Below are 57671 nucleotides of genomic sequence, written 5' to 3'. Positions count from 1 at the left end.
TTGCTCCATCTGATACCAAGTTTCCCACATCTCACGCCCATAAATACCCTTTAGGGTTAACGCCTTGAAAATAATCTTGCTCCAATCCACCGTGGTGGTGTTAGGCAAAATGCCCAACAGAGAGATCTTAGAGCCGTTATACATGTTACTAATCATCGAATCAAAGGCCTGAGGCGAGCCTGACATCTCAAGCCCAATATCAAAGCCATGCATTTTTAACTCAGCAATGGCACCTTCGATGGTTTCACCTTTGGCTGGGTTGACGGTCATAGTCGCGCCCATTTTTTTGGCAAGCTCCAAACGATAATCACTGATATCGCTCGCCACAATATTACGTGCCCCTGCGAAACGACAAATCGCCGTTGCCATTGAACCAATCAGCCCCGCACCCGTAATCAGCACATCCTCACCAAGTACAGGAAAGGATAAGGCAGTATGAGTGGCATTGCCAAAGGGGTCCATAATGGCTGCCATCTCATCGCTGATACGCTCATCGAGTGTTATGGCATTATCGGCAGGTATCACCAAATATTCGGCAAACGAGCCATCGCGGTTCACGCCAACGCCTATGGTATTTTCGCACACATGTAGCTTACCACGGCGGCAGTTGCGGCAATGCCCGCAAGCGATATGACCTTCGCCTGTGACTCGGTCACCCACTTCAAAATGCTGCACACCATCGCCTATTTCGCTAATGACACCGACGTATTCATGTCCAATAATCATCGGCGTCTTTATGGTTTTTTGTGACCACTCATCCCACTTATAAATGTGCAAATCTGTACCACAAATGGCGGTTTTTTTAATTTTTATTTTAACGTCATTGATGCCGACCGTAGGTTCTGGCATGTCTTGCATCCAGATGCCTTTTTTGTCATAGGCTTTAACCAGTGCTTTCATATTTTTCTCTTATTTAGCGGCGTTGCACTTTATTGTTGAATCCAGTAAGTAAATACCGAATTATTCTTAATTAATCACTTTCATTTGCTTGGCGACTTTGATAAAGGCGGCGATACACTGGTCTAGCTGCTCGCGAGTATGGGCGGCAGAGAGCTGGACACGAATGCGAGCCTCGTCTTTGGGTACGACAGGGTAGAAGAAACCAATCACATAAATGCCCTCGCAAAGTAGCGCATCTGCCATTTGTTGGGAGACAGTGGCATCATAAAGCATAACCGCACAAATCGCTGATTGGGTGGGCTTGATATCGAAGCCCGCATCTTGCATTTGCTTAACGAAATAGGCGGTATTTTCATGCAATTGGTCTTGTAGGGTATTGTCTTGCGCTAGCATCTCAAACGCTTTTAACCCAGCAGCAGCTATCATGGGAGGAATGGAGTTTGAAAACAGATACGGGCGTGAGCGTTGACGCAATATCTCAATCATTTCTTTTTTACCCGTAGTAAAGCCGCCAATAGCACCGCCAAATGCCTTGCCTAAGGTACCAGTGATAAGCTCAATATCACCACGTAGATTAAACAATTCAGTCACGCCGCCACCAGTGCGACCGACGACGCCTGCTGAATGACACTCGTCAATCATCACCATGGCATCATATTTTTGTGCCAACGCATAAATCTCATCCATTGGCGCCACATTACCATCCATTGAAAACACGGCATCGGTGACAATTAAACGAAAACGCTGTGCTTGCGCCGCTTGTAATTGAGTCTCTAAATCTTGCATATCTGCACTGGCATAGCGGTAACGCGCGGCTTTACACAGGCGCACACCATCAATGATTGAGGCATGATTTAACGAATCAGAAATAATGGCATCCTCAACGGTCAGCAGGGGCTCAAACGCACCGCCATTGGCATCGAAACAGGCCGCATAAAGAATCGTATCTTCGGTATTAAAAAACTTAGAGATCGCCGCCTCTAATTGCTTATGCAAATCTTGCGTACCACAAATAAAACGCACTGATGACATACCGTAACCTGAGTCTTCAATGGCTTGGATAGCCGCCTTTTTAATCTCAGGGTGGTCAGACAATCCAAGGTAATTATTGGCACAGAAGTTAAGCACCTCACGGCCATCGGCGATCTTGATTAGCGCATTTTGCGGGGAGGTGATAATGCGTTCGGTTTTATACAGTCCTGCCGCGCGTATATCGCTGATTTCTTGCTGTAGATGCTTCTGAAAAGCTTGATACATAAAGATTCCTTGTTTAATATTATTGGGGTCTGTTTGATAATATCTATAACCCCGTAAGCAGTAATTTTATCATTAGCCCATCGCAATAAGTAGCTTAAATAGCTGGTAAGTAACATCCATCCAACTTACGAGTTTTCAATACAACTAAAATCACTTAGCTCGACCTATACCGATAAAAGTCGCTAAGACGGTCATGGCAGCCACCATTAAAGACAAAAATTCGCTCAATCCAAACGGTTCGGTCGGCGGTGTCACGGGTCTGTGTAGCACCGATGGTCGCGTCACCATCATGATGCCACATCCTGAGCGTACGCTACGCGCGTACAATCATAGCTGGAAATCAGAAGAATGGGACGAAGATAGCGCATGGATGCGAATGTTCCATAATGCGCGGGCTTGGGTTCGTTAAGATATAGGCTAAGTTGTTTTAGATTATTGTTTTAGACATAAAAAGGGTGGGCTTTGGCTCACCCTTTTTTGTGTTTAGATTTTGGATGTTTTTTAAAGTAGGGGAGCTAATCCTGAGAAGCGTTAAAAAATTGCACTGCAATTTTAGCTCCGCAAGTGAAAACCTTCTTAAAGGGGGCATTATTTCTTGCTCCTAGTAAAGTCCCAAAGCAAAGTCTATCTGCTACGATAAGGCTGGTGGTGACATAAGGTACTTACCAATATAAATATCTATAGTGATAAAGAACTATTTCTTTGAAAGAACATGAGTCTTTAGTTATCCCTTCAAATTTGAAGGGTTCAACCTCCACATAGAACCTAGCTGTCTATAAGGTATTTATGATATACTGTTCAGCTAATTTAAAAACAGTACAGTAGGAATCGTTCTATTAGTTTTATTAGCTTACTTTACACTTCTTAAATGTATTTTCTTGCTAATCTAGCATATCTTAAAATATATACACCTCAAGTTTTTTATCATCTTTTTCTTTTAAACACTCACTAACCAACCTAAGGAGGTTATTATGAAATATTCAGCTATTGCTATTGCAAATGCTTTTATTGAACAATCAAATAATGGGAAAACTAATAACTTAACTCCAATGAAGTTGCAAAAGTTAATGTTTTTTGCTCAATCCTGGTACTTAAAATCAAACGATAGTGCTTTATTCGATGGATATTTTGAGCGATGGCAGTACGGCCCTGTTTTGCCCGAAATTTACCATGAGTTTAAAAGTTTTGGGGCTAAAAGTATTGATAAACTTGGCTCCAGCATGTGGAGTGAATGTCAGACAATAGATTCCAATGATTACCAAGTAACCCAATTTCTAGAGCAAATAATTAATGCTTATGGCGACTATAGTGGTACTCAACTGTCTTGGATGACACATCAGCCAGAAACTGCATGGTCAAAAGGAAAGGTGGGCACGCTCATCAACTTTCAAGAAATGAGTGAAGGCAAAGTGTGATAGTGTGACTATGGCCTTAGGTATAAAAACAACTTTTAAAAATATTGAAGAGATTGACGTTAATCAAGAAACGCCACTCTCTTTTTTTATTTCTAATGGTGCCATCACAAAATCTGGCAATGTCATACGTTCTTATATGAAAGAATTAAAGTTAACTGGTATAAAAACTATAAATGAAGAAGAGTTTAGAGAAGCACTACTTGTACTTAAACAGTACCGAGAAAATCATATTCCAAATCTAAAAGTTTTTTCTTCTTTATTAGAGAGTAAGTTAAACCGTTTGCAAATCTTTGAACAAAGTATTGTTTCTTCTCGTTCAAAAAGATTAGAGTCTATAGCTAATAAGTTAGTAAGACAGCCAACAATGAGACTGGCGCAAATGGATGATGTAGTCGGTATAAGAGTTACTTTACCTAATATAGAGGCTTTAAATCAGTTTTTAGATAACAATAGTAATTGCGAAATAATTAATGCTGACTGCGTTTTCGATGACTTTCACACTACAAATTATATTCTAGAACCGAAGTCTGATGGTTATAGAGGCATACATCAAATATTCAAATGCAAAACTGATGGAAACAATTACGTTAGACTAGAACTACAAATTCGGACTAAAATTCAGCATGAGTGGGCGACTGTCGTAGAAATACTTGGGTCTTTAAAGCATGTTTCATTTAAATCAGGACAAGGGGACGAAAATTATCTACATTTTCTACTGTTATCAAGTGTTCTGTTTTCAATGGAAGAAGGCACTCCTATTGTTGCCATCTATGCAGAGTTAACTCCATCAGAAGTATGTGCTAGGTTAAATAAATTGGACAAAGAGTTACAAATTATTGAAATGTTAAGGGGTATTAACTCTATACCTTCACTTAAGAAAAATATTGAAGCAAAGTATTATCTAATACAATTAGACTTACATACTCGTGAGACAGTAATTCTTCCGTATAACGATGAACGCGATGCTAATGAAGACTATGTGCGATTAGAGCAGACTTATCAAGGAAGCGATATGTTTGATGTTGTCTTGGTGTCTGTAGATGATGTTAACAACATTAAAGAAGCCTATCCGAACTATTTTTTAGATAGTAATGATTTTATCAGTAGATATACTGAACTTTTAACGAAATATTCATAATTAGAGTAGATTGCATTTTACCCCATTTTTCGCAGAAAATTAATAAAACCAACTTATCCGACGCAATTTATTGATAAGCAGTGTGGTATTTGCTCGACTTAAGGCAAATTAATGTGGAACCCTCGTTTAAAGAATACTTCTCTCCAACTAATCATCCTCTGAAAGGTCTTCAGCCTCTTTTTGAGCCTCAGCTATCAACTCGTGAATCTTAGTATTTTCTCTCAGTACACAAGCATCATACGCAGAGAGCGGCTCAGATTCCTGCTCTTTTTCTTGCACTTGTTTGGCTTTTTCTTCTAAATACTTCTCAAGATCGTCTTGTTGCGAGTTACTCATGGTTTATTTTCCTTACTATTTAGTTATCTGCTATGCGATTGAGCATGGCTGCTAACCTTGCGTTATTGTCTTCAATATACTTATTACCAAGCTCTATTATCTTATCAGCTGATTGTACCGTTTTGGGATAGTTAGTAAGTCCACTCTGTATAGCATCATGTCCATTCGCTACCATCTTGACGATACTTTCTTTGGTCACTTCAAAGTGACACTGCCAGCCCATAACCCAAGTGCCAAGCTCTTTATGTAGCGGTGTTTGATAAATGAAACCTTGGTTGGCCCACGCTTCCGAAGTGGCGATAGCGGTTGCGCCTTGTGGACAGTCAAAACCATCACCGTGCCAATGAAAGACGCTAAAAGCTTGCTTTGGCAAATCTCGTAATAAAGGATGTGACTGACCTTCTTGCGTCAACTGAATTGGCAGCCAACCAATCTCTTTTACCCTAGCTGGCTGGATGGTAGCACCCAAACAATGCGCGATAAGCTGGGCACCCAAACAAACGCCGATAACTGTTTTTCCATTATCAATACTTTGCTTAATCAAACGTTTTTCATCGATTAACCAAGGATATTTTTCATCATCATGGACACTCATTGGCCCACCCATCACTATTAGCCAATCAAAACTATCTGGCTTTGGCAATAAATCATTATGGTAAGACCGAGTGTAACTCATCCTATGATGGTTATTATTTGCCCACCGCTTGATGAAACTAAGTTCTTCATAATCCGTATGAAATAAGGCGTGGATGCGTAAAGCCATGGGATACCTTTTAATAGAAGTAATTTTTAATAGAAACAACTTATGATTAGAAATGTCTTATTAATAGCCTAGGGTGGTTTAGGTCTTGTCTGCATTCTCTACTAGAATTTGGTAAAACTAACAAACCCAACGCCACTCAATAAAAATTATCGGTACCAGCATACTTCTTATTCAATGCCTTTAAAACAGCATAAGTTTCTAAATCCATGGTCGCGGTTAAATGCTGCGGGCTGAAATGCAGTTGAAAGGCATAAATAACATCGTGGCTTTTTTTGTCCCACACGTCTGTATCATTGATTCGATAACCATACTCTCTAAATTCTTGCTTTATCTCCTGAACGCTTGCTGCTGCAAACTCGTCTTGATTCATAAACAATTGCTTATCCTGCTCGTCATACCATGCACCAATACCGTACTGCTCATACAGCCTTTGCCAAGGAAACTTAGCACCCGGGTCGATTTTGCGCGAGGGCGCCATATCGGAATGACCAATAATATTCTTTGGTGAGATGTCATATCTCAATGCCAAATCTTGTACCAGTTGGGCGACTTTCTTAATCTGTATCTCTTCAAATTCTACATAGTGCTCGTAAGGATGGTAGTCTTGGACGCCTCGTTTAAGTGCCTTCCTATACTCTGGTTTAATCCCATCATTGACAATCTCTATGCCGATAGACGTATCGTTTAAGATGGTTCTCCCCGCAAACCCGCCATCACCCGCATGCCAAGCGCGTTCACTTTCAGACACTAGATTATAAATTTTATCGTCGTCATTATTCAAAATAAGATAATGTGCGCTCACATTACCAGTGGTCAATTGCTTTAATGACCGCTCATTATCGCCGACGGTATAGTGCAAGATGATAAATTTAATCCGCTCACTTTTGCCAGTCGCTTGATAAGTGTTACTATCAATAATGTAACGTGGCTCTGTGGTTGATACGCAGCCAATCAGTGGCAATGTCATACATAAGGCTAGCGCTAAAGAGGTAATGTTTTTTGCCATGAAATGCTCTGTATAGAAACAAGGAATATGAAAATTTAAATAATTTTTTAGTGCTCTATATTTAATCCTTCTTAATCTTCTTCCTAATCACCACCTTCCAGCTCTCCTCTAAGCACTCAATTTCCAACCAAGGTTTTATAACCTTGATATCGAATGTCTCTTTTGAATTAGAAAGCTGCCAAAGTTTTTCAAGAGTAGCGAATGGATAAGGGCGCTCGATCAAATATATGGGTAAATCGGCAGCAATCATGCCATCACGCACCACTTCAAAATACCATCCTGCGATGCCTTGCGAGGTAATCCATGATGCAATGTTAGGCACTTTAGTAAATTGCCCAATTTGGTCATTAATTTTGTAGCAAGGTCTACGCGGTTGCACGAGTCGTAACTGCACACTGGTATCTTGAGCATTGTCAGTGACTTGTTCATTACTAGATTGCTCATCGCCATATTGCCCACCATATTGCCCACCATATTGCCCACCATATTGAAAAACATCGCCAATACATACCGTGCTTTCATCCATATCAGGTAAACCATTAACGGGTTCGGTAATGAGGTTTTCTCCTAAGGTACCGATACGGACATTGAGGTTAAACTCTGCGTTAATCTGCTCGTAAGTAGCCGTAGGCATCTGATGCACCGCTTTTAGCGGGCCGCCATGATGTCGGCGATCGGCTTGTTCATCAGTAGTCAATCCCATAAAGTTGACGGTAACGGGCGCTTTGATCGGTGCTTTATCAATCGCGCTCATTTGTTCACGAGTAAACGGCATCGCCTTGCCTGCACGAACGTCAATTAAGGTCGCGATATGCACAGGTAAGGCTTGATTGAAGTCAGTTTTAACTTCTTGGGTGAGTGGTTTGATTGTTTCTGCGCTCATGGGATGTCCTATAGAGGGTAGCCTTTAAGAGAAGCTCTAAAAAATAGCTCTAAAAAATAGCCTTCAAGCATAGCTTTGATAGGCAAATACTGTTTGGCGACTGACATTATAGTAGCGTAATCGCTCGCGTGTTTATAGCCTTAAGGTTCTCAAAATTTGAACGAAAAAAAGGCCAAAGAATTAATCTGGCCTTTTTGGTCTGACACCACAGTTTTAATAGAGTGTCACTTTAACAAGCAGTCTTATTTATTTTTATTACGGCGACCGGCTGTTTTCTTTTCACGTGGTACTGCGACCAGCTCAGCCAGCTGTTCAGGAGATGACCACAGACCTTCTAAGTCATAAAACTCGCGTGCTTGTGGGGTCATCATATGAACGACGACGGCACCCAAATCAATCAAAGTCCAGTCAGAATCAGCACCACCTTCGCGGCCAAGTGGCATAAAGTCAGCTTCTTTGGCTTCAGCACCAACACTATCAGCCATTGCACGTACATGACGTTTAGAGGTACCGTCAGCGATAACGATACGCTCCATTACGTCGGTTAGTTTTTCAACATTAAGGACAGTGATGTTCTTGGCTTTCATATCTTCTAGGGCAGTTTTGACCAGTGCTAAGCATTCTTCTAAGCGTTCGTCAGTCATGGTAGTAATCATAAATATTAGTCTCTTGAATCGTCATTAACGATAATTAAAATAAAGGGTTAAATGGTCATTTTTTAACGGCTAGCAAGCCATATATAGCGATGCTATCTGCAAAATGACAACAATAAGGCAATTTTAACGGAATTGAGCAGCAGAATATAGCTGATGGGCGATAATATATTGATAAACCGTAGGATTTAGTAAATGGGCGAGGTTATTGGGCTTATTACTAGCAATAAAGTCATTTGTTGGTAGCTGTTCAAATAGTGGCTCACGTAATTGTTGGCGTATGTCTGTACTCGATATTGCCATGACTGATCGTGAGTCTATATAAATGCGTCCTAGAGCACTATCTTTCAAGCGTGGGCTGTTTTTCAAGAATTTGCTTCTTTCCAAACAGTCACTCAATAGCTGCGTTAAGTCTATCGGGTTTTTGGTAATTTGCGCCTGTAGTTGAGGTGGTAGTTCAACATATAAATTAGCAAGATTTTGGGTAGACAGATTTTGCTTGTTATCATTTTGATCAATTGAGAGGGCTTGTGGAGAGATGTCAGGCTTATTAATATGATCATTAGCAAGGTTCTCATCACGGTCAAATAGCCATAGGTGTACATAATCTGTTAATTGCAGACCATCTTTCCACTTCTCCAAGCTACGTGCGCTGTCCATTCCCATAATAAATATTAGACAGTCGTTAGGGTAGCGTTGCCGTAGCGTGTGCACACTATCAATGGTATATACCGGCGGCTTTTGCCATAGCTCAAGCTCATTTATCTGTAGTGGCGTGTCTTGCGTGGCTAACTCTAACATTGCTAGCCGGTGTGCAGGATCAATACTTTGTTGCTTAAAAGGAGAACGGGCGTTAGGTAGTAATGACACGTATAACGCGCGCTGTTGCTGCTCGGCGATAGGAAGTAAGCACTGATAAACGTGCATTGCCATCTGCATATGACCGTTATGTACTGGATCAAACGAGCCACCCAAATAGGCACGGATAGCAGATCTAGGGGCATTTTTAACAGAGTTAAGGTCTGTATCGGAAGGAGTAACTAACATAGGCAAATTGGCTGAATAGAGTGGTTGGTTAAAGTACTGCTTAAAAAGTACGGACTAAAAAGCTGGGTTTAACTGAGTTTAAAAAGTACGAATCAATAGATCTATTCAGCGCTATTGTAGAGTGCCTGCATGTACTTGTCATCAGTTGATAGCAATACTCTAGTTGATTCACTTTAAAACTAATACAGTGCTACTGAGATGAATTTTTCGCAGCCTCTGTTTAGTAGTACGCAAGGAAAGTTTATACCAGTAGCACGTGGTTATTAACGCATCGGTTTTATTTAGAATTGACTATAATACTAATATCAAAAAGTAAGCGAACACTGTCAGAGTCGCAAAGCCTGTTTATGGTTTCCCTTGAGCTAAATTGTCCAATTGTCTTTGATTTTCACAAACCTAACACCATTTTTGATGTAAAAAAACACATTAAAAAGCCAACTATCATAAGCGTATGATGGTTGGCTAGATAACTTAATAATCAGACATATAGCTTATAAACGTTAAGCCAAAAACTTAGCAGGACATATACTAAATAGCGTCGCTATGAGCTTGGATTGCAGTCAGCGCGATGGTATAAATAATATCATCGACCAGTGCGCCACGTGATAAATCGTTCACCGGTTTATTCAAACCTTGTAGCATGGGGCCGACACTAATGACGTTGGCGCTCCGTTGAACGGCTTTATAAGTGGTGTTACCGGTATTGAGATCAGGGAAGATAAACACGTTGGCTTGACCGGCAACTGGCGAGTCGGGCGCTTTTTGTTTGCCGACGCTCATGACTGAGGCCGCGTCATATTGTAAAGGACCATCAACAGCTAGAGTGGGCTCACGTTCGCGAACGATTTGAGTGGCACGAGTAACTTTTTCGACATCAGCACCAGTTCCTGATGAGCCCGTTGAATAGCTAATCATAGCAACTTTTGGATCGATACCAAAGGCGGCCGCTGATTGGGCCGATTGAATGGCAATCTCAGCTAGCTCTTCAGCGGTAGGGTCAGGGTTAATAGCGCAGTCACCATAGACCACGACTTGCTCAGGCAATAGCATAAAGAAGATAGAGGACACCAAGGAATATTGCGGTGCGGTCTTAATCAACTGAAAGGCTGGGAGTACCGTACTCGCTGTGGTATGGATAGCCCCAGAGACCAAACCATCAACTTCGTCCATCTGTAGCATCATCGTGCCCAAAAAGACCGTATCTTTAAGTTTTTCAGCGGCGACAATATCAGTGGTTTTGCCTTTACGGCGTTCAACTACCGCAGCGATATATTTGCTCATATCGAGGGTGTCAGGATCTAGAATCTCAAGCCCTTCTGGCAAGATTAAATCACGGTTTTTGGCAACTTGCTCGACGTCTGCACGCTTAGCCAGCAATACACAGTTAGCGATACCACGACTTTGGCAGATACAGGCTGCTTCTACCGTACGCGGCTCAGCACCTTCTGGTAATACGATACGTTTGTTAGCGTTTTGAGCTTTTTTGACCACTTGATGACGGAATGCTGATGGTGATAGGCGCGGCTTGTGATCGGCACTGAAATACGATTTGATCCAGCTAAGATCCAAGTGAGCAGCCACATAACGGGTCACTTCTTGCGCACGTTCAATATCATCACTCGGTATTTCGGCGCTCATATGCATGAGACTTTGTACGGTTTCAAAACTATCGGTCTCGACACTCATTACTGGGATGCCGGTTTTGAGTGCTGATTGCCACAATTCTGCTACGGTAGCATTAGGGGCCACACCGCCGGTTAATACCAAGCCGGCGAGAGGAATACCATTAATACAGGCCAGCGCTGCGGCTAGTAATAAATCATCACGGTCACCAGGAACCACGATAAGCGTGCCGCGTTTGAATACTTCATCGATGCGCGCGACTGAACGAGCGGTTAAGCTAATGTGGTTGATACGGCGCGTTTTTGCTTCACCAACGTTGAGCCAAGTGGCGTCAAGCTCAGCGGCAATATCCCAAGTACGCGGGACTGATAGCGACTCGCTAAATGGCACCACCCCAATTAAGCGAAACTGTTCGGTATTAAAATAGGGCGACAGACGTTGGACTTCTTGCATAAAGCCTTGGTCTAAGCTGACCACGGCTTCACCAGGAGCAACGGGTTGGTTTTCAAAAGTATTGGGCACATCATGTACGCGCATCAAGACGCAACCTAAGGTGCGTTCATTGGCCATACCGCCAAATTCACGAGCGTGCACGTCAAGCTTGTCTACTAAGTGCGCTGGATTTTTGGTATCGACCGTGCTGACAAAGATAATCTTGGCATCTAAGGCATGGGCAATAGCGCGGTTGATTTGCGAGGCATAAGACGCCTCAGTGGTGGGCACTAAGCCTTCACAAATCACGATATCGTGGTCATCGCCGATGGTATGGTAGTTGATAACCACTTCTTCCATCAAGTCATCAAGGTTGCCATCGCCAATCATGCGTTCAACACGCTGACGGTTGATAGATTTAGGCGGTATGAGGCCAAATGCTTGCATGATTAGCGCGCTTGAGCTGTCTAAGCTATTCTGTTTATCTAGCGTATCATCTTGCAAAAACGGCTTCATAAAGCCGGCTTTGATGCCGTTATAATCGAATGCTCGAATCAGTCCGAGCGCTGCTGACGTCACACCGATACCACGACTGATAGGAACAAGTAAAATGGTTTGCATAGCGTATCCTACGATTGGTTATATTTTAGTCAAACAGCGCTTAATTCAGACCTAGTGCGTGACGAGTTTCTTGAGCAATGCGGCACTCTTCATCCGTTGGAATAACCCATAGCTCGACGCTACTGTCTTGATTTTGGAAGCTGCCCTCGCTACCGCCGACCAGGGACGCGTTTTTATCTTTATCAAACCTGATACCAAAGTGGCGCATGACGTTTAAGATACGGGCGCGGGTGGTTGCTGAGTTTTCGCCAATACCGCCAGTGAAGACAATACCGGTGAATTCAGGTAACGCACAGCTCAGGCTAGCCAGATACTTACCAACACGGTAAGAGAACATTTCAATAGCAAGTAGTGCGTCTTTATGCCCTTCATTTGCCGCTTGTTCAACCGTACGCAAATCATTTGATAAGCCTGAAATACCGAGCAGGCCACTTTCGCTATTAAGCATCTTGTCAATCTCTTCTAGACTCATACCAAGCTGACGCTTTAGATGGATATGTAGGCTAGGATCGACATCACCACTACGGGTACCCATCATTAGGCCTTCGAGCGGCGTGAGACCCATACTGGTGTCTAAGCTTTTACCATCATAAACAGCCGCTGCTGAACAACCATTACCTAAATGAGCGGTTAACCAACCATGTGGGCCTTTAGCTTCTGTGATCAGACTAGCACGCTCTGAAACATAAGCATGTGAGGTACCATGAAAGCCGTAACGGCGGATTTTTTCTTCTTCATATAACACTTTTGGAATAGCATAACGGTAGGCTACTGGCGGCATAGTTTGGTGAAAGGCCGTATCAAATACCACCACCTGTGGAATATCAGGGTAGATGGCTTGTACGGCTTCAATACCAAGAGCATTGGCAGGATTATGCAGAGGGGCTAGAATTTTTAGACGTTTGACTTCTTCTAACACGTGCTGATCAACGCGGACGGCTTCTGAGTATTCACGGCCGCCATGAACCACGCGGTGACCAACAGCGACGAAATGATACTGCTCAAGTAGGGCAAGGATTTTTTGTAACGCCAACTCATGACGACCACCGGGGATAGCAATCTCGAGTTTCTCGCCGTTTAGGGCCGTGTGTTTAATACGAGCGGTATCGAGGCCTAAGTTTTCAGCAAGTCCAACGATACGGGTTGACTCATCTTCGCTAATCAGCGCGTACTTGATGGAAGAAGAACCGCAATTAAGGACCAAGGTAGGGTTGGTCAATGTTGACTGGTCAATGTTCTGATCGTTATAAGAGGGATTGGTGGCGCCGTCGCTCATGCTCTATCCTTAGATTATGTTGATAAGTAGTGAATCATAGCGGATTGATATCCGTCGAACAAATAAAACCAGTAAACCTGCCATGACAATGGTGTAAGCAATGTTCAACCTAACAGCTTACTGACTAGTGCTCATTTATCGCCTTTGTAGGAGCATGCTAGCTCTCGATTGTAGCGACAAGTTCTGAGTATAATGTAACATAGTTACGCATTTACACCACAACAACTATAAGGTTTAGCATGAGTAGGCGTCAAGAGCTTGCAACAACTGTTCACTGATATAGCTGGGAGCCATTAGACATCATAAAGGCACGACAGCCAGTAATGAAATTGTAAGAAAGTTTGTCGAAACGCTTTTAAACCAACTTTTGTTTAATTGCAATACAGTCTAGTGGTATTTAATGGCTCATAATTAATATAAAAAGCCCGATATAAGCCAACACACATTTTTTATTACACTTAAGTAGCCGTTATAGACAGCAAAATGATCAACCAAACAAACGCAAGGTGTGCACAGCTTTACCGAATAATGCTATGATTAAATCAATTATAATGTGGTCAAAACTTAAGTCACAAACTGTTTATTATTCATCATTCTTTTATCCTGTTCACACGGTTGCAAGGTTACCTACCCTATGTTCAATATATGCCGCGCTGCAAATTCTGCGGATAAGAATAGCTTATCTGTTACCATTAGTCGTCAAGCTATTCATGCCTTAATTATTGGTAGTACCGTTATGTTCGGGGTAACTGGCTGTGGGCAAAAAGGTGCCCTATACTTAGCTGATACTAGCAGTCAAACGGTCGCCATGAGTTCAGACAACACAAACTCAGAGGTATTGGATAGTACTAGCAACCCGCAAGATGCCGCCTTTGCTGGTATCGACGATGACGACTATCAAAAATCACGTTATCTAGAGCAAAAGCAGGTGTTGCCAGACGCTAGTGATGATCCTAACGACTATTAAGTTGCATGACTGCTTATTCTTACAGTTATTGATTTGCATGATGATTGATTTGTATGGCTATTGCTTTGCATGATTATTGATTTGCATGATTATTAATAATTATGACGCTTACCCTTTTGAATGTGTTGAGTGTGTTGAGTGTGTTGAGTGTGTTGAGTGGTGGTGGGGAGATTTTAAGCTGTCCCTTGAACGACTGTATAGCAGGCAAGTTTAATCCGACAACAACGCCTGAATGCTTGTTGTGGGTTTTTATTCTTTAACCTTGATAACCTGATTAAATTAGAGAGAGATATGAGTAATTCTGAGCTGCAAGCTTGCGTGACCGTCAAAACTGAGAACGGGCTGTATATCGACCCCAAAGCCTTAACCGCCCATTTGTCAGCGCTACACTATAGCGATGATGGGTTATGCATGGAACAAGTTAGTATTACCGAATTGGTAAAGCGTTACGATACGCCGTGTTACGTCTATTCAAAGCAGGCGATATTGGATGTTTATCAAGCCTATAGTGACAGCTTTGCCACTGTTGATCATCAGATTTGCTATGCGGTCAAGGCCAATTCCAATCTAGCGGTGTTGGGTGTGCTAGCGCAAGCGGGTGCGGGATTTGATATTGTCTCTCGTGGTGAGCTGATGCGTGTACTCGCGGCCGGTGGCGATGTCTCTCGCGTGGTATTTTCAGGCGTGGGCAAAACCTTTGGCGATATCGAATATGCGCTAACTCAAGGTATTGGCTGCTTTAATGTTGAATCAATCAGTGAGTTGGCGTTGATTAATGAAGTGGCAGCGCAGTTGGATAAAATCGCACCCATATCGTTGCGGGTTAATCCAGACGTCGATGCCAAGACCCATCCCTATATCTCAACAGGTCTTAAAGATAACAAGTTCGGTATCGCTCACGAAGATGCAGTCGCGGTCTATGAGCAGGCGGCGGGTTTATCACATATTAAGATCGTTGGTATTGATTGTCATATTGGCTCACAGTTAACGGAGGTCGAACCGTTTATTGCGGCTTTAGATAAGGTTGTTGAGCTGATTCATAAGTTAGGTGATAAGGGCATTACCCTGCAACATGTTGACTTGGGTGGTGGCTTGGGTGTGCGTTATATTGATGAGACCCCAGTGTCTATTGCTGAATTTGCCACTGCACTATTACCAAAGCTGAGTGAGCTGGGCTTGACCGTATGCTTTGAGCCAGGCCGTAGTATCGTTGCCAATGCTGGCGTGTTACTGACTCGCGTTGATGTGCTAAAACCTACCGAGCATAAGAACTTTGCCATTGTTGATGCAGCGATGAATGACTTGATTCGTCCTGCTCTTTATCAAGCTGAAATGGCAGTAATTCCTAACATATTGCCGAATAAAGGTATTGAAACTGACGGTACACAGCCATGGGACATCGTTGGCGCTGTCTGTGAGACCGGCGACTTTTTGGCAAAAGATCGCTTATTATCTTTGTCGACAGGCGATATCTTGGCGATAACCGGTGCTGGCGCTTACGGTTTTGCTATGAGTAGCAACTATAATTCGCGTCCGCGCGCCAGCGAGGTGATGGTTGCTGATGATCGTCATCAACTGATTGGAAAACGTGAAACCGTTGAAGCGTTATATGCGAATGAAAGTCTGTGGCAAGAGTAAGCTCAACTTTAAAGTATAAGCGAGTCAATCTAATGTGGCCAGACTCGTAACCTTCCATTGATGACCGCTTTAATAACCATACAAAAATGGCCCATTGTTGTGATGACGATGGGTTTTTTATGCCAGGAATTTTAGCAAAAATAAGTCGATAGTTGAGCACGGTGATAAATATCATTGTGCCAGACAGCGTGCTAATATAACGAATACATAAAAATAGGATAGGACACAAGGATATGCTAATAGAATTTACTAAAATGCATGGTCTGGGCAATGATTTTATGGTCATTGATTTGGTGACCCAGCGCTTAGACTTGACCAAGGATTTGGTGCAATTATTAGGCGATCGTCATTTGGGGATTGGTTTTGATCAATTGCTAGTGGTTGAACCCCCCATGCGGCCTGATGTGGATTTTAGTTATCGCATCTTTAATACCGATGGTACAGAAGTTGAGCAATGTGGTAATGGTGCGCGCTGTTTTGCCCGCTTTGTGCAAGCCCGTAAATTGTCATTCAAGCAGCGGCTACGGGTTGAAACCGCCAGCGGTATTATTTCCCTAACCACCGATCGTTACGGTTGGGTAGAAGTCGATATGGGCAAACCTAAGTTTGAACCCAATGAGATTCCATTCACGCCCAAAGCCATTACCAAAATTCAAAATGCCTATCATCTTGATGTGGCAGGCACCCCGGTTCGGCTGTATGTGGCTAATATGGGCAACCCACATGCGGTGATCAAGGTTGATGACGTACTAGACGCGGAGGTCGAAAAATTAGGCAAGGCTATCGAGTCGCATCCGGCATTTCCTAATCGAGTTAACGTTGGTTTTATGCAAATAATGAATCAGCGGCATATCCGTCTACGAGTTTATGAGCGCGGCGTTGGTGAGACCCAAGCGTGTGGCACCGGTGCTTGTGCGGCAGTAGCGATCGGTATACGACAAGGTTGGCTCGATGAGGGCGAGGATGTGCGTGCCCAGCTGTATGGCGGCAGCATGGTTGTTCGCTGGCAGCCTGGTTACTCGGTGATGATGACTGGTCCGACTGCTTTTGTCTATGAAGGGGTCTTTAGTCCAGATGGTCTGATGGCGCAAGTTGGCATGAAGCTCAATCCTGACAGCTAACAAGTGGCAACTTTGAATGTGTTGTTAATTGACTGTGATACTGCTAGGTGAATGGTATGTCTATTTCTAACGAAAAACTGCGAGCGACCCCGCAAAGGTCATGGATATCAGCAGAATTAGCAGCAACAATAGAGTCAGATCAGACTCTACGAGAGCTGTTGTCACCGGTACACCGCTGGCTTAATACTTTGGCCGTACGTAATCATTCGGCACATACCTTAACGGCTTATTTTTCTGGAGTGAATCAGCTCGCGTTATTTTTGCGTGGTAAGCGGCTGACATGGACACGCTGTGATAAACGTCAATTGGCCCAGCATATTAGTCAGCGCCTCGATGAGGACAAGCTCGCGCTTGCCAGCGTGCAGCAAGAGCTGTCAGCTATCCGGCATTTTTATGGTTGGCTGATTGAAGAGCAGCTGGCACGTATCAATCCAACAACTGGCTATCAGCTGAAACGCAGCCCCCGACCGTTACCCTCGATTGCTGACATTGACTTGTTGACCCAGCTTCTGGATCAGGCGATTCCCGATACGCCAGAACAAGCGCGATTGTGGTTGCGTGATAAGGCGATGTTTGAACTGCTTTATAGCAGCGGTCTGCGTGTTGGCGAGTTGGTAGCGCTGGATATGGCAGATGTAGATTTATCCGACTTACGGGTACGTGTCACCGGCAAGGGCAATAAAACGCGTTTAGTACCGTTAGGATCTAAGGCGGCTGCCGCGATCATTCACTATTTACCACATCGTAATCTGTGGGTTGAGCAGCAGGACAGCGCAGTATTCATCAGTGAAAAACTAGGGACTCGGCTATCAACGCGTGCGGTTCAGCAACGCCTAAAAATCGCCGCAACGCGCGCTGGTATTGCTCAAAATATGTATCCACATTTGCTACGCCACTGTTTTGCCTCGCACATGCTGTCAGGTAGCGGGGATCTGCGTGCAGTACAAGAAATGCTGGGACATAGTGATATCAGCACCACGCAAATATATACTCATGTCGATTTTGCGAAGCTGACCCAAGTTTATGACCGCGCCCATCCTCGAGCGACCCATGCGCAAAAAGAACCAGACTCATAGCAAAATCTTAGTCATTACATTCAATATCGCTAAGCTATAAAAGTGCTTTGTCAGCGTTGCATTTTAAACAAATGATATAAATACTGCTAAACATAAAAGCGGCACAAGGACATTGAGCACAGAATATACATCTAATGTGTTAATTGAGAGTGACCGTGGAGCGCAAATACAGTGACTTGCTTGATGTTATCTTATGCTAACCGGTGACATTGGAATATGGGTAGCTTTTGCCGTGCTTGTTCTTGTGCGGGTTTATCTAAAGTGGCCAGTACCAGTGCGTAGTCCTTAGCGCTACCTTGATCTGTATTTTGGCGGTTAAGTTCGCTGTCATCATAACTAGTCATGATTTTGCTGTCATAAGCCGTAATTGCCGAATGCCCCCATGTTTGGCGAATATTGCCATCCTTATAAATATGGTCACCACCTTGAGCTGCCCCAATAACCATACATTGACTGTCTAAGGCGCGCGCCTGTAGCAATAGCGACCAGTGCGCTTGACCAGTCAGGTAAGTGAAGGCAGAAGGAGCGCTGAGAATATCAGCACCCGCTTGGCGCAGACGCTGTGCTAGTGCTGGGAAGCGCAAATCAAAACAAACCATCATACCTAAATTATAAACCGACTCATTAGCTTCTAGCGCTGCAACTACGGTTTGCATGCCGGGCTCAAACGTTGCTGCTTCATTATAGCTGCCTTGCTTATCGGCGACGGTGGCGGTAAATAAATGAATTTTGTCATAGCGCGCTACTTGCTTGCCGTCAGGGGCAAACAACTGGCTGACTTGACGCAATCGACCATCAGGCACTGTGACGCCATCAGGGCGATACAGACAGGGTAGCGTGCCGGCAATTAGGTAGACACCCTGTTGACGGGCATAATCTGCTAGCGTCGCAGATAGCGCTTCAAAACGCTCGGCAGTCGCAAACTGCTGGCCCATGCTACAGCAGTTTTCAGGTAATACCACAAGCGTAGCACCTTGGCTGGCGGCGTCCTTAATGGCAGCTTGGATATTGACGAGATTGGCTTCAATATCTTGCTGACTGTTCAGCTGTACGGCAGCTATGGTCAGCGCATTTTTATTTTTATTCTGACTGCTATTTTGAGTGCTATTTATTTTAGTGCTACTCATTTCAGTGTTATTCATAGTTTTTCTCGGTTATATTTATGAGCGTTGCTTTGGTTATATTTATTGATGTTTTTATGTGCTTTGCTGACTGTAGAGGAGGTTTGTTAGTCGCTAAAAACTGAACTGACTCTTAATGACCACTCAGCTGATTGCTACTAACAAAAGATAAGAAAGCTTAATTATCAGGTAAGAGATAAATTATCATAGCAAAAATATGACAAAAAATGCTATCGTCATGACCTGATGCATCTAAGCTCTCCGTCAAATTTGGGTAAACTGCAGATGCCAAGACTGCCTTAGCCAAATTTATTAATCAAAGCTGTCAGCAGATTTATCATCACAATAATAATAATTCTGGAGTGCAATAACCTACCTATGAGTATGTCATTTGGATTGGCGGCCACGCTAAGTACTTCGCAAAAGCTCACGCCGCAAATGCAGCAGGCCATCAAACTGCTGCAGCTCTCTAGTCTTGAGCTTGCGCAAGAGGTTCAGGCCAAGCTGGATAGTAATCCGCTGCTTGAACGAGTCGAGGATGACGAAGATGCTTATGAAGACAGTAGTGATGCAGTAGGAGACCCGCTAAGCGAATCCTTGACACTTGAGATGTGGAATAATAATACGATAATGGAGTCATCTACTGCCTCAACTAATGATGACGAGCGTCCTAATACTACTGAATATGACGATAACTCTTCTAACGATACGTTTAGTGATTATGATGACAGCTTTAATGATTATGACGATAGCTTGCAGCAAGCAAGTATTGATGGTGATGTTATAGACCACAGCGCTACTGATGATTATGTTCATGACAGCGACTATCAAGGTATTAATGACAGCATTAATGACAGTAACGACTATAGCCGCTTTGATACGAGTAACTTTAGTAATAGCAGCGCTTCTACCGCTGTTGCACCTTCAGACTACGATGAGCTTGATAGTTATCAGGGCGCTACCTGCGCTACTATTCAAGATCATGTGCGCTGGCAGCTCAATTTTAAACGTCTCTCAGAGACGGATATGCTGATAGCAGACTACCTGATGGACTCTATGGATGATATGGGGTTTGTTCGGCTTGATATTGATGAGCTACTACAAAGCTTTGCTACTATGGCAAGCTTTTATCAGTGGCAAGCCTCGGTTGAACACGACGAGATAGAGGCAGTACTGCGAGTCATTCAGTCTTGTGATCCGCTAGGCGTCGGTGCACGCAATCTTAACGAGTGTCTGGCCATTCAGTTATCGAAGCTGGATCCTGATATCGAGCATCTGAGTGCTGCGCGGGCGTTATTATCCGCAAGTGAGCATCTGGTTAGCAACAATATTAAGGCTTTGATTGAGCTAACCGGACTGTTACCTGAGCATATTACCCCAGCACTGAGTCTATTGCGCACCTTAAATCCTGCACCGGGATTGTCTTTTCAGAGCAGTCAGCCTGACTATACGCTACCGCCTGCCAGCTACGATATCCCCGATGTATTGGTAACGCCCATGCGTCGCAACCACCTTAATAACAATACCGCTGATAACAATGCTATGGGTAACAGTGCTATAGATAACAGTGCTGTGGACAATATGGTGCTAGAGGACGGCTGGCACGTTCGCCTTAATCCTGAAACTTTACCGAAATTACGCGTTAATCAAGAGTATGCTAGTTTGGTCAAGCGTGGTGATGACAGTCCAGACAATCAATATTTACGTGAAAACCTCACTGACGCGCGGCTATTCATTCGTAGTATTGAAGAGCGTAATCAGAACTTACTCAAGGTTGCTAGCAGTATCGTGCACCGACAGCAGAAATTTTTGCAGTATGGTGCTACCGCCATGCAACCCCTTATTTTAAAAGACATCGCAGAGGAGGTTGACTTGCACGAGTCTACGATTTCACGTCTTACCACCAGTAAAACTATTTTAACCCCACAAGGTTTGTTTTCGCTGAAACATTTCTTCTCATCACACGTCAGTGGTAATGATGGCGACGTTTCCTCAACTGCTATTAGCGCTATGATTAAACAGCTTATAGCCGATGAAAATCCTAAAAAACCACTATCTGACAGTCGTATACAAGCGCAGTTATTAGCAGATGGTATTGATATCGCAAGGCGCACAGTTGCCAAATATCGCGAAGCTATGAATATTGGCTCATCCACCCAGCGTAAACAAAAATACTAACCCGCAAAAAATATAGTTTGTCGTCAACAATCAGACCCATTTCAAGCGGGTTCGTTAGTAGGTCATGTATCGATATTACTTTTCATTGACTATAGCTGACTGATATAAAAACAGTAATAAAGGCCTATGACGAAAATCAATGAGTAACTTTAAGCGTGTTGGTGTCATCAATACGATCAATGTTTATCAAATTGTTACGAAGGTTAGCGAGCTGTATTACTTAATACTTACTCTATTATTATCGATAGGGTCAAGGTCACTCAAATGTATCGTAAAGGTAAATAAACATAAAAAAGAAAAATTTCCGATTATATAGAAAGATAAAGTAAACAACAGTTTTTATTACATATAATTACAATATACCATCTTGCTACTATTTAGATTTCATGACAAATTAGAGGCATATCAATAACAAAAACCAAGCAGCTTATTTACCCTAGTAAGGAACAGCGATAAAAAAGGACACGCTACCATTACTTGATAAGCTGACGATAGTTATTGATAAGGCAAGGTGGAAGAGGCGGGAATGCTGACTCACCTGTTGGTTATTAGCTATAAATACAAGGACAACAATATGAATGTTTCTATCAGTGGTCACCATATCAGCATTACCGATGCCATGAATACCGCGGTTCGTGAAAAACTAACCAAAGTAGAGCGTCACTTTGATCAGATACAGAGTATTCAAGTCATACTATCGCTAGACAATAGCGGCGCAAGTGATGGCGGTCAAAAGAGCCATAAAGCCGAAGCCATCGTGCGAGTCTCGGGTCAAGAAATGTTCGTACAAGCTCTTGATGATGATATGTATAAAGCTATTAATGAAATGGCGGACAAACTCGATAGACAAGTACGAAAATATAAAACTCGACAAGAGCGCAAAAAAGTTCAAGGTGCTGGTCGTGATGGGCGTTATACCGACAACGACGTTGCTGACGTTGCTGACGTTGCGCCAGTTATCTGAGCTTGGTACTGTCCTAAGCTAGGTAGAGACAACAAGAAGCCATTAAAGAAGCTACCTTAAATTTAAATAGATTTAAATAGAAAGTCATTAGAAAATAGGGAGTCGTTAAAAAGTTAAGTCATTAAAAAATAGAAAACTATTAAAGACAAGTAATATTTAATCATTTGGCCGATTTGTTAACGTGCATTTAGTAGCAATAGTAACTGTCGATAATTATAAAAATAAAGTCACAGTTGTTATGGCGATAAACCATCTTAACAAGTCAGTTAATTGGATTAGGTTTATTTAACGTGAGCTTTTTACCCTTAGAAACGTAACCCTTACACTTAATCCTTACTAAGAAAAAAGACCTCAGACGTGCAATACGTTTGAGGTCTTTTTTTACGAGGTGTTATAAACTAAAAAGCAGTCATACCTTACCAACTAGCCACCACCCACTGCTTGTACTACCTCGATGTTCATACCTTCAATAATTCGTAGTTGACTCAGCTCGCTCTTAGGAATAAGTTCACCGTCAACTTCAACCGCATAGCGACCTTTACTAAGCCCAAGCTCGTTAACCACTAACTGCACGGTTTGATGCGTTGTCTGTAAGGTTCTGCCATTAACGCTAATAGTACTCATAATGCTTGCTTCCTAATTGTTTAAAGTGCTCTTCATTGAGTGCTTTGAACCTATTACCTATCTCAGTATTTAATTTATAGAATATTCAGCCCACAGAATTACCCAAGCGGAATGTCGTTACCGCTAGCCACACCCAGCCTGCAATCATTGTAACACCACCAATAGGCGTAATAGCACCAAACCAGCGCGGCGCACCGAGCGTCATCGCGTATAAGCTACCAGCGAAGATAATGACCCCAATTTGTAGCAGCCAGGCAGTCGTTTGGGTAGCATAGTTTAATCGAATCAGTAAGCCGACAAGCAATAACCCAAGCGCGTGCACGAATAGATAAAGCGTTGCGGTATGCCACCATTCGAGCTGCTGGGTATTAACCATATTCTTTAGACCATGGGCTCCAAATGCGCCTAGAGCCACGGCAATGGCCATATTAATCGCCGCAATACCTATCCAATTTACCATCGTCAAACTCTTAATATTTAATGGATTTATAGTCAATTACCTAGTCGTATTTACTAGCTATTTGCTGACTACTTAGTAGCGATTTAGTAGCGATCTAATGCTAATAGCTATCTACTGTATGTCATCCGGTAAGATGACACTTTCGATGGTCATTGCATCGCGGATTTTATCCATAGCATTTTTTTCGATTTGACGTACCCGTTCTGCGGATATCGAATAGACGGCCGCCAATTCGTGTAAAGTAGATTTTTGCTCGGTAAGCCAGCGCTGCTCAACGATATCACGTGAGCGATCATCTAGCGTATCCATGGCGGCGATCAGGGCTGAAGAATTATTCTCTTCCCAATCAGACTCCTCCACCATTTCGGCAGGATCGATTCCATCTTCTAAGAACAACTGCGGGGCATAACGGCCATCGTCATCATCACTAGATTGGGTCTCAAATGAGGCATCATAAGAGGTCAGACGCGATTCCATCTCTAGGACCTGCTTACGGGTAACATTAAGATCTTGAGCAATAGCATCCGCTTCTTCTAAGGTCAGCTGATTGTTGGTCTTCTTTAAACTGCGTAGATTAAAGAATAATTTACGATGGGCTTTCGTGGTCGCCACTTTGACAATACGCCAGTTACGAATCACAAACTCATGAATTTCAGCTTTAATCCAATGCACTGCAAAGGAGACCAAGCGTACGCCTTTATTGGGATCAAAGCGTTTGACTGCCTTCATCAAACCCAAGTTGCCTTCTTGAATCAAATCGGCTTGTGGTAAGCCATAGCCAGAATAACTACGAGCAATATGAATGACAAAACGCAGATGAGACATCACTAGTAAGCGCGCGGCCTCAACATCGCCTTCGTCATAATAGCGGTGTGCTAGCTCTTGCTCCTGGGTGGGGGTCAAAATTGGGATTTGATGTACGGTGTTGATATAGGCACCTACATTCACTCCAGGCGCAGATAAGTGCGTAGGCATGGCAGGCACTAAGTCACGTGTACTAGTGTCTTCGAGCGCACTGGCATCATAAGGTGGGCGCTGTGCTGCTGCCTTCAGCGCCGCTTCGCGGGCTGGGTTGGTTTCAGTAGCAGGACTATTGCCATTTTGCGGGTCATTACTTTGCGATGTCGTCGTCGAGTCAGTAGCCATATTCTTGACCTTGATTAAAATTGAATAAGTAAGCAAAGTTGTCGATGAAAGATTTCTCTATCTTAAAAGATGTCGTTATCTTAATTGTAAAGGATAGCGTTACTTAGTTGCTATCAGTTTTAGTAATGATGAAGTGAAATATTGTATCGAGCGTTTGAGTAGAGGCGCTACCAGTGACTGAACTGTCAGTCACCTGATTAATTAATAATAATAGAGTGTCAGCCATAGCTGTTTGCTGAGTTTGCTGACAAAATGCGACGATGTCAGCTTGAGAGTTAGGGTCGGTGGCAACCACGTATAGTGATTCGCCGGTTGCCACACCGCGCAATGCCACTTTAGTCTTCAATAATGGCATTGGACAGGCAAGTCCGCGTCCATCTACTAGGTTTTTGATAGTGATAGACGCTATTTTTTGCCCGTCATCACCGTTTAGCTGGATATCTTTAATATACTTATTAGTTAATGAGCCAGCGGTCAATAAGCCAGTCGGTAACAAGGTCAGCAATGAGGTAATATTACATTGCTCAGACTCAGGTAATGTCTGCGCCAAACTTAATTGATAAGGCGCGTGCATGGTGGTTGATGAATCGTTAGCAACAGACATAAATGATACCTTTATCATATTAACTTTTAATACTCAGTGTTGAATATTTGATTTTCATAATAGCGGTGTTATAGATTTACTATCATAACAAATCAGCGCTTAGCAATTGCAGCTGTTTGCAGTTGTCATTACTATGACTGTGTAAGTTAAAGTAAAAAGACAGCCAATACGAAAGTCAGCTGCAATAAAGACAGGATAAAAATAGTAGGCCAACTGTTGCTACAGGCCAAAAGCATCGCATAGCAATGTTGCACAAGAGTGACGCACTGCTTAGACATTGGTAGTCAAGCTCATACTAGAATTGACCTCATAGCGACAAGCTCGTATAGTCGAAACTGACCTTATAACTAATCGCGTTATAACTAACCCGGTTATAAATAATCGCATAGGATACGCAATTGTACTATTTTAATTGTCAGTCTATAGACAAAGGCCCATACGATAAGCATCGAAGCAATGCGCAGTCGCCTGTATATCGACAAGGTAACGGGCGGCTACCGATGTTTTTATCATTAGGATCATCAATACGCTTGTCAGCAGGCTTCTCCACAGTGTTATTGGCGATTGCAGCATTAGCGAGTAATTATAGCCAGGCTGCGCCTTTGCCTTCATCATCAGCACCATCCGTAACTGCCTCGACGTATGGTACTTGGCAAGCATCAGATTTAGATGAATTAGCGTTACCTAGTTTGCGTGGTCAAGGGCTAAGTTTCAATGAACAGTATCAAAATAAGCTCATTGGCGAATGGTCATTACAGAATATCAATGGTCGCGTCAAGATGGAACATGACCCTTGGATTCAAGAAACCGTACAAGGCATTACCTGGCGACTCAACGCGCAAGCGCGGCAGCAGGCACCATTAGCACTAGTGATCATCGATAATCCCAGTATTAACGCGTTTGCCGCACCGGGTGGTGTTATTGGCATTAATACAGGCACGATATTGGCTGCAGGCAGTATGGACGAGCTCTCTAGCGTAGTGGCGCATGAGGTCGCGCATATCAGCCAACGGCATTATGAATTTGCGGCAGATGAGCGTCAAAAAGCTTTACTCATGCAAGTAGGCGGAATATTGGCGGCTATTGCGGCAGCAGCAGTTGATGGAGATGCTGCCGCGGCAGTGATGATGGGTAGCCAAACCCTGGCGATGAATACTAGCATGGCCTTTAGCCGTAGTAATGAGCGTGAGGCTGATCGGGTGGGCATGCAGATAATGACTCAAGCTGGCTACGATCCTCGGGCGATGCCGCGGTTCTTCACCACGCTGAATCAACAAAGTCAGCTCAATCAAATTGAAAATCGATTTTTACCGAGCTTTGTGCGCTCACATCCTCTAAGTAATGAGCGTCTAAGTGAAGCGCAAAGTCGTGCTCAGCGTTATCCTTCACTGTCATTAAATCAGCAGCAGCGCCATCAAGCTTTATTTGACTTGCTCTATTGGCGGGTACAAAGTACCGGTAAGCATGTTTCAAAAACCGCGCTAACGACCGCAGCGAAGAACAGCTTGGGGGCAAAAATTGCCTTAATGCATTGGTACGGTGAGCAACAGCGCTTTGAAGAGGCTAATGAGGTTATGAGCGAGCTCACTGCCTTGCCAAGTGCGCAGCGGCAAGTATTAGAGCCTCTCTTGTCTATCACACATAGTCAAATACTGAGTGAACAAGATAAATGGCAGCAGGCCGCTGAGGTATTACAGCGTCAGCAGCGTCTTTATCCTGAGCGCCGTGACTTACGCCTCTATTTAGCAGAAGCGCTGACCAATAGCAATCAGCCTATCCAAGCGCAAGCATTGCTAAAACCGCTGACCGAGCAGCAGCCAAGCGATCGCTATGCCTGGCAGAGCCTGCAATTAGCTAATGAGAAATTAGCCAAAACCACCGCTTCACCGCAAATCGCACATATTGCGACTATTAATGCGCTACGTTATCGCAGTCATGATCAGCTATGGAGTGGGCGTTATGACGCGGCACTCATATCACTTACTCAAGCAAAGCAGCTGACTGAACAGATGCAAACTACGGCGCAAGCCACTAGTGCCCGTCCGTTATTAGCGAGTATTAATGCAGAAATTAGAGCCGTAAAAACCGCTAAAAACTATAAGCTTTAAGCGGTTGTTTGCATATTTTAATGGCTTGAATATAGGGCGCGTTGAAACTTGATACTAAAAGTCATGTAGTCAATAAAAAGTAATATCGATACATAACCTACTGCTGGCATAAGTTTTTCTTGCTTGCTGTGCCCAAGCTTTGATAAGGCTTTAACCTTGGAGTGCTTGTTTCACGAGTTTCGATATCAACGCAGGATCAGCACGACCAGCGGCTTTATCTTTTAGCACGGCCATGACACTACCCATGTCACGCATTGAGGTTGCGCCTTGTTTTGCAATTTCAGCGTTTACTAAAACTGAAAGCTCGGCGTCATCCATTTGTTTGGGCATAAATTCGTTAATGATATCAATTTCAAACTGCTCTTTGGTCGCCAAATCCTCACGGTCATTTTCAGTAAAAATAGTCAATGACTCATGGCGTTGTTTGAGCTGTTTTTGTAGCACTTCTAATACGTCAGCATCATCAAGTTCCGTACGACGATCGATCTCGATTTGCTTGATGACCGCTTGCACATTACGCAATACTTTAACACGCTCAATCTCGCGCGCTTTCATAGACTTTATGATAGTGTCTGCTAAATGTTGTTTGAGTGGGCTCATGGCTATTATTATTCCTTATGGGTTAATAGGTTTTATATGACAGCGGATTGATGAGAGCAAGCTTGGTAATGACAGCTTCTTAAATAGAGGTAATAATAAAAATTGTAGCACAAAAAACGCCACTGATATCAATAGATAGCAGTGGCGTTAGTATATCAGTATTGCGAATAATTTTATTAGTCTGTTAAGTCTCAAAATATTTAGAGATTAGCAGTTAGTTTAAAGGTTTCAAATACTAAACTGAAAAGCTTAAACTGTAATCGTTTTAAACGATTAATACATACGCGTGGTACGGATAGTTTCGCGTTGTAATTTTTTCTTATAACGCTTTACGGCAGCTGCTTTTTTGCGCTTACGCTCTTGCGTTGGTTTTTCATAAAACTCACGCTTACGCACGTCTGATAAGACACCGGCTTTTTCACAGGCACGCTTAAAACGGCGGATAGCGATATCAACTGGTTCGTTTTCTTTAACCTTAACTGCAGGCATGAAGACTCCTTATGAGGATGAGATAAAAGGGCATTAGTTCGGTTGTGTATTAGTATTTAGCCGTAATATCTCAAAATTATCGGCATCAACTCAAACTAGGACAGTCTCGTGCAATAGCACAAGGGCGGCAATTTTAACTAAAAATGTCAGCAAAGTCAAAGCCTTTAGCGTATTTATTCATTATAATCATCAAGGTGCTCATCGTATCATTATTGGTTTAGGTATTTGCTTTTTAGTTTAACGTTTTTGATATTATTTTAATAAAATTTTGACCGGTAGTGTATAAATTGCCCGCAAAAAACCCTTGCTGACTATAACGTATTGGTCGCAGTTTATGCTATGATAAATTCAGCATTATAGTAGGGGTTTTATACTTTTACGTCAAATTCACTAAGGTTGTTAAGATGAAAAAAACGGTAATAAAAGGCTCATTCAGCACTGCTCTATGGACAATATTGATCGTCACGTTAGGCGTTAGCATTAGTGCCTGTAGCGGTGATAAAGAGTCAGGTGAAGTCTTGGCAGTCGATCGAGTCGAAGCCGCGGAAGAGCTTGCCCGTAAAAATGCTCCTGAAGCCGAAGATATGGGTTTTGCAGAAACTGCGCCGATGGTAACTGCCGCCGCTGAAGATGCGACTTTAACCGCCGCTGCGGATATGCCGGATGCGACTGACACTGCAGGAGCTGCGCCAGCAGAGACTGCTGCTGCGCCTGCAGATCTTGCCGTTAATGTTGGTGCTCAACTTTACAGTAAACAGTGTGTGGCTTGTCATCAAAACGGTTTGTTAAATGCGCCGAAATATGGTGATGCAGCCGCTTGGGCGCCGCGTATTGCGAAAGGTAAAGAAACCTTATACACCCATGCAGCAAATGGTTTTAATCAGATGAACGCGCAAGTGAATGCTGAAGTGACTGAAGAGCAAGTTCATGCAGCAGTTGACTATATGGTTGCAGCAGCCAGCTAGTAAGGTGACGTTGAATCCGCTATAAATTACCAAGTTATATGACTGCTAGGCTACATATCGTTAAGTCTATATAAATACACGATAGCCTTAACTTTGTTTGCAATGAAATTACTTGAATTCGACTGTCAGAAAGTGTTACATTCACAAATTTTCTAGTAGCCGTTATTTAGATAATAATAGTCTTAATAAAAACTAACAGTATTAACAAGTAGTTGCTATTATGGCCTATTAGATGAGGGTATGAACATGACTATTAAGGAAGAAGTTATCAATAAACAGGACGTTATGAATAAAAACTCAGTTGCCAAATTAGCATTGTCAGCACTGAGTCTCAGTCTACTATTAACGCTGAGTGCTTGTAGTGGTGGGGACAACACTGCTACTGATGAGACCGCTGCTGTCAGTGACACCGAAACTGCAGTAGTCGCGGTCGAAGAACCCGTCGTTAATACTGAGGAAGCGGCTACAAGTGAGGTGGCAGAGCCAGCCATTGTTGAAGCGCCTATGCCCACTGCGGCAGTTACTGCTGAACCTATCGCTACCGAAACTGAATTATTAGCAGTCGACGCCGGGGCCAAACTATACGAATCTAACTGTCAAGTATGCCATCAAAATGGTCTACTCAATGCCCCGAAATACGGTGATGTGGTCGCTTGGGCGCCACGTCTTGCGAAGGGTAAAGAAACCTTATACACGCACTCGGCAAAAGGTTTTAACAAAATGCCAGCACAGGCTAATGATGAGGTCAGCGAAGCTCAAGTCCATGCAGCCGTTGACTATATGATAGCCGCCGTTAGTTAATGTCAATAACCACTAGCTGTTAGCTGACATTAGGGTAAACCCATATAGACGAATCAGGCTGTCAGACTGGCCTGCTGTATCGCCTGTTATAAACAGTGTTTATTGTTATAAATAGCTATTCTGATTATCTGGTTACGACTCTAGCGATGAAAATTTGTTAAACTTACCGCCATTGTGTTTCACAATAGCGGTTTTTTTATGGACAAAAATAGTCGCTTATTAATATGGATAAAACCACGCACAAAGAAAGGCAATAGCATGAAAGTATTGGGTTTGGAGACCTCTTGTGATGAGACAGGTCTAGCAATTTATGATAGTGAGCTGATAGACACTGACAACCAGGGTTTACTTGGGCAAGTGTTGTATTCGCAAATAGAACTGCACGCGGTCTATGGCGGTGTGGTGCCTGAGCTTGCCAGCCGTGATCATATTCGCAAGCTGGTACCGTTACTTAATGAGCTGTTAGATCAATGCGACATCAGTAAAAATGATATTGACGCTATTGCTTACACCAAAGGCCCTGGGCTGATTGGTGCATTGATGACCGGCGCTCTATTTGGTCGCAGTCTGGCTTATGGATTAAATATTCCAGCGATTGGTGTGCATCATATGGAAGGGCATTTACTAGCGCCATTGATGGGCGCCAATCCACCTGCATTTCCTTTTGTATCGTTATTAGTATCTGGCGGTCATACCTTACTTATTGCGGCACAAGGTATGGGCCAGTATGAAATATTAGGCGAGTCGATTGATGATGCGGCAGGCGAATGCTTTGATAAAGCGGCAAAAATGCTGGGTTTAGAATATCCGGGTGGCCCTAATATTGCCAAGCTTGCTGAGACCGGCAATCCCAATGCTTACAATCTACCGCGCCCGATGCTGCACCGCGGTTTAGATTTTTCATTCAGTGGTATGAAAACCGCCGTTCATAATCTCATTAAAGACACCCCTGGTTCAGGTATAGGTTCAGGTACAAGCTCAAGTACGGGTTCTGATAGCGATCCACAAGTTCGAGCCGATATAGCAGCGAGTTTCCAACACGCGATGGTCGATACCCTAGTTAAGAAATGCGTCAAAGCACTTAAGCAGGTAGATATGAGCCGTCTGGTGATAGCCGGAGGTGTCAGTGCCAATAGCCATTTACGCCTGACGCTTGAGACCGAGTTGGCAAAAATAAACGCCACCGTACATTATGCGCCACCCGCATTATGTACGGATAATGGCGCCATGATTGCTTATGCTGGTTATCAGCGCTTGCAAGCAGGCCAGAGTGATGATTTGGCTGTCACCTGCGTGCCACGTTGGCCAATGACTGAGTTACCGACGGTGTAAATGTGAATGTTCAACACGCTCTAGTTTTGACTGTCAAATTCGTGTTAATTAAGGATATTTTATGCATTGGCTTGCCATCGGTTTAGGAGCAGCAATTGGCGCATGCCTGCGGGCATGGCTAGCACGCTTTAATCCGCAACACAGCTGGATACCGCTTGGGACTTTGGGTGCTAATATTTTAGGTGGGTTGTTAATAGGGTTAGCGCTAGTATGGTTTGAGCGGGTGGGTAGTGAACTGTCTCCTAACGTCAGGCTGTTTGTGATCACTGGTTTTTTGGGCGGGTTGACTACCTTCAGTACCTTTAGCGCTGAGGTTTTTACCTTTATTCACGCGGGTAAATTATTGACGGGTTTAGGGCTGATAGGTTTGCATGTTGGGCTAACATTATTAGCGACCGCGCTCGGATTTTACTTTTTTAAGTCGATCTTATAAGTTAATTATCTGTAAAAACTGCATCTAGCTTAAATAAATATTAGATTGCAAACAACCGGAATAGCAAACAGTTACTGGTTTTCTGAGGCTTGTTCTAGAGGTTGTATTTTCCAGATGCTATAGTCGATCCAAGTTAAAAAAGATACAGTGCTGCTGGTATGAATTTTTTGCAGCCTCTGTCCCGCTTGCGAACAGCAAGCAAGAAAAATTTATACCAGTAGTACGCTGACACAAATGTATCTATTTTATTTTGAACTGACTATACGTAAAGTTATCCTAAATAATAAGTTCAACAGATATCGGCTACAATGGCTTTTTTATCCCTTCTAATAAACTGGCGAATCCTTGCATATAAGCCGTATCCTTGCTTGAGACACGAGTAGCGGCATACAGCTGACAAAAGACGCCAGTACCTAATGGGCGAGAGACTACCCAGCCTTTTTTTTCATATTCTGCGACCACCCAATCGGGTAGTGCTGCTACCCCGCGTTCACTGGCGACCAACTGAATAAGCATCGCCGTCAGCTCAGTAGTACGGATGTTCTTAAAACTTACCTGGGCGGGTGTCATAAAATTGGCGATGATATCAAGACGTTTTGCTTCTACTGGGTAAGCAATTAAGGTTTCCTCACATAAGTCATCTGGGCAAATAAAATGTTGCTCTGCTAGATTGTGTAATGGCGACAGCACCAAGCGGCTTTCGTATTCAAATAAGGGTTGATAGCTGATACCGTCTATTTGCAAGTTGCTAGTAGTGATCAATAAATCAATATCACCTTCCATTAATAAATGATGCGGCTCAGGCTCAAAGCCAGTCGCAAAATCTAATTCCACATCTGACCATTCACGACGATAGTGATTGAGAATTGGCATTAACCAGTCAAAGCAGCTATGACATTCAGAGGCCAAGCGCATTCTACCAGCTTGACCGTGAGCCAAACGCTTAAGATTGGCTTTAGTACGGGTAACCTGCGGCATAATACTGTCAGCTAAGGCCAGTACCGTTTTGCCTGCTGGAGTAAAAGTCAGCGGACGTGTTCGGCGATTAACCAAGCTAATGTCATAGTAGTTTTCCAGCTCTTTTAGCTGATGTGATACCGCAGAGGCAGTGACATGCAACTCATCGGCCGCCGCTGCCAGTGAACCATGGGCTCGTAGCGCGGTTAGAGTATTTAGATGACGAAGTTCGAGCATAGAATAACCTAACTGCTTATTTAAAAAAATGAAGGGAGAAAAATACTATAAATAGGGTTGTGAGGCTTTTTATTCAAAACTTATTATCAGCACTATTTATTGCTCCTTAACGCCGACGTAATAGTAATTGCGAGATTATAACCAGTATTAGCGACGCGGCCAGCAGGATCGTACCAATGGCATTGACTTCAGGCTTGAGTCCCACCCGCACCATAGAATAGATACGTAGCGGTAGAATCTCATAGCTTGGGCCGGTAACAAAGGTGGATACCACCACATCATCGAGTGATAAGGTAAAGGCTAACAGCCAACCTGCCATCACTGCGGGCAGTATCACTGGAATTAATACCGTACGTACCATAGTCGATTCATTCGCGCCCAAATCTCGCGCCGCTTCCATCAGCCGCTCATCTAAACTACTCAATCGTGCAAATACTGTGATGACCACAAAAGGCAAGCAAAAAGTAATATGCGCTAATAGCAGTGATACAAAGCCTAACTGCAGACCAATTAATAAAAATAGAGCCAGTAAAGAGATGGCAAGCACAATCTCAGGCGACATCATCAGCACGAATAATAAACCGTTTAATAAGCCTTTCCCGCGAAAGTCGTAGCGATGTAATGCCAAGGCAGTGAGTGTGCCGATCAAGGTTGAAACGGTTGCTGCCACCAAGCCTAAAACAATCGAATGCCAAAAAGCATCAAGCATGGCTTGGTTTTTAAATAGCGACTCATACCACCTTAAACTAAAGCCACCCCAATTGTAGCCAATTTTTGACTTATTAAAGGACATAACGACTAAGACAATGATTGGCAGATACAGCAGGGCGTAGATAAGTCCTAGATAGCTTTTTGCCGCGATACTGCCAATCTTGATATTTTGCTTAATAGTAGATTTGTTACGTTTAGGCTGATGAGGCGGTTTGGTTTTGATAATCTGGCTTTTATGAGAGTCAGACATTAGGCCACCTCATTAAAGTCAGTCTTGCCAATACGGCGACTACTGGCGCGATAAGCAAGTAGCAACACCGCCATAGCTAGGGTTAACAAGACGCTGGCTGCTGCGCCAAATGGCCAGTCACGCGCATCTAAAAATTGGTTTTTGATAATATTACCGACCAATAAGTTGCGTGAACCACCCAAGATATCTGCCACGTAAAACATACCCATCGCTGGCAATAATACCAACAGCACACCTGAAATAATTCCGGGCGTAGTCAAAGGCAATACCACATGCCAAAAAGTCTGAGTTTTTGATGCGCCCAAGTCTTGCGACGCCAGCAGCATATCATTGCGTAGGTCGGTAAAAACAGCATATAGCGGCAACACCATAAATGGGAATAATAAATAGGTTAGTCCCGCAATCACCGCGCCTTGGGTATATAAAATATCAATAGGACTATCAATAATACCGATAGCCAGTAAAAACTTATTGATTAAACCGTTATTGGCAAACAGTAATTTAAGCGCATAAGTACGTACTAAAGAGTTGGTCCAAAATGGCAGTATCAGCATCATCATTAATAGCGGTTGCCAACGTGGTTTGGCTTTGGATACCAGCCAGGCAAAGGGATAGCCAAGTACCAGGCAAATGACGGTAGTAATACCTGCCATCCACAATGAGTGCATAAAGACCTCGAAATACAGCGGATCAATCATGCGCACATAGCTGTTGATGCTAACCGGTAGACTAATAAAATCACTACTGTCACGGGTCAAAAAACTGACCGCAATAACCAATAAATTCGGCAATAGCGCAAAGAGGAGCAGCCAACCCCAAATCAGCCACAGAGTCGCGGTACGAAAAGGGCTTTTATTACTTAAACTTGTGCGCGCCATTAGCTTATACCCTTTTGGACAGTCGTGCTAACGGCCTTGCCACTATTAATGTCACTGTCAGACTCATTATCGGTCTTATCATCAACAGAGTTATCATTTGGTAAGACCCATTCCCAACCATCGACCCATGAAACTTTGACCGCTTCATTCAGCTTATAATCAAAACTCGGATCGTCCTCATCAAAAAACTCAGAAGCCTTGATGATATGGCCGTTCTGTAGCTCAATAATAGAGTCTAAAGTACTGCCTTTATAGTTACTCTCAATAACGTGGCCAAGTAGTCCGCTATGGGCACTGTCATCGACTTCATAAATACGTAAATCTTCAGGGCGCAATAGCAGATTAACCATATCACCAACTCTTATCTCGTTTGCAAAGTCAGGACGGCGTAGATTGCGTAAGGTGGTTGGGCCCTCTTGCGCTTGCGACTCACAGACTTCCACGGCAATGCGGCCGTTGGTTACCTGGCCATCGCGATCTGGCTGATCTGGATAAACGCCCCGTACTTCTGCCTTAAAGAGATTGGTCTCACCGATGAATTTGGCGGTAAATAAATTTGCTGGGGTTTCATAAATCTCAATTGGGGTGCCAATTTGCTGAAACTTACCATCTTTCATCACCGCAATGCGATCTGACATTGACAGCGCTTCTTCTTGATCGTGAGTAACAAACACAAAGGTAATACCTAGCTCGCGTTGCAAGCGCTTGAGCTCTGACTGCATTTGCAAACGCAGTTTATGATCGAGCGCTGACAGGGGTTCATCCAGTAGTAGTAATTTAGGACGATTGATGACGGCGCGCGCGATAGCAACCCGTTGCTGCTGACCGCCGGATAAATCTTGCGGCTTGCGGTTGGCCAAATGGCCAAGTTGTACCATCGCTAGAATATCGCGGACGCGCGTTTGAATCTCGTCTTTGGGAACTTTTTTGATTCTAAGACTATACGCAACATTTTGTGCCACGGTCATATGCGGAAATAGCGCGTACTGCTGGAATACCGTATTCACTGGACGTTTATCGGCTGGCAACCCAGCCATTTGTACGCCCTCTAAATAAATGGCCCCCGCTGTCGGCTGCTCAAAACCTGCAATTAGGCGCAGCAAGGTAGTCTTACCGCACCCTGATGGCCCAAGTAGAGTCAAAAACTCACCACGCTTAATATTCAGATTGATGTCTGTTAATACTTCAGTCTCATCATAGGTCTTTTTTAGCCCGGTCAATTGTAATAGCACATCAGTCGCCATGGTATCGATGGTATCGATGGTATCGATGGCATCGATGTTATTAGTGCCAGAACTGGCATGAGAGGGCATAGCGGTTGCAGGCACGTTTGCAGGGGAGTCAGGCATGAGATAAATTCCTAAAATACCAAGGTATTAGTACCACTTGAATAGGGCTGTCGATAGCGAGCGCGGTATAAGCGGTATAAAAAGTGCTTTGGTATAAGTGTAAGCGCGGTCTAATAGCTGCGTATTATAACAAACCATCGCTAACTATTAGTGCAAGTTCGTTACCAATTACGCAGGCTATAGCGTGGTCATTGATATGATTGGTATGGCTTCTCATCGAAAGCAAGAGGCGACTACACGTAGAAAATATTCTTGGGAAAGTAAATTTTTTAATATTTCCTTACTTTTATTCCTATACAATCATTTTAGGGCTAAAAATTTTTAGTTAAAAAGAGTTAGTCTAATAATCGTTAAAGCCACTTATTATTTTTATCACTCAGTATCCTCAAGGACACCTCATGACTGCTAATACGCGCCCAAAAACAGGTCAAGAAGCATTGGAGCTTCTTAAAGAAGGCAACACCCGCTATGTCGACAGTCTTAACAACGCTGATCCGATGATGCAAAAGCGGCCAGAGTTGGTTAAAGATCAAGACCCTTTGGCCATTATCTTAGGCTGCTCTGATGCACGCGTGCCGGTAGAGATTGTTTTTGATCAAGGTTTAGGCGACCTGTTCGTCATTCGTGTGGCTGGTAATGTGGTCGCGCCTTCACAAATTGGCTCAGTCGAATTTGCAGCCGAGGCGTTTGGTACCCAATTGGTCGTGGTACTTGGGCATTCACAGTGCGGCGCGGTGACCGCCTGTGTGGAGGCGCTGATTAATCCGGATCAACATTACTCACCCAATCTACAATCTATCGTCGATCGTATTCGCCCCAGCGTTCATAACTTGCACGAACTGGCCACTGCTAATGGTCAAGATATCGATACTGATCAACTGGTTGATCGCTCAATCCGTGCCAACGTGCGCATGTCCGTCAGCCAGCTTAAGCATGGTTCGCGCATTTTAGAGGACTTATCAAGTAATGGGCAGCTGTTAATTGTCGGTGCTGAATATGATTTAGAGACTGGCAAGGTACGCTTTTTAGACAGCTAGTTGATATAAATAAACTCCATAAGTTTATAACACCCTATCAATAAAATTTTTTTTAACTATGATAGGGTGGATATCTGTCCTGTTATTGGTTTGATGTCATCGATCCTTTTGCTGAGTTTTATTTAGTGATAAGACGGATTTTATAACAAGACAGTGCATTCACTTTATTTAATACATTTTTATAATTAGGATAATAATATTTATGTCTAACTCTACATCGGATTCAACCTCAATCAGCCCCCAACCTGACAATAGTATTCGGGCGGCTGGTGTTCAGCCTATTGCGGCGATAACCAGTGGTTTTACTTTTAACCACACTATGTTACGGGTAAAAGATCCCGCCAAATCATTAGAATTTTATACCGGTGTGCTAGGCATGACATTATTAGCGGTAAAGAAGTTTCCTGAAATGGAGTTTGATCTTTATTTTCTCGCAAAATTGACCGACGACGAGCGTGATAATCTACCAGCTGGTGATGACTTAGCGATTTATACTTTTCGTCAGCGCGGTATTTTAGAACTGACTCATAACTACGGTACCGAAACCCAAGATGACTTTAGCTATCATAATGGTAACCAAGAGCCGCAGGGTTTTGGCCACATTTGCTTTAGTGTACCTGACCTGCCTGCCGCAGTAGCTTGGTTCGATAGCCATGAGGTGGCCTTCAAAAAACGTCCTGAACAGGGCAGCATGAAAAATATTGCCTTTATCGAAGACGTTGATGGCTATTGGATTGAAATTGTACAAGCGGACTTGATGGGCTAATTCATTGATACCGCCGGCATCAATATACCGTTGCCAATACGTACACTGGACTTGAGCGACCCTTCTGTAAGAACGGTCGTCAATAAGCTGAATAAGCAAGATAGTAATAGTGAAAATATCTTGAAGTTGTTTTTACTTGTTAATCTTTTTAGTTCAAAATAAAAAACCGCCAATATCTTGTATATTGGCGGTTTTTTACGTGCTAAACGATGGTCTGTTTGCCGCGTTATAGGTTCTATCGTTAACAGTAAATAGACAATACCCAGTTAGATATTAGTCCTCTTTTTTTACTTGGTAGTCATCGTGGCAAGACTTACAGCTTTTACCAACAGCGCCGAAGGCAGGCCTAAAACCGTCAACGCTAGTCGCTGTCTGTGCAGCATTGTTCAGCTCAGCGGTTGCCTGTTGAAAGTTCTCTGACTTAGTGCGGAAGTCATCAGCATTTGACCAAACGGCTTCGGTAGCATTACCAACGGCTTCTTGGTCCTCAAAATGACGCCAAGGGCTTTTAGACTCCTTGGCTAAGAAGGCGGCTTGCTCTTTGACTATTGCCGCATCAAAAGTATCCGGCGCTTTCATCATATCACCCATGACACCCATCGCATCGCCATAGTTTTTCATTATGTTTTGACGTGCTTTGACATCAGGGTTAGCAGGGGCACTACAAGCAGTTAGACCCAGTAAGGCGGTCATTAAAGTGATACCAACAATAGAATTTAACGATTTATTACTGTGAATCCGTGACATGTGTAGACTCCCTTATATGTGGCTTTTCATAAGATGCCGAAGCAAATAAATGCTCGCCAACAAATTAAATCACTGCCATTAAATGTTTTAAAATAAAGTTTTAAAACGACTGGTTTTCTTAATTTTTTCTTTGTTAGCAGGTTGTTAAAAGTATTGCCAAAAACGTAACTGTGACAGCTATAAGTAATGTACGTGAGTCACGTGCTGTATGTAAACAAATTTCATCCAAAATCCAATATAAGAATAAGGTTCTACCTACTAGGTTGGTAGTGGTTAAAGCAACTCCTAAAAAACCGACTAAAATTATTTATACATCATGAAAAACTATAAACACATATGAAACTTATATAAGTAAGGTCAGCTATCACAGCTGACCTTACTTACGGTGTAGCCGTTGTTTGATTGAGAACGGGTCTAGTCACAAACAACACACTACCGTTCAACTAGGCTTTGTTTATAGGTACGAAGCGCTATAGTTGTGAAAATAAGTAGTCCAGTAAAACATTTGTTTGTTTAATTAGTCTTTGATTATGCCAATAAGGACTATAAAGTCAACCAGTCTTGCGGTTTTAGATAGTAATTAGTCAATTCAAACTCTGGCGTGCCTTCAACAGGTTCAAAACGATAATGCCAGCTGGCAAGAGGGGGCATACTGACTAAAATTGACTCAATACGGCCGTTACTTTGTAGCCCAAACAAAGTACCGCGGTCATAAACTAGATTGTATTCGACATAACGACCCCGACGATATAACTGGAATTCACGTTGCTCTTCAGTATAGGGCGTATCTTGACGCTGCTCAAAGATCGGTAGGATAGCGTCAAGATAACCATTGCCGACTGCTTTCATAAACTCAAAGCAGGTCTCAAAGTCCCAGCCACGGCTTTCAGTATTGACATCATCATAGAATAGACCACCGATACCGCGCTGTTCATCACGATGACGCAGATGGAAGTATTCATCACACCACTGCTTAAAATCAGGGTAGATACTGTCGCCAAATGGCACACAAAGGTCATGACAGACTTGATGCCAATGCACGCAGTCTGCCAATACTGGATAAAATGGCGTTAAATCAAAACCACCACCGAACCACCAAATAGGATCTTCGCCCACTGCCTCAGCGACAAACAAGCGTACGTTCGCATGACTGGTTGGAACATTAGGATTTCTCGGGTGGACAACCAGTGAGACTCCCATCGCTTGCGCTCTGCGTCCGGCAATATAAGGATGGCGTGCAGTCGCTGAAGCTGGCAAGTTATGGACATGAATATGACTGAACATGACGCCTGCTTTTTCGATCACCTTGCCATCTGCCAAAATACATGAGCGCCCGCCACCGCCCTCAGGACGTTCCCAATCATCAGGAATAAAGGTGGCATGATCACCGGTATTACCAGAGTCAGACATAGATTCCTGTGTCTCCAACGCCTGACAGATACGTGCTTGTAAATCGACTAAAAAATCACGCACCTGCGTGATGTCATTAGCTGTTGGAACGATTGGATTTGAATCAAGAGGATTATTGGCTATACCGCTAGCTGCATCATCGGTCGGCTTGTTATTTACATTGGGAATGGTCATAAAAATATCTATAATAATGATTTATGTGATGTGTGATGTGAATAGTAACGTTATTTATTATGGTGCTTTTCTGTATAGAGCTCTTTGTCGAGTAAATGCCCCATGCGATCACGCTTGGTTGCCAAATAGCTGGCATTGATATCATTAACGCCCACCACCAGCGGCACGCGTTCAACCACATTAATACCATTTTCGGTTAAATAAGCGACTTTATCTGGATTGTTGGTGATAAGGCGTACCTCATTAACACCGATATGTGCCAGCATTGGCCCACACATCTCATAAGTACGCGCATCAGCGGGCAACCCTAACATCAGATTAGCATCTAGGGTATCATGGCCTTGTTCTTGTAGGGCATAGGCGCGAATTTTATTGGTCAACCCAATACCACGGCCTTCTTGACGCAAATATAAAACAGCGCCACAGCCAGTCTCTTGGATTGCCTGCATGGCGGTATTGAGCTGGGCACCGCAATCACATTTTAACGAGCTAAAAGCGTCTCCTGTTAAGCACTCAGAATGAATACGTATCAGTGGAATGAGGGGCTCTGCCAGCTTATGATCGCCATTATTATTGGCCATGGTAGTAGCGATGGCGCTATCTACAACCGGTAAACCGACCGTAAGCATTACGTGCTCTTGACCGTCTTCATTTTCAAAGATATGAATATCAAACTCGCCGTGACGAGTAGGTAATTTGGCACTGGTAATAAATTGATATGACATTAATGTCCTGCATAAGCCGATCATCGTGGCGGTAGAGGGGTCTGGCATAGCCATGTTATAATAGCTATGTCGTGATAACCATATTATTATGGCTAGTGTTTATTAGTATAACCTGTTCGTAAGAATAGCACGCTTAGTGAATTTGCGATAAAAACACACAAAGTTCACAGACTACTCACGATGATTAAAGCGGCCGTTTAAAAAAAATGCTATTATGCCATACTATTTTGGAGGATACAGTGACAAGTCTTTGTCCTTAAATTACTGTATCGTCATTAACGCCTAATATTGACCAAATATAACAAGATATAATGATTGGTGGCACTATAGTAAACACCTAGTAATAAAATAAAATAAAATAAAAAGACACATCGTAATTTATTATGAGCTGGTAGTCAGTTTAACGTCGCTTGTAGTTAAATTTACGGTTATATAAATCTCAACCCCATAAATCTCAACCCCATAAATCTCAACCTTATAAAATAGTATTAAAAACTTTATTAACGTAGCCGTATCAATACGATAACGGTGCATAATGATATGGCAAGATAGCATCTTGTCAGTAGATGAGTAGGTATCGTACGGTTTATGCAGCAGTCACCTCTTTCCTCACAGTCTCGGTCACCAACGTCGTCACATGGGCCATCTGCCTCTGATTCTGCTGCACATCTATCAAGTTTGCAACAGACATTCACTCAGATTCCACGTGAGCGCCCTCGTACACCCTTGCTTGACGCTATTGACGCGCCTCTTGATCTTAAAATATTCACCACTGCTCAGCTAATAAACTTGGCTGATGAGCTGCGGCTGTTCCTGTTGTATTCAGCGGGTCAAAGTGGGGGACACTTTGGGGCAAATCTAGGCGTGGTTGAGCTGACCATTGCGCTACATTATTTGTTAGATACGCCCCAAGACCAGATTGTTTGGGATGTGGGTCATCAAGCTTATGCTCATAAAGTCTTGACTGGTCGCCGTGATCAGCTGGGTAGCATACGTGCCAAAGGCGGCTTGACGGCTTTCCCTGAGCGTATAGAGTCTGTCTATGACACTTTTGGGGTTGGACATTCATCGACCTCGATTTCAGCCGGCCTTGGTATGAGTCTAGCGCTACGCTACCAAGGGCGTGCGCAGACAGTCGCTTGTGTGATTGGCGATGGCGCTATGACAGGCGGTATGGCCTTTGAAGCGATGAATGATGCGGTGCAACAGGACGCTGATCTATTAGTGATTTTGAATGATAATGATATGTCGATATCCTGCTCTATTGGTGGGTTTTCACGGCATTTAGCGATGCTGTGGGAGTCAGGGTATCAGGTTAATATTTCAGAGTCAGGTGCCCCCGTATTACGCCAACGTCCAATTATGCAGGCTTTTACTAGACGTAAGCGTCATAAAGAACAACGTGATGTAGCGCAATTAGAAGATAATTTATTTAAAGCGATTGGCTTTACTTATTTTGGTCCATTCGATGGCCATAACATCCCTGAGCTATTGCGCGTTTTATCATTAGCGAAACAAGTTAAAGGCCCAGTCCTAGTTCATATTTATACCACTAAAGGTAAAGGTTTTGCGCCCGCTGAGGTAGACCCAGTCGGTTATCACGCGATTAGTAAATTACCTGTTGAAGACAGCCGTGAGCTAGTAGACAGCCATGAGCCAGCAAACAGCCATAAGCCAAAAAGCACGCCTGCCTTAAAATACTCACAAGTATTTGGACAGTTTTTATGTGACACAGCCGCTCAGGACGATAGGCTACTAGCGATTACTCCGGCTATGGAAGAAGGTTCGGGGATGATCGAGTTTGCCCGTCAGTTTCCAGAGCGGTTTTTTGATGTGGCTATTGCCGAGCAACATGCCGTCACGTTGGCTGGTGGTATGGCAACGCAGGGTGTCAAGCCGATCGTAGCAATCTATTCGACATTTTTGCAGCGTGGCTACGACCAGCTTATTCATGATATTGCGCTACAAAATCTTGATGTGACGTTTGCTATCGATCGTGCCGGGCTAGTCGGTGAAGATGGTGCGACTCACGCTGGCGTATTTGATTTTGCATTTTTGCGCTGCGTCCCTAATATGCTGATTGCGGCGCCCAAAGATGAAAATGAATGCTATCAGTTACTCAACACTTGTTATGAATACCAAGGGTGTACGGCGGTACGCTATCCACGTGGTAGTGGTACGGGTGCGACAATTATACGCCCCGCGCAATACTATAAAGTCGGTCAAGCGCTGATAGAGTCAACCTTAGGCTCTAAGAATGCGCCAATTAAATTAGCGCTGCTCGCATTTGGCACCATGGTCGCAACCGCGCAGCACGCTGCAGAAATATTGACCGCTGCTCGTTTAGAGCCAGGTACTCATGAAACGTCTACTCTTGAAATAGACCATAATATAAATGATGCTGTCGACAACTGTCAGGTGCAAGTGGTGAATATGCGCTGGGTGAAACCTTTAGATGTTGAACTATTAGAGCGCTTGCTGGTGCAAGGAATCACTCATATTGCAACTTTAGAAGAGCATATGATTATGGGCGGTGCAGGCAGTGCCGTAAATGAGTATTTGCTTAATGAGTCTGCTGCCTTTAAGAATAACCGTCCGGCAATCTGTAATATTGGCATTGCCGACCGCTTTTTAGCGCATGGCTCGCAAGCTGAGCAATTAGCAGATTGTGGTTTGGATGTTGTCGGTGTCGTTAAGCAGCTTCAGCGCCTGCTGTCATAAGTTAGGATTTATTTTAAAATCGTTTTACCGTAAAAGTATTAAGTTAAATAGATGAAAATAACGCCTGCTAGCCGTAGGTGCTGACTGTTTTAAAACTTGCGCTGTGTGATGGCAACCATTAATGATGGTTAGCTTGGTGAGCACGACGATTTTTTTCGTCTCTACTTAATATTTTTAGTACAATGACGTTAAGATTTTTGAGAGCGTGCAAAAATGGTGTGAGACAATGGCCAGTTGGCAAGTTGCAAACACCAGATTAGCATTATTAATTGGTATTATTCGTTCGTTTTATTCATTCATCAAGCAAATAGGTTATTTATGGAACCCATGGTCGTTATCGCAGCGCGTGCTGCCGAAAAAGTCGGTAAAGAGATTTTATACGCGCATCAAAACCGCCACAAAATTGAGCTGGATATCGAATCCAAAGGCCTTGATGGACTGGTTACGCGCATTGACCGATTTAGTGAAGAGCTGACCATTGAGACCCTGAAAGCCAGTTATCCAAACCATTCGTTCTTGGGTGAAGAGTTTGGTATGGAAGAGGGTAAAGGCGAAGATGCTGACTGGTGCTGGATTATTGATCCGTTAGATGGCACCAAAAACTTTGTTCATGGTGTGCCACAATTCTGCGTATCTATTGCAGTGCAGCATAAAGGTGTCACTCAGCATGGTGTGGTCTATGACCCCGTTCGTGATGAAATGTTCTCTGCCAGTCGTGGTAAAGGCGCGCGTTTAAACCAGCGCCGTATCAGCGTTAGTGAGCGCAAAACTCTCGAAGGTGGTCTGTTTACGACTGGTCATCCACTTGAGCGTAAGCGTAATGGCGAAGTTATTTCTTACGCTAAAGAACATTTTGAAAGCCTACAAAAAGTCTGTGAAGCGGGCGGTCAAATTCGTCGTTTAGGCTCAGCCGCATTAGATTTGTGCTATGTCGCGGCCGGTCGTTTTGATGGTTACTTTGAGATGTCTATTAAACCGTGGGATATCGCGGCCGGTGAGCTTATCGTTACCGAAGCACGCGGTGTGGTTGTCGATCATACTGGCGCCCATGATTCTATGAAAACCGGTTCGATCTTTGCCTGTAATGTGAAGTTGCTAAAACCATTGATGCAAATAGTCGTACCGACATGGCGTGATGCGGTATAAGTAGTCACCTTTCAAAATTTTAGTGTTAAAAAAAGCTGACTTCCTATTGGAGTCAGCTTTTTTATTGTGCTGCTATTAACACTATCATAATGAATAACTACTAAAGTCATTCAGGCAACTCTAACGGCTTCTCTTTACTGACATGTTCCAATAACTCTAGTTCTTCATCAATCAAGGTCAACATATCTTGCACATGCGGTAGCAGCTTACTACAGGCGATAATCCCAAATTCAATTTTATCCAAATAGCTGGCAAGGGTAATGTTGATTCCTTGGCCGTTAAATATAATAGAGGCGGGATACAAGGCCTTGAGTGGTGCGCCATTCCAGTACAGCGGCTTTTTGGAGCCAGGAACGTTAGAAATAATGAGGTTAAAGGCTTGTCTTTTGGGGAACAGACCGGTCAACAAGTTGAAGCCTCCCCAGGCATAAGAGATAGCGCTGTAGTTAATAACCTGTGCTTGATTCATCCGGCTAAAACGGCGTTTACCACTATTCATGCTACGGTGAATCAGCTGTAGTCGGCTTATAGGATTATCCAAATGTGTGCCTAAATTGGCCAATAAAAATGAAATCTGATTACCATTTGAGCTGTCATCACGGCGCAATGAGATCGGCACAAACGCAATGAGTGGCTTACTTGGTAAGGCGTCCATCGATAACAAGTAACGGCGAATAGCGCCTGCGCACACTGCCAAAACCACATCGTTCATACTGACACCCAGCTCATGAGCAATATTGCTAAAGCGTTGCATCTCATAAGATTGTGCGGCGATTCGCCTAGAAGCTGAGATACGCTGATTAAAGATACTCATTGGTGCATCGAAGGTACCGACATAATCGTCATCACCATGATGTTTGATATTGTCCAATAGCTCGGTAAACACGGGTTTGATAGTGGACAGTTGCTCTTTAATAATGCGTCTCACAGAGCGAGCAGCGGGAATTAAGGCATCAACTTGGTTACGATGGCGCGTCATTAGCGACCACACCGGCAGAGTCATGGGCTCGGTTGGGGACTGTGACAGCGACTTTTGAATAAGGCGCATGGCCGCGATGCCGTCAACTAAGGAATGATGAATTTTAAAATATAATGCAAAGCGTTCTGGGCTATCGTCGGACTCGGGCACAATACCTTCGATAACCTGACATTCCCATAATGGCATGGCACGATCTAGCAAGCGCCCATGCTCTCTTGAAACGTACGTGAGCAGCTCGCGGACGCGCCCTGGTTTGGGTAGGGCGATATGGCGAAAGTGATGCTCAACATCGAAGTCCTCATCTTGTTCCCAAAACAATAGATGCTCGAGCACCTGGTTAAATGGGAAACTTGGCGGCACCGTAGACGTTTGCATCTGCTTTACCAACTGATAGACAAAATTGCTATCAGCGTCCTGTGCACCTGCTGGTAATTCGAATAAGAATAAACCACCAACGTGCATGGGTTGTTTACGCGACTCAAGAAGTAAGAATAATTGATCAACTGCCGTCAACAATCGCATGGCGTGTCCTTTAAGGTCAATGAGCTGTGCGTTATAAGTGGCCATTATGACGGCGCATCAATACCAACAGCGGTTAAGTTAAGTTTTTTTAGTATTCCATTACTCGCTTTTTATTATTAAATTTTCCCTATTAAACGGTCATTAAAAAGACTATTAGCTGACAGCTAATCACTTAAAAAATGGCTACTCAAAAATTTATGACAGCAAGCTATGAAGTACTTATTTTACTGAAAAAAGTATCCGGTCTGCGGTGAGCTGGCATGTGCTATTTTACGCATCGGCATACGACCTGCCAAAAACGCCTCACGACCTGCCCAAATAGCGTGTTTCATTGCCTGCGCCATCAGTACTGGATTTTGGGCATTGGCAATCGCTGAGTTCATCAGTACGCCATCACAGCCAAGCTCCATAGCAATTGCTGCATCCGAGGCGGTACCAACACCAGCATCTACCAGTACAGGGACTTTAGCATTTTCTATAATCAAACTGAGCGTATGGCGATTGAGTACACCAAGGCCAGAACCGATCAAGCTACCAAGCGGCATAATGGCCACACAGCCCATACTCTCTAATTCTTGGGCGACTATCGGATCGTCCGAAGTATAAACCATCACTTCAAAGCCATCATCAATTAATACCTTGGCCGCTTTAAGGGTTTCCATTATATTAGGATAGAGGCTTTTTTCATCGCCCAATACTTCCAGTTTAACGAGGTTATGACCACCGAGCAGCTCGCGGGCGAGCTTGCAGGTACGTACTGCGGTTTCGGCATCGAAGCAACCAGCAGTATTAGGCAATATAGTATATTTATCCGGTGAAATGACATCAAGCAGGTTAGGCTCATCCTTGTTCTGGCCAATATTAGTACGGCGGATGGCGACAGTCACTATCTCCGCTGCCGAGGCAGCTATCGCTATGCCAGTTTCGGTCATGTCTTTATACTTGCCCGTACCTACGAGTAACCGTGACGAAAACGTCCGACTACCAACGGTAAAGGTATCTTGAGCAAGAGAGATGGGGTTGGCAGCGTTAACCGCAGATGAGGTCATGACTTGTGACATATGTGGAACCTTAATAACAAGTGAGCTATAAAAGATAAAAACTTAAAATAAGAACAAACATCAAGGTAAGATATCAAGGATAAGGGGCAAATGACATCTTCAATGCAAAAATAAATCAGCATCGTAAATGGTATGTTAGCTGAGCAAAACAAAATGTTAGTATAACAAACTCATGCGGGCTTACTTATGTTGTTTATTAGATTTAATCCTTTAAGCGCTCAACGTTTTTTATATTAGATCCACCACGCTTTCTCACTTATCAGGTCGCCTCTATGATGCAACTGCCGTACAGTTTCGCAAAACGCCATCAGCTGTTGGCTATTCTTGCTATTGATCCTGCGCTGCCGCCAACACTGATATTGACTACAGCAACGCCGTTATCTGCCATCAATGAGGCCGTACGGTTTTTGCAGCAGCAAGGCGTCCGCGGTATACCTACTTACGAAAGTGTCGGTTCAGATGCTTTCAAAAAGCGCATGAACGCGGCCTACGCTGGCAATACTGGCGAATCACAGCACATTGCCGCTGGGCTTGAAGATCACCCTGACCTTGATAGCTTAGCGGATAGCGTCCCTGAAACTGCAGACTTGATGGATCAGCAGGATGATGCCCCCATTATTCGCCTGATTAATGCGTTGCTATCAGAAGCTATTCGCCTTAACGCCTCAGACATTCATATTGAAACTTTTGAGAAGCGATTGGTAGTGCGTTTTCGGGTCGATGGCGAACTCAAAGAAATCATCACACCCAAACGTCAACTGGCCCCATTATTGGTGTCGCGTATCAAAGTCATGGCCAAACTCGATATCGCCGAAAAGCGCGTGCCGCAAGACGGACGTATTAGCTTAAGACTTGCCGGGCGCGAAGTCGATGTGCGGGTATCTACTTTACCTTCCAGCTTCGGCGAACGGGTAGTGATGCGTTTGTTGGACAAACAAGCCGGTCATCTTAATATGACGTATCTAGGATTGCTAGATAACGATTATAGTGAGCTTAAACGCTTAATTCATCGACCTCATGGCATCATCCTAGTGACTGGCCCTACAGGTTCGGGTAAGACCACTACCTTATATGCTGCTTTGACTGATCTTAATGACCAAACGCGTAATATTTTAACCGCCGAAGATCCCATTGAGTTTCAATTGGATGGTATTGGACAGACCCAAGTCAATAACAAGGTCGATATGACCTTTGCTAAAAGTCTGCGCGCAATGCTACGTCAAGATCCAGATGTGGTGATGGTGGGTGAGATTCGTGATATTGAAACTGCTGAGATCGCGGTACAAGCATCATTAACCGGTCATTTGGTATTATCGACTCTGCATACTAACACGGCTATTGGCGCGGTGACTCGTCTGCAAGATATGGGTATTGAGCCGTTTTTACTATCGTCGTCACTGATTGGCGTGGTCGCGCAGCGCCTGGTACGTACCCTGTGTCTACATTGCCATACGTGGCAACAGGCAGATCCTGAGCAAGCAAAATTATTTGCTGAAATTGGTATTGTGTGTGAGGGTGTAGATTTGGTAGAAACCGCAATCAATCTGCCCAGAGCCGTTGGCTGTGATAAGTGTAATCAGTCCGGCTTTAAAGGCAGAACCGCAATATATGAAGTGGTCCCTGTTGATGATGCATTGCGACGGATGATTCATAGCAATACCGCAGAATATGAATTAGAAGCCTATGCACGGCAACAGACCCCATCCATTCGTGCTGATGGTTTGCATAAAGTGATAGCGGGACGTACTACCTTAGAGGAAGTATTGCGGGTGACCAAAGAAAGCGCCTTAACTGATGACGCTATTCTTTGATAAAGTGATTGGTTAAAAAGAGTCTATAGAGTAATTGGTCAGCATCGCGCTACATATCGATAATATTAGACTGTTGAGCGTGTGCTGCTATTGCCGCTTGATAAGCGGCTGTCTCTAGGAATTAATTTGTTGTATTCGCACTAACGTTTTCATTCTCACCTTTATAGTCATCAATGTTCTGAGTAGTCGATGAGGCATTGTCTTTTTTGCCTTGGCGACGCGCTTCTAGCTCAGCTTTAGGTACCCAGGCCCAGGTCATTTCAACAGTGATGGGGTCACGATCACTATCAGACTCGCGGTCATTTATGACACAGGGAATGACCATTTCGCCTTTAGGCGTATTCAAGATATCTAAGCGTTGCTCGTCAGACAAAGTAGCAACAGCGGCAACTTGACCTTTTTTAAGTGGGCGATAAAAATTGACTGAGTACGACTTAACCAATAGCACTCGATCAGAAGGTAGGTTCAGTCCCAATATAAAACCAGTGGCAGTCTCGGCCAGTAGGGTAATGGCAACCGCATGGATAGAGCCAATATGGTTTTGGACTGCTTTGCTATTATTTAGACTGACCACCACTTTATTAGGGTCTACTGTTTCGTAATAAACACCAGTCGTGCCCACATACGGTACGACCTTGCCAAAGGCTTTGGATAAAATAGTAGAGCGCGCACCCGTAGGTAAATACTTAGTGACCGATAACAACTTGGTAAATTGATTGTTTATGGGTTTGAGCGTACTGTTTGGTTCTGCAGTTGGACTGAGGGCGTCAGATATCTTGGCTGGTAATTTAGTAGACAGCTTGGCTGGTAACTTTTTTAGTAATCCTGACATACAAAATTCCTCAACTTGAATTAGGGGGCAATCGCTTAAATAAAACAGGCATTTAGATAAAACAGGGGTTGAGCAGAGTTCAACGATAATACGATTGATCAAAAATAATCAACTGATATTAACTTTTGGCCGTTATATCGAACTCGATACAGGGTCAAGATAGCATCTATGCTCTAAGTAACTGTCTTTTGAGACCGCTTAAGGCTGTTGTTAACTATGGTACATTAACTTAAGCATGCCTGCTATTATTACCATAAACTGCTACAGTCATAAAATAATAGTAAGGTAACTGATAGTAGTGGACGTGTAGAAATGTATCTGGATGGCTCTTGAGTGTCATCTGCCACCGTACATAAAAATGATCGTTAGCTGGTATATGGATTGGAAGGACAAGGCTCAAATTCTTTGTTCGCAAGCCCCCAAGCCTGCTGGCTTACCCCTACAACATCGCATCGGTAATCTTATCAAAAAACAGTATGCATATTTTTACTGCTTTGTTTTTAACCCTTTTTCAGCGCTGAGTTAAGTTATGAATGACCTGTCCATCAATGACGCTGTAAATATTATTTATACTGGGGTCGCTGGTACTGGTAAAACCTACCGCTTGTTACAAATTGCCAAGCAATACACCGATTATTTTCCTACAGCGGACGATGACCAGATGCTCGCGCAGTTACTACAAGATTTAAGCTGGCGTGACGTATTGTGCTTGATATTTTTAGAATTTAAAACTGAGCATCAGGACCTGGTCAAGGTTCCTGAGATTGTTGCTCACGAATTTTTTATTGCCAAAGCGGCACAAAATTCTCGCGACAAAAACTTAAGCAACACCGCATGGTCAGTGCTGCAAATACACAGTTCTGTAACGTCGCAAACGGTGACTTATAAAAACCGAGCCAGCCAAGCTTATTTCGATAAAGATGAGAGCGGGGCATGGTATCTATTACCAGAGAGTATGGCGCTATTAACGACGTTATCGCAGCAGCTAACAGAATTTAAGCAAGCACAGCTTGACAATACAACCAAGCACAATCAGGGTCTTAGTAAGCAGCGCTTCAGTATGGTTAGCTTTCACCAAGCCTATGGTTATGAAGAGTTTGTAGAAGGCATTCGGCCTGTGATTGGCATCAATAGACAAGCACAAATCAGCTACGACATTCAAGATGGGGCGTTTTTGGCATTGTGTCAGCGCGCTGCTCGAGATCCTGAACAGCGCTATGCAATATTGATCGATGAAATCAATCGTGCCAACGTTTCTCGGGTATTTGGCGAGCTACTCAGTTTGATCGAAGCAGACAAACGCAGCGGATTACCAAATGCGATGCAAGTTAATCTGGCTTATTCTGGGCGTCCGTTTAGCGTCCCTGCGAATGTCGATATTTACGCCACTATGAATACTCAAGATCATTCGTTAGCGCCACTCGATATGGCCTTGCGTCGGCGTTTTCGTTTTATTGACTGTCCGCCGCAGCCAGAGCTATTACCCAGTATCAATGTTTATGAAAATTCGGCAGAGCAGAAGTCAGCAGCGATTGATTTGGCCAAGCTGTTATCTGGCTTAAACCAACGTATTATGCAAACTCTAGGTCAGGAAGCACAATTAGGCCATGCGTTTTTGTTCTCAGTACAGAATTTAAGTCAGCTGCAGTCGGTATTGGTTGAACAGATTATTCCGCAGTTAGCGCAAGCCGCTGGCGGGCAAATCGCCATTTTACAGTACCTGTTTAAAGACGAGCAGCAGCCCTACAGTGCACAGTTTATCCAGGATAACCAGGTGGCGATAGACGACCCTCTCAATAACCAGCCTAATATCAAAGCTCAAGCCCCAATGTTCGCAGGTCAAAATGCCTTTTTAGGCCAGTCGATGAGCACTGGTGGGTATAGAGTTAATCCAGACCTTGTCGCAAAGATGGGTGAGTTCGTGCTGTCCTCTATCTATCAACGCCTGTATTAATCACTATAAATGATGAATAGCAATCAAAATGATTCTGCAAATAAGCCTATGTTAAGTATCGATACTCCTTATACCTCTGATACCCCTTATACCTCTGATGCATTGATCATCACTGTATTCGAGCATCAACGTTTAACCAGTCATGATTTTGCACAAGATTCTGACTTTACATGGCTGCTCACCCAAGAGTTCGCAGTATTTAGTATTAAGCGCCAACGCGGACAATGGCAGCTTAAAGTGGGTCACTATATTGGACTTATTTTACTGCCTAGTGGCCTGACCCTTGAAATATTGCCCAAGCCTGTTGGAGAACAAGGCACACGGCAGCCTAGAAACCACAGTGATATTTTACAGACTCGTCAATGGGTACAGCGTATGCTGTCAGATTTGACTGATGGCAATAACCGCAAGCGGCCTAATACCAAAAATTTAGGTCAATTGAGTAATAATGTAGCGCCTTTACCGATACCAGCACCACCGCTGTCGCAGTGGTTGGTCGCGCAGTTTTTACAGCGTCTGTCTCGTTATCAGCCTATTAAGCATTATCAGGCGCAGATTCATAATCAGTCCTCACTTCAAGGCAAACTGCTCATTAAGGAGCAACTACGGCGCAACGGTACTCAACCGCACAAGTTTATGTGTGAGACTAGCGTCCTGAGCCCAGATATGTTGAGTAATCGATTGATCAAAAGTGCATTGCTGCTAATCGAAGCAATGGTGCAGGGGGGATTAAGCTATGGTCAATCCAAGCTTAAGCACTCAAGTTTTATTGATAATCAAAGCATCAATAATCAAAGCATCAATAATCAAAACATCGATAATCAAAGCACCGAGAATCAGAGCGCCGACAATAAAAATTATTATAAACACCATGCCAGCCCTGATCACAGTTATGCACAAGCAACATTATTTTCTGCAGCATTGTCCCCGTGGCGACAGATTGCAGCGCTTAGTCATCATGAGCGGCGGTCATTAGAGCAGATATATCAGCAAGCAAAGCGTCAACTCAACGCTCAGCCGTTGCAGCAACAGCAATTACAATCAGTGCAGCAATTATTAGACTTGGCCTATTGGTTATTACAGCAGTCAAGTTCAGACTCTGGTAGTGGGATCAATACCCAAACCTTACTAAGACAAGCCATAACACCGCCGCGATTATGTTTATTAATTGATATGAATCAGGCCTTTGAGCAATGGGCCAGTCAGCGTATAGCGAGGATATTCAGTCAGCTTGATCCTGTTTATCAAGCATTATATCAACCGCAACGGCTGTGGCTCAGTGATATGACAGGTCAAGCACGCTTATCTATCCGTCCTGACTTATTGATTTATCATGCCGATGTTAATGACGCTATAGCCGATAATTCGCATATTTGTAGCCGCGTTCACAGCCATGTTATTGATATTAAATGGAAACACTTGTCTCACTCAGGTGCTATCAGCGCTAGTGATGCTTATCAGTTGAGCAGTTATGCGCAGGCCTATCAGGCACAGCAAGTCTGGCTGGTATATCCGGTAACAGACAACACTCGGCAACCGCTAGCGTTAAGTCAACAGAGCTACCTGGATAGTGGGGGTAGCGATAATGCAAGTTACGCTAAGCTATGGCTAATGCCGTTTAATGTCCTGACTGGAACACCTAATGGTTGGCCGCAGCAAAATTTGGACAGCGGCCTAAACAGTGACTTAAACAATGATTTAAACAATGATTTAAACAATGATTTAAACAACGATTTAAACAATGAGTAATGACTGTTACTAGATGAAAACTGCCCTCCCTAACGATACCGCTGAGTAAAATTTTCCCTACTGGAACAGTGTTTCTCTACAGTTATATAAAATTTAGGCAAGTTTATTAAATTAATCAAAAATAGCTGTTGACACAAGCTACCTTACCCTTTAATATGTGCACCTCGATAGCGAGGAACATTAACCAGTTAGCGGCAATGCCAACGACCAGTTAATCAATAAACTATCGAGATAATAGAGTACATCGGAGTGTGGCGCAGTTTGGTAGCGCATCTGGTTTGGGACCAGAGGGTCGTAGGTTCGAATCCTATCACTCCGACCATCTATTTTAAGAGCCTTACAGGCTTTTTTTTATGTATAATGGTTTAGTCTGTGATATTTTAGTATATGTATTTTGACTGTAGCCTGAATATATAAAAAGCCCTTAAGAGCGCCTGTAGCTCAGCTGGATAGAGCATCTCCCTTCTAAGGAGGTGGCCGCAGGTTCGAATCCTGCCAGGCGCACCATTTAGCCTGAAAATCTTGCCTATTATTGGCAATAGTTATGGCGGTTGTAGCTCAGTTGGTAGAGCCCCGGGTTGTGATCTCGGTTGTCGTGGGTTCGAGTCCCATCAGTCGCCCCATATTTTTTATCCCCTCATTTACACAGTCAGTGCCATATTTGGCATTTTTTTGTGCCTGTCTTTTGGCCATAGCGCCTATTTCTACGTTTATATAGTCAATGAAAAGTAATATCGATACATAACCTACTGCTGGCATACGTTTTTCTTGCTTGCTGTGCCTACGCAGACAGAGGCTGCAAAAAGCGTATACCAGCAGTACCGTCGCGTTTTTAAGGTATTTTAACTATATATCAAATGACCTTAATGCTCTAATGCTCTTTTTTTTGAGAACGATTTTTTGAGAGTGATTCTTCGAGAATAAGTCTTTGAAAAGTAGGCTTTGAGGGTATTTTGTTGCCAATCATTTCTTGGAGGCTGCAAAGCTGACAATTTGCTTAGGTTCAGGTACTATATAGTAGTCAGTCGCCTAGGCGGGGTAGCTTGTTTTTATGGTAATACCGTGTCATTCGGGTGACGTTTATTTTCTGCTGGTAATAGTATGCTATGACCCAACCGACCTTTAATCCAATTTTTAAGCCAAGTAGCCAACAAGGCCTTGTTGCGTCTGCTGTAGATGAAGACGAACTTAAAAGTAATCCGTACAATCCAAAGAATGTGCCGCAGCATAAGCAACAAAATAGCCCGCCTATAATACCTGATAAAGCTACTTTATTAGCGCTATTTACGTTGCCGTCTGCTGTGGTGAAATCTACTGAAGCCGCGTCTACTGAAACATTATCTGCTAACAGCGCTTCTGCTCAAATATCTGCCAATCAAAGCCTGACTAATGATACTAGCGAGACTAGTGTCGCAAGCCAACGGGTGGCGCTCTACCGTACGCAGCATCAGCGTACGCAGCTATTATATCTAGCGTCTGCCAATACACGCCCGACTTATTTGGTGCAAACCATCAAAACTCAGTTCGTAGAATATCAGCACTATATGCTTGCACAGCAGCTCGATAAGCGTGGTTTGCTTGATACCGAACCGCTAGAGCGTTTATGGCAACAGTTGCATGTGGTTGATGACATTATCGCTGACATTGTGAGTCATATGCCCGCCCAGCAGCCAGCAGGTTGGCAGCTCGCTACTCAAGATGGTCACAATCCGCTACGCTTTCCTACCGTTGGTAAGCTTAAGCATCCCAAGCCTATCCAAGACCAAGCCAGTCTTAACAGCTATGTGTTGGGTCATTTTGGGGTCAGTAGTTTCACTTATGATCGCGGTTATTATATCGGTCATGTGGTTGGCTATTTATTCAGCTGCTATTTCTTTGCTCATTTGTCTATCAGCTATGGCGTCACTACGCTGGGTGAGCAAGTCGTTGGCGATTATGATTATGCCAGTCTGGAGACCCCGCACATGGTGCGGTTGCTACAAGGGCTGGACAGCTACTGTAAAAAACGTATCTATCAGCTGGCCGTTATCTGCGCCCGCCTCAGTGTCTATGCTACTGATAAGCGTATTGAAAAAATGCTAATCGCTGAGGTCAATGACTTCGATAAAAAATTACAACAACAGCATTTAGATGTGTTGTTATTGCAAGGGTTGATGCCGGATAGTAGCGATTCCACACCGCTGTTCTAAACGTACAAACCCATTGACACTTACTATATTTATTATCACGACATTTATTCTTACGACAATTATCATTACTACATTGAGTACCGCTAAAAATAACCACCCCTGCACTGTTTGTTTTTGACCGCCCTAGGACATCTGCCGCTATGACTGCTTATCATTTTAAAGCGCTTGATGACCAAGGCGGGTCCCAAAAAGGCTTGCTCGAAGGGGATTCTGCGCGGCAAGTGCGTCAGCAGCTGCGGGACAAACACTGGATACCAGTCGAAGTCAGCGCGGTCCATGATAAGCAAAGCCAATATAAGAGCCGCCATAAAAAACCCTCTGCTTATGAGATGGCACTGCTAACTCGGCAGCTGTCAGTGTTGCTGGCGGCCGGTATTCCCCTTGAAGAAACCTTGGCAGCAGTCGCCAAGCAATCGCCAAAAACCCACATTAAGTCCTTAATGCTTGCCGTACGCTCGTACGTCCTAGAAGGCCTAACCCTAGCACGCGCCTTAGAACAAGCCGCTAGCTTTCCGCCCCTATATATCGCCACCATTGCTGCTGGCGAAAAGTCTGGTCATTTGGATCTCATTTTAAATCAGCTGGCAGATTACACTGAAAATCGCTTTGCCCTACAAAAGAAAATCCAAGGCGCCATGGTTTATCCCATAGTGCTGATGGTAATGGCAGTAAGCGTAATCATGGGGCTAATGAGCTTTGTGGTGCCCAAAATTGTCAAGGTATTTGAGCAGTCCGAGCAAGCGCTACCCTTGATTACTCAAATAGTGCTTACCTTGTCAAATGTCATCACTCAGTGGTGGTGGCTAATGCTACTGGTATTAGGTGGTGCGGCTTTTTTGTCTTATCGCTTTGCTCAAACCCAAGCGGGTAAGCTGACCATAGATAGCATCGTACTTAAATTACCGATATTGGCTCGACTTTCTAAAGGTCTCAACGCGGCACGTTTTGCCAGTACTCTTGCAATATTGGTGCGCTCAGGCGTGCCCTTGATAGAAGCATTACACATTGGGGCGGCGGTCACGACCAATCTGCATATTCAAAAAACTATTATCCATGCCGCTGATAGAGTAACGGAAGGCGCAAGCTTGTCCAGCCAGCTTGATAAATCGCGATATTTTCCACCGATGATGGTGCAAATGATCAAAAGTGGTGAGAATTCAGGTGAGCTTGAGAGTATGTTAAGCCGAGCAGCCAACATGCAAGAAGCCGAAGCAACCAACTTCATCAGTACCTTATTGTCGTTACTTGAACCACTGATGTTAGTCTTGATGGGTGTGGTAGTCATGATTATCGTGATGGCGGTGATGTTACCGATTGTGAATATGAACGATCTAGCAGGTTAAGTTCAACTCCGTATTACGCTAAATTCTAATTTTTATTACGTTGCTATTTTAGAAAAGGCTTCTTAGCTGTTACCCTATTATTGTACAATTCTAGGCGTTCAGTTGTGGCTTCTAAAACCTATCCCCTCGCTGTCCTTACGCCAAAT

Annotated in this window: 50 protein-coding genes and 3 tRNA genes (1 of these 53 cut by a window edge); 26 read left to right on the top strand and 27 right to left on the bottom strand. The window is 43.6% G+C overall.

From position 1 onward, the window contains the following. Both tdh and kbl read right to left on the bottom strand, forming a co-directional pair. On the bottom strand, positions 1-900 hold the 5' portion of the coding sequence (gene tdh / locus RCH20_RS05680; protein ID WP_209955677.1) for an L-threonine 3-dehydrogenase. 126 nt of this gene lie to the left of the window's left edge; only the first 900 of its 1026 coding nucleotides appear in the window; its start codon is at positions 898-900; the stop codon falls past the left edge of the window. Between the two features lie 66 nt (positions 901-966). After that, positions 967-2157 carry a glycine C-acetyltransferase gene (gene kbl, locus RCH20_RS05675; protein WP_327192881.1) on the bottom strand — a complete coding sequence of 397 codons (1191 nt, stop codon included), beginning with the start codon at positions 2155-2157 and terminating at the stop codon, positions 967-969. A 166-nt stretch (positions 2158-2323) separates the two neighbouring features. On the opposite strand from kbl, the gene RCH20_RS05670 reads away from it, so the two are divergent. The 3 genes from RCH20_RS05670 to RCH20_RS05660 all read left to right on the top strand — a co-directional run bounded on the left by RCH20_RS05670 (position 2324) and on the right by RCH20_RS05660 (position 4710). Beyond that, the gene (locus tag RCH20_RS05670) at positions 2324-2566 is read left to right on the top strand and encodes a phosphoribosylformylglycinamidine synthase subunit PurQ (RefSeq protein WP_442793101.1); all 243 of its coding nucleotides are present in this window, start codon (positions 2324-2326) and stop codon (positions 2564-2566) included. A gap of 562 nt (positions 2567-3128) precedes the next feature. Continuing rightward, positions 3129-3572: a Panacea domain-containing protein gene (locus tag RCH20_RS05665; protein ID WP_327192879.1), complete on the top strand. Its 444-nt coding sequence runs from the start codon at positions 3129-3131 to the stop codon at positions 3570-3572. Positions 3573-3582: 10 nt separating this feature from the next. Continuing rightward, positions 3583-4710, top strand: a complete 1128-nt coding sequence (locus RCH20_RS05660; protein WP_327192903.1) for a RelA/SpoT domain-containing protein — start codon at positions 3583-3585, stop codon at positions 4708-4710. Between the two features lie 147 nt (positions 4711-4857). Here the strand turns inward: RCH20_RS05660 and RCH20_RS05655 are convergent, their stop codons facing one another. The 8 genes from RCH20_RS05655 to RCH20_RS05620 all read right to left on the bottom strand — a co-directional run bounded on the left by RCH20_RS05655 (position 4858) and on the right by RCH20_RS05620 (position 13350). Continuing rightward, positions 4858-5046, bottom strand: a complete 189-nt coding sequence (locus RCH20_RS05655) for a hypothetical protein (protein ID WP_327192878.1) — start codon at positions 5044-5046, stop codon at positions 4858-4860. 19 nt (positions 5047-5065) lie between these two features. Next, positions 5066-5809 (bottom strand): type 1 glutamine amidotransferase, encoded by a 744-nt coding sequence (locus tag RCH20_RS05650; protein WP_327192877.1) that lies wholly within the window; start codon positions 5807-5809, stop codon positions 5066-5068. 136 nt (positions 5810-5945) lie between these two features. After that, positions 5946-6815, bottom strand: coding sequence for an N-acetylmuramoyl-L-alanine amidase (locus tag RCH20_RS05645; protein ID WP_209955662.1), 870 nt, complete (start codon positions 6813-6815; stop codon positions 5946-5948). A 61-nt stretch (positions 6816-6876) separates the two neighbouring features. Further along, on the bottom strand, positions 6877-7698 hold the full coding sequence (locus RCH20_RS05640) for an MOSC domain-containing protein (RefSeq protein ID WP_327192876.1): 822 nt from the start codon (positions 7696-7698) through the stop codon (positions 6877-6879). Between the two features lie 242 nt (positions 7699-7940). Continuing rightward, on the bottom strand, positions 7941-8354 hold the full coding sequence (rsfS, locus tag RCH20_RS05635; protein ID WP_209955656.1) for a ribosome silencing factor: 414 nt from the start codon (positions 8352-8354) through the stop codon (positions 7941-7943). A gap of 123 nt (positions 8355-8477) precedes the next feature. After that, positions 8478-9398: a nicotinate-nicotinamide nucleotide adenylyltransferase gene (locus RCH20_RS05630; RefSeq protein ID WP_327192875.1), complete on the bottom strand. Its 921-nt coding sequence runs from the start codon at positions 9396-9398 to the stop codon at positions 8478-8480. A gap of 528 nt (positions 9399-9926) precedes the next feature. Further along, the gene (gene pta / locus RCH20_RS05625) at positions 9927-12074 is read right to left on the bottom strand and encodes a phosphate acetyltransferase (protein WP_327192874.1); all 2148 of its coding nucleotides are present in this window, start codon (positions 12072-12074) and stop codon (positions 9927-9929) included. 40 nt (positions 12075-12114) lie between these two features. Further along, positions 12115-13350: an acetate/propionate family kinase gene (locus RCH20_RS05620; RefSeq protein WP_327192873.1), complete on the bottom strand. Its 1236-nt coding sequence runs from the start codon at positions 13348-13350 to the stop codon at positions 12115-12117. A 634-nt stretch (positions 13351-13984) separates the two neighbouring features. Here RCH20_RS05620 and RCH20_RS05615 point away from each other — a divergent pair. The 4 genes from RCH20_RS05615 (at position 13985) to RCH20_RS05600 (ending at position 18152) form a co-directional block, all read left to right on the top strand. After that, complete coding sequence (locus tag RCH20_RS05615) at positions 13985-14317, top strand: LptM family lipoprotein (RefSeq protein WP_209955648.1); 333 nt, start codon at positions 13985-13987, stop codon at positions 14315-14317. Between the two features lie 291 nt (positions 14318-14608). After that, positions 14609-15955 carry a diaminopimelate decarboxylase gene (gene lysA / locus RCH20_RS05610; protein WP_442793099.1) on the top strand — a complete coding sequence of 449 codons (1347 nt, stop codon included), beginning with the start codon at positions 14609-14611 and terminating at the stop codon, positions 15953-15955. A 233-nt stretch (positions 15956-16188) separates the two neighbouring features. Next, a complete protein-coding gene (gene dapF, locus RCH20_RS05605) occupies positions 16189-17076 on the top strand; it encodes a diaminopimelate epimerase (protein WP_327192872.1) in 888 nt (295 codons plus the stop codon). 56 nt (positions 17077-17132) lie between these two features. After that, positions 17133-18152 (top strand): tyrosine recombinase XerC, encoded by a 1020-nt coding sequence (locus RCH20_RS05600; RefSeq protein ID WP_327192871.1) that lies wholly within the window; start codon positions 17133-17135, stop codon positions 18150-18152. 191 nt (positions 18153-18343) lie between these two features. Here the strand turns inward: RCH20_RS05600 and RCH20_RS05595 are convergent, their stop codons facing one another. Next, positions 18344-19279, bottom strand: coding sequence for a nitrilase-related carbon-nitrogen hydrolase (locus tag RCH20_RS05595; RefSeq protein ID WP_327192901.1), 936 nt, complete (start codon positions 19277-19279; stop codon positions 18344-18346). A 372-nt stretch (positions 19280-19651) separates the two neighbouring features. On the opposite strand from RCH20_RS05595, the gene RCH20_RS05590 reads away from it, so the two are divergent. Both RCH20_RS05590 and hpf read left to right on the top strand, forming a co-directional pair. Further along, complete coding sequence (locus tag RCH20_RS05590; protein WP_327192870.1) at positions 19652-21451, top strand: RNA polymerase factor sigma-54; 1800 nt, start codon at positions 19652-19654, stop codon at positions 21449-21451. A 574-nt stretch (positions 21452-22025) separates the two neighbouring features. Next, positions 22026-22415: a ribosome hibernation-promoting factor, HPF/YfiA family gene (hpf, locus tag RCH20_RS05585; RefSeq protein WP_327192869.1), complete on the top strand. Its 390-nt coding sequence runs from the start codon at positions 22026-22028 to the stop codon at positions 22413-22415. Between the two features lie 423 nt (positions 22416-22838). Here hpf and thiS read toward each other — a convergent pair whose 3' ends face one another. From thiS to RCH20_RS05565, 4 genes are all read right to left on the bottom strand, one after another. Beyond that, complete coding sequence (gene thiS / locus RCH20_RS05580) at positions 22839-23039, bottom strand: sulfur carrier protein ThiS (protein WP_209955637.1); 201 nt, start codon at positions 23037-23039, stop codon at positions 22839-22841. An 85-nt stretch (positions 23040-23124) separates the two neighbouring features. Further along, positions 23125-23499: a DUF423 domain-containing protein gene (locus tag RCH20_RS05575; protein ID WP_209955635.1), complete on the bottom strand. Its 375-nt coding sequence runs from the start codon at positions 23497-23499 to the stop codon at positions 23125-23127. Positions 23500-23610: 111 nt separating this feature from the next. Next, positions 23611-24474, bottom strand: a complete 864-nt coding sequence (gene rpoH, locus RCH20_RS05570; protein ID WP_209958786.1) for an RNA polymerase sigma factor RpoH — start codon at positions 24472-24474, stop codon at positions 23611-23613. Positions 24475-24748: 274 nt separating this feature from the next. Then, entirely contained in the window at positions 24749-25249 is a 501-nt protein-coding gene (locus RCH20_RS05565) for a sulfurtransferase TusA family protein (RefSeq protein ID WP_327192868.1), read from the bottom strand. A gap of 398 nt (positions 25250-25647) precedes the next feature. On the opposite strand from RCH20_RS05565, the gene RCH20_RS05560 reads away from it, so the two are divergent. Continuing rightward, positions 25648-27357 carry a M48 family metalloprotease gene (locus RCH20_RS05560; RefSeq protein ID WP_327192867.1) on the top strand — a complete coding sequence of 570 codons (1710 nt, stop codon included), beginning with the start codon at positions 25648-25650 and terminating at the stop codon, positions 27355-27357. A 150-nt stretch (positions 27358-27507) separates the two neighbouring features. On the opposite strand, the gene RCH20_RS05555 is transcribed toward RCH20_RS05560, so the two are convergent. After that, complete coding sequence (locus RCH20_RS05555; protein WP_327192866.1) at positions 27508-27957, bottom strand: GatB/YqeY domain-containing protein; 450 nt, start codon at positions 27955-27957, stop codon at positions 27508-27510. A 273-nt stretch (positions 27958-28230) separates the two neighbouring features. Beyond that, complete coding sequence (rpsU, locus tag RCH20_RS05550) at positions 28231-28446, bottom strand: 30S ribosomal protein S21 (protein WP_025651930.1); 216 nt, start codon at positions 28444-28446, stop codon at positions 28231-28233. Between the two features lie 404 nt (positions 28447-28850). Between rpsU and RCH20_RS05545 the strand changes: the two genes are divergently transcribed. The 4 genes from RCH20_RS05545 (at position 28851) to crcB (ending at position 31977) form a co-directional block, all read left to right on the top strand. Beyond that, positions 28851-29411 carry a c-type cytochrome gene (locus RCH20_RS05545; protein WP_327192865.1) on the top strand — a complete coding sequence of 187 codons (561 nt, stop codon included), beginning with the start codon at positions 28851-28853 and terminating at the stop codon, positions 29409-29411. Between the two features lie 240 nt (positions 29412-29651). Continuing rightward, on the top strand, positions 29652-30212 hold the full coding sequence (locus tag RCH20_RS05540) for a c-type cytochrome (protein ID WP_327192864.1): 561 nt from the start codon (positions 29652-29654) through the stop codon (positions 30210-30212). 258 nt (positions 30213-30470) lie between these two features. Further along, positions 30471-31544 (top strand): tRNA (adenosine(37)-N6)-threonylcarbamoyltransferase complex transferase subunit TsaD, encoded by a 1074-nt coding sequence (tsaD, locus tag RCH20_RS05535; protein ID WP_327192900.1) that lies wholly within the window; start codon positions 30471-30473, stop codon positions 31542-31544. Between the two features lie 61 nt (positions 31545-31605). Further along, a complete protein-coding gene (gene crcB, locus RCH20_RS05530; protein ID WP_327192863.1) occupies positions 31606-31977 on the top strand; it encodes a fluoride efflux transporter CrcB in 372 nt (123 codons plus the stop codon). Positions 31978-32280: 303 nt separating this feature from the next. Here the strand turns inward: crcB and RCH20_RS05525 are convergent, their stop codons facing one another. The 4 genes from RCH20_RS05525 to potA all read right to left on the bottom strand — a co-directional run bounded on the left by RCH20_RS05525 (position 32281) and on the right by potA (position 36254). After that, positions 32281-33171, bottom strand: a complete 891-nt coding sequence (locus RCH20_RS05525) for a LysR family transcriptional regulator (protein WP_327192862.1) — start codon at positions 33169-33171, stop codon at positions 32281-32283. A gap of 106 nt (positions 33172-33277) precedes the next feature. After that, a complete protein-coding gene (potC, locus tag RCH20_RS05520) occupies positions 33278-34132 on the bottom strand; it encodes a spermidine/putrescine ABC transporter permease PotC (RefSeq protein ID WP_327192861.1) in 855 nt (284 codons plus the stop codon). Further along, positions 34132-35010, bottom strand: a complete 879-nt coding sequence (potB, locus tag RCH20_RS05515) for a spermidine/putrescine ABC transporter permease PotB (RefSeq protein WP_209955621.1) — start codon at positions 35008-35010, stop codon at positions 34132-34134. Before potB ends, potC begins: the two co-directional genes overlap by 1 nt. Continuing rightward, positions 35010-36254, bottom strand: a complete 1245-nt coding sequence (gene potA, locus RCH20_RS05510) for a spermidine/putrescine ABC transporter ATP-binding protein PotA (protein ID WP_327192899.1) — start codon at positions 36252-36254, stop codon at positions 35010-35012. Before potA ends, potB begins: the two co-directional genes overlap by 1 nt. 503 nt (positions 36255-36757) lie before the next feature. On the opposite strand from potA, the gene RCH20_RS05505 reads away from it, so the two are divergent. Continuing rightward, positions 36758-37396: a carbonic anhydrase gene (locus RCH20_RS05505; protein WP_209955619.1), complete on the top strand. Its 639-nt coding sequence runs from the start codon at positions 36758-36760 to the stop codon at positions 37394-37396. A gap of 202 nt (positions 37397-37598) precedes the next feature. Next, entirely contained in the window at positions 37599-38162 is a 564-nt protein-coding gene (gloA, locus tag RCH20_RS05500; RefSeq protein WP_209955617.1) for a lactoylglutathione lyase, read from the top strand. 273 nt (positions 38163-38435) lie between these two features. Here gloA and RCH20_RS05495 read toward each other — a convergent pair whose 3' ends face one another. From RCH20_RS05495 to ribA, 3 genes are all read right to left on the bottom strand, one after another. Next, positions 38436-38909: a c-type cytochrome gene (locus tag RCH20_RS05495; protein ID WP_209955615.1), complete on the bottom strand. Its 474-nt coding sequence runs from the start codon at positions 38907-38909 to the stop codon at positions 38436-38438. Between the two features lie 543 nt (positions 38910-39452). Beyond that, positions 39453-40493 (bottom strand): oxygen-dependent coproporphyrinogen oxidase, encoded by a 1041-nt coding sequence (hemF, locus tag RCH20_RS05490; RefSeq protein ID WP_327192860.1) that lies wholly within the window; start codon positions 40491-40493, stop codon positions 39453-39455. A gap of 50 nt (positions 40494-40543) precedes the next feature. Further along, complete coding sequence (ribA, locus tag RCH20_RS05485) at positions 40544-41218, bottom strand: GTP cyclohydrolase II (protein WP_209955611.1); 675 nt, start codon at positions 41216-41218, stop codon at positions 40544-40546. A gap of 588 nt (positions 41219-41806) precedes the next feature. On the opposite strand from ribA, the gene dxs reads away from it, so the two are divergent. Both dxs and RCH20_RS05475 read left to right on the top strand, forming a co-directional pair. Continuing rightward, entirely contained in the window at positions 41807-43939 is a 2133-nt protein-coding gene (gene dxs, locus RCH20_RS05480) for a 1-deoxy-D-xylulose-5-phosphate synthase (RefSeq protein ID WP_327192859.1), read from the top strand. Between the two features lie 318 nt (positions 43940-44257). Further along, the gene (locus RCH20_RS05475) at positions 44258-45085 is read left to right on the top strand and encodes an inositol monophosphatase family protein (RefSeq protein ID WP_209955607.1); all 828 of its coding nucleotides are present in this window, start codon (positions 44258-44260) and stop codon (positions 45083-45085) included. Positions 45086-45191: 106 nt separating this feature from the next. On the opposite strand, the gene RCH20_RS05470 is transcribed toward RCH20_RS05475, so the two are convergent. Then, a complete protein-coding gene (locus tag RCH20_RS05470) occupies positions 45192-46586 on the bottom strand; it encodes a WS/DGAT/MGAT family O-acyltransferase (RefSeq protein WP_209955605.1) in 1395 nt (464 codons plus the stop codon). Positions 46587-46810: 224 nt separating this feature from the next. Next, positions 46811-47635, bottom strand: a complete 825-nt coding sequence (locus RCH20_RS05465) for a thiazole synthase (RefSeq protein WP_209958781.1) — start codon at positions 47633-47635, stop codon at positions 46811-46813. 284 nt (positions 47636-47919) lie between these two features. On the opposite strand from RCH20_RS05465, the gene gspE reads away from it, so the two are divergent. Further along, positions 47920-49458 (top strand): type II secretion system ATPase GspE, encoded by a 1539-nt coding sequence (gene gspE, locus RCH20_RS05460; protein ID WP_327192858.1) that lies wholly within the window; start codon positions 47920-47922, stop codon positions 49456-49458. A 121-nt stretch (positions 49459-49579) separates the two neighbouring features. On the opposite strand, the gene RCH20_RS05455 is transcribed toward gspE, so the two are convergent. Continuing rightward, complete coding sequence (locus RCH20_RS05455) at positions 49580-50290, bottom strand: DUF4442 domain-containing protein (protein ID WP_327192857.1); 711 nt, start codon at positions 50288-50290, stop codon at positions 49580-49582. A 529-nt stretch (positions 50291-50819) separates the two neighbouring features. On the opposite strand from RCH20_RS05455, the gene RCH20_RS05450 reads away from it, so the two are divergent. The 7 genes from RCH20_RS05450 (at position 50820) to gspF (ending at position 57525) form a co-directional block, all read left to right on the top strand. Next, on the top strand, positions 50820-52244 hold the full coding sequence (locus RCH20_RS05450; RefSeq protein WP_327192856.1) for an McrB family protein: 1425 nt from the start codon (positions 50820-50822) through the stop codon (positions 52242-52244). A gap of 9 nt (positions 52245-52253) precedes the next feature. After that, a complete protein-coding gene (locus RCH20_RS05445; RefSeq protein ID WP_327192855.1) occupies positions 52254-53993 on the top strand; it encodes a 5-methylcytosine restriction system specificity protein McrC in 1740 nt (579 codons plus the stop codon). Between the two features lie 245 nt (positions 53994-54238). Continuing rightward, positions 54239-54315 (top strand) — tRNA-Pro (locus RCH20_RS05440). A gap of 108 nt (positions 54316-54423) precedes the next feature. Further along, positions 54424-54500: transfer RNA gene (locus tag RCH20_RS05435), tRNA-Arg, on the top strand. Between the two features lie 40 nt (positions 54501-54540). Continuing rightward, positions 54541-54616: transfer RNA gene (locus RCH20_RS05430), tRNA-His, on the top strand. A gap of 483 nt (positions 54617-55099) precedes the next feature. Beyond that, on the top strand, positions 55100-56182 hold the full coding sequence (locus RCH20_RS05425; protein WP_327192854.1) for a hypothetical protein: 1083 nt from the start codon (positions 55100-55102) through the stop codon (positions 56180-56182). Positions 56183-56322: 140 nt separating this feature from the next. After that, a complete protein-coding gene (gspF, locus tag RCH20_RS05420; RefSeq protein WP_327192853.1) occupies positions 56323-57525 on the top strand; it encodes a type II secretion system inner membrane protein GspF in 1203 nt (400 codons plus the stop codon). The last annotated feature ends 146 nt before the right edge of the window (positions 57526-57671 follow it).

Origin of the sequence: Psychrobacter sp. PL15, from assembly GCF_035984995.1 — a bacterium.
Taxonomy (GTDB): Bacteria; Pseudomonadota; Gammaproteobacteria; order Pseudomonadales; family Moraxellaceae; genus Psychrobacter.
The sequence above is the reverse complement of the archived record's forward strand: the minus strand, read 5'-3'. Positions and strand labels throughout refer to the sequence as shown.

Coding starts and splice junctions, on each gene's coding strand:
- kbl (WP_327192881.1), bottom strand. CDS start 2,157: ATGTATCAAGCTTTTCAGAAGCATCTACAGCAAGAAATCAGCGATATA.
- RCH20_RS05665 (WP_327192879.1), top strand. CDS start 3,129: ATGAAATATTCAGCTATTGCTATTGCAAATGCTTTTATTGAACAATCA.
- RCH20_RS05660 (WP_327192903.1), top strand. CDS start 3,583: ATGGCCTTAGGTATAAAAACAACTTTTAAAAATATTGAAGAGATTGAC.
- RCH20_RS05655 (WP_327192878.1), bottom strand. CDS start 5,046: ATGAGTAACTCGCAACAAGACGATCTTGAGAAGTATTTAGAAGAAAAA.
- RCH20_RS05650 (WP_327192877.1), bottom strand. CDS start 5,809: ATGGCTTTACGCATCCACGCCTTATTTCATACGGATTATGAAGAACTT.
- RCH20_RS05645 (WP_209955662.1), bottom strand. CDS start 6,815: ATGGCAAAAAACATTACCTCTTTAGCGCTAGCCTTATGTATGACATTG.
- RCH20_RS05640 (WP_327192876.1), bottom strand. CDS start 7,698: ATGAGCGCAGAAACAATCAAACCACTCACCCAAGAAGTTAAAACTGAC.
- rsfS (WP_209955656.1), bottom strand. CDS start 8,354: ATGATTACTACCATGACTGACGAACGCTTAGAAGAATGCTTAGCACTG.
- RCH20_RS05630 (WP_327192875.1), bottom strand. CDS start 9,398: ATGTTAGTTACTCCTTCCGATACAGACCTTAACTCTGTTAAAAATGCC.
- pta (WP_327192874.1), bottom strand. CDS start 12,074: ATGCAAACCATTTTACTTGTTCCTATCAGTCGTGGTATCGGTGTGACG.
- RCH20_RS05620 (WP_327192873.1), bottom strand. CDS start 13,350: ATGAGCGACGGCGCCACCAATCCCTCTTATAACGATCAGAACATTGAC.
- RCH20_RS05615 (WP_209955648.1), top strand. CDS start 13,985: ATGTTCAATATATGCCGCGCTGCAAATTCTGCGGATAAGAATAGCTTA.
- lysA (WP_442793099.1), top strand. CDS start 14,609: ATGAGTAATTCTGAGCTGCAAGCTTGCGTGACCGTCAAAACTGAGAAC.
- dapF (WP_327192872.1), top strand. CDS start 16,189: ATGCTAATAGAATTTACTAAAATGCATGGTCTGGGCAATGATTTTATG.
- RCH20_RS05600 (WP_327192871.1), top strand. CDS start 17,133: ATGTCTATTTCTAACGAAAAACTGCGAGCGACCCCGCAAAGGTCATGG.
- RCH20_RS05595 (WP_327192901.1), bottom strand. CDS start 19,279: ATGAGTAGCACTAAAATAAATAGCACTCAAAATAGCAGTCAGAATAAA.
- RCH20_RS05590 (WP_327192870.1), top strand. CDS start 19,652: ATGAGTATGTCATTTGGATTGGCGGCCACGCTAAGTACTTCGCAAAAG.
- hpf (WP_327192869.1), top strand. CDS start 22,026: ATGAATGTTTCTATCAGTGGTCACCATATCAGCATTACCGATGCCATG.
- thiS (WP_209955637.1), bottom strand. CDS start 23,039: ATGAGTACTATTAGCGTTAATGGCAGAACCTTACAGACAACGCATCAA.
- RCH20_RS05575 (WP_209955635.1), bottom strand. CDS start 23,499: ATGGTAAATTGGATAGGTATTGCGGCGATTAATATGGCCATTGCCGTG.
- rpoH (WP_209958786.1), bottom strand. CDS start 24,474: ATGCCTACGCACTTATCTGCGCCTGGAGTGAATGTAGGTGCCTATATC.
- RCH20_RS05565 (WP_327192868.1), bottom strand. CDS start 25,249: ATGTCTGTTGCTAACGATTCATCAACCACCATGCACGCGCCTTATCAA.
- RCH20_RS05555 (WP_327192866.1), bottom strand. CDS start 27,957: ATGAGCCCACTCAAACAACATTTAGCAGACACTATCATAAAGTCTATG.
- rpsU (WP_025651930.1), bottom strand. CDS start 28,446: ATGCCTGCAGTTAAGGTTAAAGAAAACGAACCAGTTGATATCGCTATC.
- RCH20_RS05545 (WP_327192865.1), top strand. CDS start 28,851: ATGAAAAAAACGGTAATAAAAGGCTCATTCAGCACTGCTCTATGGACA.
- RCH20_RS05540 (WP_327192864.1), top strand. CDS start 29,652: ATGAACATGACTATTAAGGAAGAAGTTATCAATAAACAGGACGTTATG.
- tsaD (WP_327192900.1), top strand. CDS start 30,471: ATGAAAGTATTGGGTTTGGAGACCTCTTGTGATGAGACAGGTCTAGCA.
- crcB (WP_327192863.1), top strand. CDS start 31,606: ATGCATTGGCTTGCCATCGGTTTAGGAGCAGCAATTGGCGCATGCCTG.
- RCH20_RS05525 (WP_327192862.1), bottom strand. CDS start 33,171: ATGCTCGAACTTCGTCATCTAAATACTCTAACCGCGCTACGAGCCCAT.
- potC (WP_327192861.1), bottom strand. CDS start 34,132: ATGTCTGACTCTCATAAAAGCCAGATTATCAAAACCAAACCGCCTCAT.
- potB (WP_209955621.1), bottom strand. CDS start 35,010: ATGGCGCGCACAAGTTTAAGTAATAAAAGCCCTTTTCGTACCGCGACT.
- potA (WP_327192899.1), bottom strand. CDS start 36,254: ATGGCGACTGATGTGCTATTACAATTGACCGGGCTAAAAAAGACCTAT.
- RCH20_RS05505 (WP_209955619.1), top strand. CDS start 36,758: ATGACTGCTAATACGCGCCCAAAAACAGGTCAAGAAGCATTGGAGCTT.
- gloA (WP_209955617.1), top strand. CDS start 37,599: ATGTCTAACTCTACATCGGATTCAACCTCAATCAGCCCCCAACCTGAC.
- RCH20_RS05495 (WP_209955615.1), bottom strand. CDS start 38,909: ATGTCACGGATTCACAGTAATAAATCGTTAAATTCTATTGTTGGTATC.
- hemF (WP_327192860.1), bottom strand. CDS start 40,493: ATGACCATTCCCAATGTAAATAACAAGCCGACCGATGATGCAGCTAGC.
- ribA (WP_209955611.1), bottom strand. CDS start 41,218: ATGTCATATCAATTTATTACCAGTGCCAAATTACCTACTCGTCACGGC.
- dxs (WP_327192859.1), top strand. CDS start 41,807: ATGCAGCAGTCACCTCTTTCCTCACAGTCTCGGTCACCAACGTCGTCA.
- RCH20_RS05475 (WP_209955607.1), top strand. CDS start 44,258: ATGGAACCCATGGTCGTTATCGCAGCGCGTGCTGCCGAAAAAGTCGGT.
- RCH20_RS05470 (WP_209955605.1), bottom strand. CDS start 46,586: ATGCGATTGTTGACGGCAGTTGATCAATTATTCTTACTTCTTGAGTCG.
- RCH20_RS05465 (WP_209958781.1), bottom strand. CDS start 47,635: ATGACCTCATCTGCGGTTAACGCTGCCAACCCCATCTCTCTTGCTCAA.
- gspE (WP_327192858.1), top strand. CDS start 47,920: ATGATGCAACTGCCGTACAGTTTCGCAAAACGCCATCAGCTGTTGGCT.
- RCH20_RS05455 (WP_327192857.1), bottom strand. CDS start 50,290: ATGTCAGGATTACTAAAAAAGTTACCAGCCAAGCTGTCTACTAAATTA.
- RCH20_RS05450 (WP_327192856.1), top strand. CDS start 50,820: ATGAATGACCTGTCCATCAATGACGCTGTAAATATTATTTATACTGGG.
- RCH20_RS05445 (WP_327192855.1), top strand. CDS start 52,254: ATGATGAATAGCAATCAAAATGATTCTGCAAATAAGCCTATGTTAAGT.
- RCH20_RS05425 (WP_327192854.1), top strand. CDS start 55,100: ATGACCCAACCGACCTTTAATCCAATTTTTAAGCCAAGTAGCCAACAA.
- gspF (WP_327192853.1), top strand. CDS start 56,323: ATGACTGCTTATCATTTTAAAGCGCTTGATGACCAAGGCGGGTCCCAA.